This is a genomic window from Labedella populi (assembly GCF_004078655.1).
Taxonomy (GTDB): Bacteria; Actinomycetota; Actinomycetes; order Actinomycetales; family Microbacteriaceae; genus Labedella; species Labedella populi.
In genome coordinates this window covers 56,974-114,644 of the sequence record NZ_RZNC01000002.1, presented here as the reverse complement: position 1 = coordinate 114,644, position 57,671 = coordinate 56,974, and the positions used below count along the sequence as shown (strand labels likewise).

At 68.8% G+C, this 57,671-nt stretch carries 52 protein-coding genes (2 of these 52 only partly in view); 4 read left to right on the top strand and 48 right to left on the bottom strand.

Annotated elements, in window-relative coordinates:
- Positions 1-1,713: the 3' portion of a BglG family transcription antiterminator gene (locus tag ELQ92_RS06190; RefSeq protein WP_128498144.1), read on the top strand. Its footprint begins 216 nt before the window's first position; only the last 1,713 of its 1,929 coding nucleotides appear in the window; the start codon falls outside the window, past its left edge; it ends in the stop codon at positions 1,711-1,713.
- A 37-nt stretch (positions 1,714-1,750) separates the two neighbouring features.
- Here ELQ92_RS06190 and ELQ92_RS06185 read toward each other — a convergent pair whose 3' ends face one another.
- From ELQ92_RS06185 to ELQ92_RS06065, 25 genes are all read right to left on the bottom strand, one after another.
- Positions 1,751-2,647 carry an aminodeoxychorismate lyase gene (locus ELQ92_RS06185; protein WP_128498143.1) on the bottom strand — a complete coding sequence of 299 codons (897 nt, stop codon included), beginning with the start codon at positions 2,645-2,647 and terminating at the stop codon, positions 1,751-1,753.
- Positions 2,648-2,666: 19 nt separating this feature from the next.
- The gene (gene map / locus ELQ92_RS06180; RefSeq protein WP_128498142.1) at positions 2,667-3,494 is read right to left on the bottom strand and encodes a type I methionyl aminopeptidase; all 828 of its coding nucleotides are present in this window, start codon (positions 3,492-3,494) and stop codon (positions 2,667-2,669) included.
- 5 nt (positions 3,495-3,499) lie between these two features.
- Entirely contained in the window at positions 3,500-4,114 is a 615-nt protein-coding gene (locus ELQ92_RS06175; protein ID WP_243694903.1) for an adenylate kinase, read from the bottom strand.
- Positions 4,111-5,433 carry a preprotein translocase subunit SecY gene (secY, locus tag ELQ92_RS06170; protein WP_128498141.1) on the bottom strand — a complete coding sequence of 441 codons (1,323 nt, stop codon included), beginning with the start codon at positions 5,431-5,433 and terminating at the stop codon, positions 4,111-4,113. Before secY ends, ELQ92_RS06175 begins: the two co-directional genes overlap by 4 nt.
- Positions 5,434-5,636: 203 nt before the next feature.
- Positions 5,637-6,332, bottom strand: coding sequence for a 50S ribosomal protein L15 (gene rplO, locus ELQ92_RS06165; RefSeq protein WP_128498140.1), 696 nt, complete (start codon positions 6,330-6,332; stop codon positions 5,637-5,639).
- Positions 6,332-6,517 carry a 50S ribosomal protein L30 gene (gene rpmD, locus ELQ92_RS06160; RefSeq protein WP_127050370.1) on the bottom strand — a complete coding sequence of 62 codons (186 nt, stop codon included), beginning with the start codon at positions 6,515-6,517 and terminating at the stop codon, positions 6,332-6,334. The genes rplO and rpmD overlap by 1 nt, the downstream gene beginning before the upstream one ends.
- Positions 6,517-7,224, bottom strand: coding sequence for a 30S ribosomal protein S5 (gene rpsE / locus ELQ92_RS06155; protein WP_279432154.1), 708 nt, complete (start codon positions 7,222-7,224; stop codon positions 6,517-6,519). Before rpsE ends, rpmD begins: the two co-directional genes overlap by 1 nt.
- Positions 7,225-7,250: 26 nt before the next feature.
- Complete coding sequence (gene rplR / locus ELQ92_RS06150) at positions 7,251-7,610, bottom strand: 50S ribosomal protein L18 (RefSeq protein ID WP_128495442.1); 360 nt, start codon at positions 7,608-7,610, stop codon at positions 7,251-7,253.
- A gap of 2 nt (positions 7,611-7,612) precedes the next feature.
- Complete coding sequence (gene rplF / locus ELQ92_RS06145; protein WP_128498138.1) at positions 7,613-8,149, bottom strand: 50S ribosomal protein L6; 537 nt, start codon at positions 8,147-8,149, stop codon at positions 7,613-7,615.
- Positions 8,150-8,155: 6 nt separating this feature from the next.
- The gene (gene rpsH, locus ELQ92_RS06140) at positions 8,156-8,554 is read right to left on the bottom strand and encodes a 30S ribosomal protein S8 (RefSeq protein ID WP_128498137.1); all 399 of its coding nucleotides are present in this window, start codon (positions 8,552-8,554) and stop codon (positions 8,156-8,158) included.
- A gap of 108 nt (positions 8,555-8,662) precedes the next feature.
- Entirely contained in the window at positions 8,663-9,250 is a 588-nt protein-coding gene (rplE, locus tag ELQ92_RS06135; protein ID WP_128498136.1) for a 50S ribosomal protein L5, read from the bottom strand.
- The gene (gene rplX / locus ELQ92_RS06130; protein ID WP_128495446.1) at positions 9,250-9,612 is read right to left on the bottom strand and encodes a 50S ribosomal protein L24; all 363 of its coding nucleotides are present in this window, start codon (positions 9,610-9,612) and stop codon (positions 9,250-9,252) included. The genes rplE and rplX overlap by 1 nt, the downstream gene beginning before the upstream one ends.
- Before the next feature lie 2 nt (positions 9,613-9,614).
- Positions 9,615-9,983: a 50S ribosomal protein L14 gene (gene rplN / locus ELQ92_RS06125; RefSeq protein WP_128498135.1), complete on the bottom strand. Its 369-nt coding sequence runs from the start codon at positions 9,981-9,983 to the stop codon at positions 9,615-9,617.
- Positions 9,984-10,016: 33 nt separating this feature from the next.
- Positions 10,017-10,337 (bottom strand): 30S ribosomal protein S17, encoded by a 321-nt coding sequence (gene rpsQ / locus ELQ92_RS06120; RefSeq protein ID WP_128495447.1) that lies wholly within the window; start codon positions 10,335-10,337, stop codon positions 10,017-10,019.
- Positions 10,338-10,339: 2 nt separating this feature from the next.
- Complete coding sequence (gene rpmC / locus ELQ92_RS06115) at positions 10,340-10,666, bottom strand: 50S ribosomal protein L29 (RefSeq protein ID WP_128498134.1); 327 nt, start codon at positions 10,664-10,666, stop codon at positions 10,340-10,342.
- A complete protein-coding gene (gene rplP / locus ELQ92_RS06110; RefSeq protein WP_128498133.1) occupies positions 10,666-11,085 on the bottom strand; it encodes a 50S ribosomal protein L16 in 420 nt (139 codons plus the stop codon). Before rplP ends, rpmC begins: the two co-directional genes overlap by 1 nt.
- 2 nt (positions 11,086-11,087) lie before the next feature.
- On the bottom strand, positions 11,088-11,840 hold the full coding sequence (gene rpsC, locus ELQ92_RS06105; RefSeq protein WP_128498132.1) for a 30S ribosomal protein S3: 753 nt from the start codon (positions 11,838-11,840) through the stop codon (positions 11,088-11,090).
- Positions 11,840-12,205, bottom strand: a complete 366-nt coding sequence (gene rplV / locus ELQ92_RS06100; protein ID WP_128495450.1) for a 50S ribosomal protein L22 — start codon at positions 12,203-12,205, stop codon at positions 11,840-11,842. The genes rpsC and rplV overlap by 1 nt, the downstream gene beginning before the upstream one ends.
- 26 nt (positions 12,206-12,231) lie before the next feature.
- A complete protein-coding gene (rpsS, locus tag ELQ92_RS06095; RefSeq protein WP_128495451.1) occupies positions 12,232-12,513 on the bottom strand; it encodes a 30S ribosomal protein S19 in 282 nt (93 codons plus the stop codon).
- A 12-nt stretch (positions 12,514-12,525) separates the two neighbouring features.
- Complete coding sequence (rplB, locus tag ELQ92_RS06090; protein ID WP_128498131.1) at positions 12,526-13,365, bottom strand: 50S ribosomal protein L2; 840 nt, start codon at positions 13,363-13,365, stop codon at positions 12,526-12,528.
- Positions 13,366-13,384: 19 nt separating this feature from the next.
- Entirely contained in the window at positions 13,385-13,681 is a 297-nt protein-coding gene (gene rplW / locus ELQ92_RS06085) for a 50S ribosomal protein L23 (RefSeq protein WP_128495453.1), read from the bottom strand.
- Positions 13,681-14,331 (bottom strand): 50S ribosomal protein L4, encoded by a 651-nt coding sequence (gene rplD, locus ELQ92_RS06080; RefSeq protein WP_128498130.1) that lies wholly within the window; start codon positions 14,329-14,331, stop codon positions 13,681-13,683. The genes rplW and rplD overlap by 1 nt, the downstream gene beginning before the upstream one ends.
- Positions 14,332-14,335: 4 nt before the next feature.
- Positions 14,336-14,992, bottom strand: a complete 657-nt coding sequence (gene rplC, locus ELQ92_RS06075) for a 50S ribosomal protein L3 (RefSeq protein WP_128498129.1) — start codon at positions 14,990-14,992, stop codon at positions 14,336-14,338.
- A 17-nt stretch (positions 14,993-15,009) separates the two neighbouring features.
- Positions 15,010-15,318 (bottom strand): 30S ribosomal protein S10, encoded by a 309-nt coding sequence (rpsJ, locus tag ELQ92_RS06070; RefSeq protein ID WP_022895514.1) that lies wholly within the window; start codon positions 15,316-15,318, stop codon positions 15,010-15,012.
- Between the two features lie 509 nt (positions 15,319-15,827).
- Positions 15,828-16,220: a hypothetical protein gene (locus tag ELQ92_RS06065; RefSeq protein ID WP_128498128.1), complete on the bottom strand. Its 393-nt coding sequence runs from the start codon at positions 16,218-16,220 to the stop codon at positions 15,828-15,830.
- Between the two features lie 300 nt (positions 16,221-16,520).
- On the opposite strand from ELQ92_RS06065, the gene ELQ92_RS06060 reads away from it, so the two are divergent.
- The 3 genes from ELQ92_RS06060 to ELQ92_RS06050 all read left to right on the top strand — a co-directional run bounded on the left by ELQ92_RS06060 (position 16,521) and on the right by ELQ92_RS06050 (position 20,931).
- On the top strand, positions 16,521-16,712 hold the full coding sequence (locus ELQ92_RS06060; protein WP_128498127.1) for a hypothetical protein: 192 nt from the start codon (positions 16,521-16,523) through the stop codon (positions 16,710-16,712).
- A 10-nt stretch (positions 16,713-16,722) separates the two neighbouring features.
- Entirely contained in the window at positions 16,723-16,905 is a 183-nt protein-coding gene (locus ELQ92_RS06055; RefSeq protein WP_128498126.1) for a hypothetical protein, read from the top strand.
- Positions 16,906-17,007: 102 nt separating this feature from the next.
- Positions 17,008-20,931: an efflux RND transporter permease subunit gene (locus ELQ92_RS06050; RefSeq protein WP_166426727.1), complete on the top strand. Its 3,924-nt coding sequence runs from the start codon at positions 17,008-17,010 to the stop codon at positions 20,929-20,931.
- Between the two features lie 62 nt (positions 20,932-20,993).
- Here ELQ92_RS06050 and tuf read toward each other — a convergent pair whose 3' ends face one another.
- The 23 genes from tuf to ELQ92_RS05935 form a co-directional block, all read right to left on the bottom strand.
- Positions 20,994-22,187, bottom strand: a complete 1,194-nt coding sequence (gene tuf / locus ELQ92_RS06045) for an elongation factor Tu (protein ID WP_128495460.1) — start codon at positions 22,185-22,187, stop codon at positions 20,994-20,996.
- Between the two features lie 138 nt (positions 22,188-22,325).
- Positions 22,326-24,440, bottom strand: coding sequence for an elongation factor G (gene fusA / locus ELQ92_RS06040; RefSeq protein WP_128498124.1), 2,115 nt, complete (start codon positions 24,438-24,440; stop codon positions 22,326-22,328).
- An 81-nt stretch (positions 24,441-24,521) separates the two neighbouring features.
- Positions 24,522-24,992, bottom strand: a complete 471-nt coding sequence (rpsG, locus tag ELQ92_RS06035; RefSeq protein WP_128495462.1) for a 30S ribosomal protein S7 — start codon at positions 24,990-24,992, stop codon at positions 24,522-24,524.
- A 5-nt stretch (positions 24,993-24,997) separates the two neighbouring features.
- Positions 24,998-25,366 (bottom strand): 30S ribosomal protein S12, encoded by a 369-nt coding sequence (gene rpsL / locus ELQ92_RS06030; RefSeq protein ID WP_128495463.1) that lies wholly within the window; start codon positions 25,364-25,366, stop codon positions 24,998-25,000.
- Positions 25,367-25,740: 374 nt separating this feature from the next.
- Positions 25,741-27,132 carry a hypothetical protein gene (locus ELQ92_RS06025; RefSeq protein ID WP_128498123.1) on the bottom strand — a complete coding sequence of 464 codons (1,392 nt, stop codon included), beginning with the start codon at positions 27,130-27,132 and terminating at the stop codon, positions 25,741-25,743.
- Between the two features lie 81 nt (positions 27,133-27,213).
- Positions 27,214-27,861 carry a spermidine/putrescine ABC transporter substrate-binding protein gene (locus ELQ92_RS06020; RefSeq protein WP_128498122.1) on the bottom strand — a complete coding sequence of 216 codons (648 nt, stop codon included), beginning with the start codon at positions 27,859-27,861 and terminating at the stop codon, positions 27,214-27,216.
- An 80-nt stretch (positions 27,862-27,941) separates the two neighbouring features.
- Positions 27,942-28,475, bottom strand: a complete 534-nt coding sequence (locus ELQ92_RS06015) for a DUF6121 family protein (protein WP_128498121.1) — start codon at positions 28,473-28,475, stop codon at positions 27,942-27,944.
- Positions 28,472-30,868 carry a transglutaminase-like domain-containing protein gene (locus tag ELQ92_RS06010; protein ID WP_128498120.1) on the bottom strand — a complete coding sequence of 799 codons (2,397 nt, stop codon included), beginning with the start codon at positions 30,866-30,868 and terminating at the stop codon, positions 28,472-28,474. Before ELQ92_RS06010 ends, ELQ92_RS06015 begins: the two co-directional genes overlap by 4 nt.
- Positions 30,865-32,187, bottom strand: coding sequence for a DUF58 domain-containing protein (locus ELQ92_RS06005; RefSeq protein ID WP_128498119.1), 1,323 nt, complete (start codon positions 32,185-32,187; stop codon positions 30,865-30,867). The genes ELQ92_RS06010 and ELQ92_RS06005 overlap by 4 nt, the downstream gene beginning before the upstream one ends.
- Positions 32,184-33,152: an AAA family ATPase gene (locus ELQ92_RS06000; protein WP_128498118.1), complete on the bottom strand. Its 969-nt coding sequence runs from the start codon at positions 33,150-33,152 to the stop codon at positions 32,184-32,186. Before ELQ92_RS06000 ends, ELQ92_RS06005 begins: the two co-directional genes overlap by 4 nt.
- 84 nt (positions 33,153-33,236) lie before the next feature.
- Positions 33,237-39,110 carry an Ig-like domain-containing protein gene (locus ELQ92_RS05995; protein ID WP_166426726.1) on the bottom strand — a complete coding sequence of 1,958 codons (5,874 nt, stop codon included), beginning with the start codon at positions 39,108-39,110 and terminating at the stop codon, positions 33,237-33,239.
- Between the two features lie 2 nt (positions 39,111-39,112).
- Positions 39,113-40,606 carry a serine/threonine-protein kinase gene (locus ELQ92_RS05990; protein ID WP_243694902.1) on the bottom strand — a complete coding sequence of 498 codons (1,494 nt, stop codon included), beginning with the start codon at positions 40,604-40,606 and terminating at the stop codon, positions 39,113-39,115.
- 13 nt (positions 40,607-40,619) lie between these two features.
- Entirely contained in the window at positions 40,620-41,873 is a 1,254-nt protein-coding gene (locus tag ELQ92_RS05985) for an FHA domain-containing protein (RefSeq protein ID WP_128498115.1), read from the bottom strand.
- A 102-nt stretch (positions 41,874-41,975) separates the two neighbouring features.
- Complete coding sequence (locus ELQ92_RS05980) at positions 41,976-42,617, bottom strand: FHA domain-containing protein (RefSeq protein ID WP_128498114.1); 642 nt, start codon at positions 42,615-42,617, stop codon at positions 41,976-41,978.
- Positions 42,618-42,792: 175 nt separating this feature from the next.
- Entirely contained in the window at positions 42,793-45,339 is a 2,547-nt protein-coding gene (locus ELQ92_RS05975) for a transglutaminase-like domain-containing protein (protein WP_128498113.1), read from the bottom strand.
- On the bottom strand, positions 45,336-46,598 hold the full coding sequence (locus ELQ92_RS05970) for a DUF58 domain-containing protein (RefSeq protein ID WP_128498112.1): 1,263 nt from the start codon (positions 46,596-46,598) through the stop codon (positions 45,336-45,338). The genes ELQ92_RS05975 and ELQ92_RS05970 overlap by 4 nt, the downstream gene beginning before the upstream one ends.
- A gap of 7 nt (positions 46,599-46,605) precedes the next feature.
- On the bottom strand, positions 46,606-47,574 hold the full coding sequence (locus ELQ92_RS05965; RefSeq protein WP_128498111.1) for an AAA family ATPase: 969 nt from the start codon (positions 47,572-47,574) through the stop codon (positions 46,606-46,608).
- A gap of 5 nt (positions 47,575-47,579) precedes the next feature.
- A complete protein-coding gene (locus ELQ92_RS05960; protein WP_128498110.1) occupies positions 47,580-52,817 on the bottom strand; it encodes an Ig-like domain-containing protein in 5,238 nt (1,745 codons plus the stop codon).
- A gap of 179 nt (positions 52,818-52,996) precedes the next feature.
- Positions 52,997-53,731 (bottom strand): FHA domain-containing protein, encoded by a 735-nt coding sequence (locus tag ELQ92_RS05955; protein WP_128498109.1) that lies wholly within the window; start codon positions 53,729-53,731, stop codon positions 52,997-52,999.
- Positions 53,728-55,461, bottom strand: a complete 1,734-nt coding sequence (locus ELQ92_RS05950) for a serine/threonine-protein kinase (protein WP_128498108.1) — start codon at positions 55,459-55,461, stop codon at positions 53,728-53,730. Before ELQ92_RS05950 ends, ELQ92_RS05955 begins: the two co-directional genes overlap by 4 nt.
- Positions 55,458-56,519 (bottom strand): FHA domain-containing protein, encoded by a 1,062-nt coding sequence (locus ELQ92_RS05945; protein ID WP_128498107.1) that lies wholly within the window; start codon positions 56,517-56,519, stop codon positions 55,458-55,460. Before ELQ92_RS05945 ends, ELQ92_RS05950 begins: the two co-directional genes overlap by 4 nt.
- A gap of 11 nt (positions 56,520-56,530) precedes the next feature.
- On the bottom strand, positions 56,531-57,361 hold the full coding sequence (locus ELQ92_RS05940; protein WP_243694901.1) for a PP2C family protein-serine/threonine phosphatase: 831 nt from the start codon (positions 57,359-57,361) through the stop codon (positions 56,531-56,533).
- Positions 57,362-57,476: 115 nt separating this feature from the next.
- Positions 57,477-57,671 carry the 3' end of a class-II aminoacyl-tRNA synthetase family protein gene (locus ELQ92_RS05935; protein ID WP_128498105.1) on the bottom strand. It continues 1,074 nt past the right edge of the window, so only the last 195 of its 1,269 coding nucleotides appear in the window; the start codon falls outside the window, past its right edge; its stop codon occupies positions 57,477-57,479.

The following is a 57,671-nucleotide window of genomic DNA, read 5'->3' as shown; positions in this document are numbered from 1 at the left end:
CTCGAGACGCGGGCGACGATCGACACGCCTCGCGAGCGCAGCACGCGCATCATCCGGGAACTGCTCGCGGCGCCCAACGGACTCGACGTCTTCGACCTCGCCGAGCGGATGCACGTCAGTGAGTCGACCGTCGAGGCCGACCTCGCGAAGCTCCGGCCCATCGTCGCCGAGCTCGACTTGCGCATCGCGCGGAACGGATCGGTGGTCACGCTCTCCGGTTCGGAGCGGGATCGACGACGCCTCATCAGTCGGCTCTTCCGTGACGAGACCACGCAGGGCCGCATCGATCTCGACGCCGTGGAGCGGGCCTTCGCCTCCGAGAGCCTCAGCGCGTTCAAGACCGCCCTCCTGCGGGAGCTCGAGGCGCGCCAGTACTACGTCAACGACTACGGCACCGACAACGTCCTCCTCCACATCGCGATCGCCGTCGACCGCATCGCCCATGACAACCGGGTACCGGACGACGAGCGACCGAGCCGGTCGGAGGGTTTCCACGGCGAGGAGTTCCCGGCCCTCCTCGACGCACTCGTGACCGAGCACTTCGGCGTCTCGCTCGGCCAGGGAGACGCCGAGTACCTCGGCTACCTGCTGTCCACACGAGCGGTCGCCCCGACGACGTCGACCGCGGCGGGCGACAACGACCGCCGGCGTTACCTCGCCGACGACGACCTCGAACGCGTGCGCCGCATCACGCAGCGAGCAGGCGCTGAGTACGCCGTCGACCTCTCGGACGAGGACTTCATCACGAGGCTCGCCCTCCACGTGCACAACCTCCTCGAACGGGCGAGTGACCGCTCGTTCTCCCGCAACCCGCTCACACGCTCGATCAAGACGTCGTACCCGATGATCTACGAGCTCGCCGTGTTCATCGCGCGTGAGTTGCGCGACCTCAGCGGGGTCGAGATCGACGACGACGAGATCGCGTACATCGCCATGCACGTCGGTGCCCACCTCCAGCAGGAGGCTCGACGGGAGGATCTCGAGCCCGTCGTCCTCGTGTGCCCCAACTACTACGACCTCCACAGCGTCCTCGCCGCTCGAATCCTGGCCTCCGTCGGGGACCTCGTGAGGATCGATCGAGTCGAGACACGGTCGGACGTCCCGTGGTCCTCGCTCGGCGTGGACCTCGTCCTCTCGACGATCGAGCCCCCCGTCCCGTCCGATCCGGTCGTCGTAGTGGGCCCCTTCTTCGGGGAGGCGGATGGCGAGAGGGTGCGGCGGGCCGTCGCTCGGCTCCGTCGGGGCCGCCGTCGCTCGGCGATCGCCGCAGAACTCCTCGAGTACTTCTCCCCCGCGCTCTTCGTCCGCAACCGGTACACGGGCGACGAGGAGTCGATGATCCGCCATCTCGGCGAGCTCATGATCGCGGACGGCGCCATCGACGAGGAGTACCTCGACGGGGTGATCGAGCGAGAGCGGATGTCGTCCACCGCATTCACCGATTCGCTCGCCGTGCCCCACGCCATGGCGATGTCGGCCGAGCGCACGGCCATCGCCATCGCGGTCAACGAGCACAGCATCCCGTGGGGAGACGCCCGCGTGAACGTCGTCGCGCTCATCGCCTTCAGCGCCGACGGCCGGGCCCGCTTCCAGCCCGTGTTCGATCAGATCGTGGAGGTCTTCTCCGTACGGGAGGACGTGCAGCGCATCATCCGTAGATCCGAGGACTTCCCCTCGTTCATCGAGGAGCTCGTCCACACCATGGACTCCTGAGTCCCCTGCGCACCGACCCCGAGCGCCGCGCCGCTCGTCAGCGGCCGAGCAGCATCGCGTTCATACCCGCCGTCAACGCGACGTCGATCTCGAGCGGCCGGTCATCGATCGCCGTGATCGGGGCGGCGAGCCGCACGCTCGAGACGAACCAGGCGGCGTCGACGTCCCGGAGCGCGTCGGCGCGCAGCGCAGCGTACTCGGGGCGGTACCCCTCGGTCTCGAGCCAGCCGTAGATGGCCGCCTGGGTGGTCCCGGGAAGGATGCCGCCGTCGATCGACGGCGTCACGATGCGTTCACCGAAACGTACGATCAGGCTCGATGTCGATCCTTCGAGGGCGTACCCGTCCGACGACACGAAGAGGGCGTCGTCGGCGCCCCGCCGCTTGGCCTCCCGGATGGCCGCCATGTTGACGCCGTAGGAGAGGGTCTTGGCGCCCGCGAGGAGCCAGGGCGCACGCTCGGAGACGTCGAGCGGGAACCCGCGATCGAGCGTCACGACACGGATGCCGTCACGGCGCTCTGCGAAATCCGACGTCGCTGCCCGAGCGACGATCCAGGCCGTCGGCACTCCGCTCCCCTCGATGCCCCTCGTGAGTACGATCTTGAGTGATCCCTGGCCCGTCCGGGGTAATGACGCCACTGCCCGCTCCATCGCGGCGCGCCACTGCTCGAGGTGCGGTTCCGGCAGGTCGAGCATGGCCGCCGACCGGACGAGCCGGGCGAGGTGTTCGTCCACGCCGTGCGCGCGACCGTCGATGACGCCGAGGGTCTCGAAGATCCCGTCTCCGCGTGAGGCGCCGAGATCCAGCACGCTCAGGGCGGGTGCCGAGGCATCGTCCTCGCGGATGGAGGCGGCGATCTCCGTCTCCTCGGGCTCTGCGGACGCCGGGAAGGGAGAGAGGAAGAAGACGCGGGGCGACGGTGAGGAACTCATGCTCCGACGATACGCCGCGTCAAGCGATGGGAGCGGGGACGACACCGAACGGCGCGAGTCCCGCCGCTCCCCCGTCGCGTGCGGTGAGCACCCAGATGCCGTCGGCGTGCACGGCTACGCTGTGCTCCCAGTGCGACGCCATTCCGTCGTCGACCGTCGTCACCGTCCAGTCGTCGTCCTGGACGAAGGTCTCCGGGCTTCCCTCGACGACCATGGGCTCGATCGCGACAGCGAGTCCCGCCTTCACGTCCGGTCCCTTGTGCGCGACGCGGTAGTTGAAGACGGGAGGCGCCTCGTGCATCGATCGGCCGATGCCGTGTCCGATGTAGTCGGTGAGGATGCCGAACCCGCTGCGGCTCTCGATCGCCTCCTGCACGGCGGCGCCGACCTCGTTGAGTGTCTTCGCCCCCGCGAGGCACGCGACGCCCGCCCACAGGGAGGTCTCCGTGACCTCCGACAGTCGCCGCCGTTCCGCGACGACCTCGGGACGCTCGGGATCGTCGAGCACGACCGTGAAGGCCGAGTCGCCGTTCCAGCCTCCGACATCGGCGCCGCAGTCGATCGAGACGATGTCACCGGGTTGGAGCGGGCGATCGTTCGGGATGCCGTGAACGACGTCGGCATTGACCGACGCGCAGATCGTGTGGCTGTAGCCGGGGACGAGCGCGAAGTTCGGTCGTCCGCCGCCCTCGCGGATCGTGCGTTCCGCGATCGCGTCGAGCTCGAGGGTCGTGACGCCGGGACGGATCGCGGCCCGCACGGCGTCGAGCGCGGCCTCGGTGAGGAGACCGGCCTCGAGCATGAGGCGCAACTGCGCCGGTGTCTTGTAGATCGACTTGCGGAACACCGGAGTCAGACCGCGTCGGCGGGGCGCGGAGCGATGCCCCGATCGCGCAAGGCGGACGTCACTCGCGCGGCGACATCGTCGACGCTGCCGAGGCCGTCGACCTCCGCGACGAGGCCCCGCTCACGGTACAGCGCGATGACGGGTTCTGTCTGCTCGTTGTAGACGTCCTGCCGGTGCCGGATGACGTCCTCGGTGTCGTCCTCGCGACCCTGGTCCACCGCGCGCTTGAGTAGCCGCTGCACCACCTCGTCGGTGTCGGCGACGAGGAGGACGACGGCGTCGAGCGACGCACCGGACTCGTCGAGGATCCGTTCGAGCTCCGCGACCTGCTCCGTCGTGCGGGGGTAGCCGTCGAGGAGGAAGCCCGAGACGGCGTCGTCCTGCAGAAGGCGGTCGCGCACGATCTCGTTCGTGAGCGAGTCGGGAACGTAGGCGCCGGTCGACACGATCGACTGGACCTGCTTGCCCAGTTCGGTGCCGTTCTTGATGTTGTCCCGGAAGATGTCACCCGTGGAGATGGCAGGGATCCCGAACGTCGCGGCGATGAGCTTCGCCTGGGTGCCCTTACCCGCCCCGGGAGGACCGACGATGAGCAACCGCGGGCCCGACTCCCCCGTCACCGGAGCAGTCCCTCGTAGTGGCGCTGCTGCAGCTGCGAGTCGATCTGCTTGACGGTCTCGAGGCCGACGCCGACGATGATCAGGATCGACGCGCCTCCGAACGGGAAGTTCTGGTTCGCGCCGACGAGCGCGAGCGCGATGAGCGGGATGAGCGCGACGAGACCGAGATAGATCGATCCCGGGAGCGTCACGCGCGTCAGTACGTAGTCGAGGTACTCCGCTGTCGGACGACCGGCCCGGATCCCGGGGATGAAGCCACCGTACTTCTTCATGTTGTCCGCGACCTCCTCCGGGTTGAAGGTGATGGCGACATAGAAGTACGTGAACCCGACGATAAGGAGGAAGTACAGCGCCATGTAGAGCGGGTGATCGCCCTGCGTCAGGTAGTTCGTCACCCACACGACCCAGGCAGCGGGTTCCTGACCGGCAGCGGGCTGGTTGAACTGGGCGATGAGGGCGGGAAGGTACAGCAGTGACGATGCGAAGATCACCGGCACGACACCCGCCATGTTGACCTTGATCGGGATGTAGGTGTTGTTGCCGCCGTAGGTCCGACGGCCGACCATGCGCTTCGCGTACTGCACGGGGATGCGCCGCTGCGACTGTTCGACGAACACGACGAGCGCGACGATCACGAGGCCGATCGCGAGGACGAGGAGGAAGACCTCGAAACCGCGCGACTGGGCGATGGCCCACAGCGACGTGGGGAAGGTCGCCGAGATCGACGTGAAGATGAGCAGGGACATGCCGTTGCCGATACCGCGCTCGGTGATGAGCTCGCCCATCCACATGATCAGGCCCGTGCCGGCCGTCATGGTGATCACCATGAGCAGTACCGCGTACCACGTGTCCGTCGTGAGGAGCTGCGAGCACTCGGTGCTCGCGTTCGTGCCGAAGAGGGCACCGGAGCGGGCGACGGTGATGAGCGTCGTCGACTGCAGGACGCCCAGGAAGATCGTGAGGTAGCGCGTGTACTGCGTGAGCTTGCCCTGGCCCGCCTGGCCCTCCTTGTGGAGGGTCTCGAAGTGCGGGATGACGACGCGCAGGAGCTGGACGATGATCGACGCCGTGATGTACGGCATGATGCCGAGCGCGAAGATCGACAGCTGCAGGAGAGCGCCGCCCGAGAAGAGGTTGACGAGCTCGTAGAGACCCGACGTGCCCTGGTTCTGCTGCAGACACGTCTGCACGTTCGCGAAGTCCACGAACGGCGCCGGCACGAAGGAACCGAGCCGGTACAGGGCGATGATGCCGAGGGTGAAGCCGATCTTCCGACGAAGGTCTGGCGTGCGGAAGATCCGCGCTACGGCGCTGAACAAAGGGGGCCTCCTGGTTTCGAGCCTGTACAGGGCTCGTCGTCCCGGTTGAGAACCTGGTCCGCGTGAAACGGGCCCGGCAATCGAATCTAACCGATTACCGGGCCCGTTCGCGTACGTGGTCCACTGGCGGGCCCGTTCCGAGGGCCACTGACGGCGTCAGCGGCGACCTCGGAGGCACCCGACCTGTCGGGATTACTTCCTGACTACTTTACCGAGCCACCGGCCGCGAGGATCTTCTCCTGTGCGGAATCGGAGACCTTGTCGACCGTGACGTTGAGCTTGACGCCCAGATCGCCGCCGCCGAGGACCTTGACCTTCTCGTTCTTCCGGACGGCACCCTTGCTGACGAGGTCGGCGACGGTGACGTCGCCTCCCGCCGGGTACAGCTCCGCGAGACGCTCGAGGTTGACGACCTGGTACTCGACCCGGAACGGGTTCTTGAAGCCGCGCAGCTTCGGCGCACGCATGTGCGACGGCAGCTGGCCACCCTCGAACCCGGCCTTGACCGAGTAGCGGGCCTTCGTACCCTTGGTTCCACGACCCGCGGTCTTACCCTTCGAGCCCTCACCACGACCCACACGGGTCTTGGCCTTCTTGGACCCGGCGGCCGGCCGGAGGTGGTGCACCTTGAGGACCTGGGCGCGAGCCGCGGTCGTGCCGGATTCCGAGCCCTTCTTCTCCGCCTTCGGGGCGGCGCCGGCCGAGTCGGCAGAAGCCGAGCTCGATGCAGCCGCCTTCTTGGCCGGAGCCTTCTTGGCCGGCTTCGCGTCGGCGTCGGCCGTTGCGGCCTTCGCCTTCGGGGCGGCCTTGGGAGCCTTCTCCGCAGCGTCGACCTTCGCCTTGGGCGCGGCCTTCTTCTTCGGGGTCTCCTCGGTGACGTCGTTCTTCTCGTCAGCCATTAGTCGATCTCCTCAACCTTCACGAGGTGAGCAACAGTGTTGACGTAGCCACGGTTCTGCGCGTCGTCCGGGCGGACGACGACGTCGCCGATGCGCTTGAGGCCGAGGCTGCGCAGCGTGTCCCGCTGGTACTGCTTCTCACTAACTTTGGACTTGGTCTGCGTGACCTTCAGACGACCGGCCATCAGGCACCTACCTTCGCCGCCGCCGCTGCTGCGGCGTCGGCTTCTGCTCGGACGAGGCGCTCGGGAGCGACCTGGTCGAATTCGAGACCACGACGGGCGGCGACGGCACGAGGTTCCTCGAGCTGCTGCAGCGCCGTGACCGTGGCGTGGACGATGTTGATCGTGTTCGAGGAACCCAGCGACTTCGACAAGACGTCGTGGATGCCGGCGCACTCGAGCACGGCGCGGACGGGACCACCGGCGATGACACCGGTACCGGCCGCGGCGGGGCGGAGGAGAACCACACCGGCGGCCGCCTCACCCTGGACGGGGTGCGGGATGGTCGAGCCGACGCGCGGGACGCGGAAGAAGTTCTTCTTCGCCTCCTCGACGCCCTTCGAGATCGCGAGAGGGACCTCGCGGGCCTTGCCGTAGCCGACGCCCACGAGTCCGTTGCCGTCACCGACGACGACGAGGGCGGTGAAGCTGAACCGACGTCCACCCTTCACGACCTTCGACACGCGGTTGATGGTCACGACGCGCTCGAGGAACTGGCTCTTGTCCTGGTCGCGGCCGCCACGGTCACGACCGCCCTGGTTGCGGTCACGACCGCCACCGCGGCGGCCCGAGCGCTCGTCGCGCGTCTGGCTCTCGCTGCCGGCTGCGGTCTCGACCGGCTTCTCAGCGGTCTCGGCCACGGTCGTGTCGGGCACGGTGGTCTCAGCCACGGCTTGCTCCTTGTTGGTTGCTTCGCTCACAGGTTCAATCCACCCTCTCGAGCACCCTCGGCGATCGCCGCGACGCGTCCTGCGTAACGGTTACCACCACGGTCAAAAACGACACCTTCGATGCCGGCCTGCTTGGCACGCTCGGCGACGAGCTCGCCGACGCGCTTCGCCTTGGCGGTCTTGTCACCCTCGAAGGTCCGCAGGTCGCTCTCGAGCGTCGAAGCGGAGACGAGCGTGTGGCCCTGGGCGTCGTCGACGACCTGGACGAAGACGTGGCGAGCAGAGCGCGTCACGACGAGACGGGGACGGACGGCCGTTCCCTCGATCTTCTTCCGCAGACGCGCGTGGCGACGGCCACGGGCGGCGGACTTGGTCTTGACAGCCATGGTTACTTACCAGCCTTTCCGGCCTTGCGACGAACGTTCTCGCCGGCGTAACGCACACCCTTGCCCTTATAGGGCTCGGGCTTGCGGATCTTACGGATGTTGGCGGCGACCTCACCGACGGCCTGCTTGTCGATGCCCGACACGGTGAGCTTGTTGTTGCCCTCGACCGTGAAGGTGATGCCGGCGGGCGGGTCGACCGTGACCGGGTGCGAGAAGCCGAGCGCGAATTCGATCGAGCTGCCCCTCTGCTGAACGCGGTAACCGGTTCCGACGACCTCGAGGCCCTTGGTGTAACCCTGCGTCACGCCGATGATCTGGTTGGCGATGAGCGTGCGGGTGAGGCCGTGGAGCGAGCGCGATGCGCGCTCGTCGTCCGGACGGGTGACGAGGACCTGGTTGTCCTCGATCGTCGCCTCGATGGGGGCGGCGACGGTGAGCGCGAGCTCGCCCTTCGGGCCCTTCACGGCGACGTTACGACCGTCGATCGAGACGGTCACCCCTGCGGGGATGTCGATGGGGAGTCTTCCAATACGAGACATGACGGATTACCACACGTAGGCGAGGACTTCCCCGCCGACGCCCTTCTTCTCGGCCTGGCGGTCCGTGAGGAGACCGGAGGAGGTGGACAGGATGGCGACACCGAGACCACCGAGGACGGTGGGGAGTTCCGTGGACTTCGCGTAGACGCGGAGACCGGGCTTCGAGACGCGCTTGATTCCGGCGATCGACCGCTCGCGGTTCGGGCCGAACTTGAGGCTCAGCGTGAGCGTCTGGCCGACGGTCGCGTCAGCGACGGTCCAGTCGGAGATGTAGCCCTCCGACTTGAGGATGTCGGCGATGTGCCCCTTGAGCTTCGAGTGGGGCATGGAGACGCTGTCGTGGTACGCCGAGTTGGCGTTCCGCAGTCTGGTCAGCATGTCTGCGACCGGATCTGTCATCGTCATGATGGATTTCCTTTGTTCACCAGGTTTCGGCACCCGTTACACGAATGACGACCTGTGGTGGTGGGGTCCGGCGAGTGCCGGACCCCGGTTTTGTGCAGAAGTTACAGCCTACTGCGCGGAGTCGGCCGACTTGAACGGGAAGCCGAGCGCCTTGAGCAGTGCACGTCCCTCGTCGTCGGTCTTCGCCGTGGTGACGACCGTGATGTCCATACCGCGGACACGGTCGATGCGGTCCTGGTTGATCTCGTGGAACACGGCCTGCTCGGTGAGACCGAACGTGTAGTTGCCGTTGCCGTCGAACTGACGGTCCGAGAGACCACGGAAGTCGCGGATGCGCGGAAGCGCGAGCGACAGAAGCCGGTCGAGGAACTCCCACATACGGTCACCGCGCAGTGTGACGTGCGCACCGATCGGCTGACCCTCGCGGAGCTTGAACTGCGCGATGGACTTGCGGGCCTTCGTGACCTGCGGCTTCTGACCCGTGATGAGGGTGAGGTCGTTGACCGCGCCGTCGATGATCTTGCCGTCGCGGGCCGCGTCACCGACACCCATGTTCACGACGATCTTGGTGAGCGTCGGGATCTGGTGGACGTTGGTGAAGCCGAGGTCGCCCTGGAGCTTCGGGGCGATCTCGCCCTTGTACTTCTGCTTGAGTCGGGGCTGGATTTTGCCAGCGGCCGGTGCAGTATCAGTCATTACTTGAGGTCCTTACCAGACTTCTTGTCGATCCGGACACGACGCGTCTTGGTGACGCCGTCCTTCACGACTTCCTCGGAACGGTAGCCGACCTTGACCGGCTTCTTGGTGTCGGGGTCGACCAGGACGACGTTGGAGACGTGGATCGGGGCCTCGTGGGTCTCGATGCCGCCCGTCTTCGTGCCGCGCTGGGTCTGGCCCTGACGCACGTGCTTCGTGACGTAGTTGACGCCCTCGACGATGACGCGGTTTCGCTCCACGAGCACCTCGATGACGCGTCCCTGCTTGCCACGGAAGCCACCACGGTCCTGCTTGGGGCCGCTGATCACCTGGACCAGGTCGCCCTTCTTGATCTTCGCCATGACTAGATAACCTCCGGCGCCAGCGAGACGATCTTCATGAACTTCTTGTCGCGAAGTTCACGTCCGACCGGCCCGAAGATGCGGGTACCACGGGGGTCGCCGTCACCCTTCAGGATCACTGCCGCGTTCTCATCGAACTTGATGTACGACCCGTCCTGGCGACGGGTCTGCTTCTTCACCCGGACGACGACCGCCTTGACGACGTCGCCCTTCTTGACGTTGCCACCGGGGATGGCGTCCTTGACGGTCGCGACGATGACGTCACCGAGGCCGGCGTAGCGTCGAGCCGAGCCACCGAGGACCCGGATCGTGAGCAACTCCTTGGCGCCGGTGTTGTCGGCGACCTTCAGGCGCGATTCCTGCTGAATCATCCTGTACTCCTTCTACGAAGCAAGCCCGGGGGCTTACTTGGCCTTCTCGAGGATCTCGACCAGGCGCCAGCGCTTGCTGGCGCTCAGCGGACGGGTCTCCGCGATGATCACGAGGTCGCCGATGCCGGCGGTCTCGAGCTCGTCGTGGGCCTTGACCTTCGAGGTGCGGCGGATGACCTTGCCGTAAAGCGGGTGCTTCACGCGGTCCTCGACCTCGACCACGATGGTCTTGTTCATCTTGTCGCTCGTCACGTAGCCGCGACGCGTCTTGCGGTAACCGCGGCTGGCGGCGTCCTTGACGTCGTGCTCGGCCGACTCGTGACCCTGCGCAGCCTTGTCAGTTGCGGTAGCCATGATCAGGCCTCCTTCGTCTCGTCGGGCGTCGCGGTGTCCTCAGCGGACTCCTTCGCAGCCTTCTTGCTCTTCTTCGGAGCCTTCGCCTGCACCTCGAGAGGCGCGGGGGTGGCCCGGATCCCGAGCTCGCGCTCGCGGATGACCGTGTAGATGCGTGCGATGTCACGCTTGACGGCGCGAAGCCGTCCGTGCGTCTCGAGCTGGCCGGTCGCGGCCTGGAAGCGCAGGTTGAACAGCTCTTCCTTGGCCTTGCGCAGCTCGTCGACGAGTCGCTCGTCTTCGAATGTGTCGAGCTCGCTCGGGGTGAGCTCCTTGGAACCGATCGCCATTATGCGTCGCCCTCCTCGCGCTTGATGATGCGTGCCTTGAGGGGCAGCTTGTGGATTGCACGGGTGAGCGCCTCGCGGGCGAGAGTCTCGTCGACTCCCGCGACCTCGAAGAGCACACGGCCGGGCTTGACGTTCGCGACCCACCACTCGGGCGAGCCCTTACCGGAACCCATTCGGGTCTCGGCCGGCTTCTTCGTGAGCGGACGGTCCGGGTAGATGTTGATCCACACCTTTCCGCCACGCTTGATGTGACGCGTCATGGCGATACGAGCGGACTCGATCTGACGGTTGGTCACGTAGGCGGGCGTCATGGCCTGGATGCCGAACTCGCCGAAGCTGACCTTCGTGCCACCGGTCGCCTGACCGGTACGCGTGGGACGGTGCTGCTTACGGTGCTTGACTCTGCGTGGGATCAACATGGTTATGCCTCAACTCCTGCGGCGACGGGCGCCTCATTGCGAGGGGCACGACGCGGACGGTCACTGCGCTCGGGGCGGCTCGACTTCTGGTTGGCCTGCTCGCGAGCGAGCTCCTTGTTCGTGATGTCGCCCTTGTAGATCCACACCTTCACGCCGATGCGGCCGAACGTCGTCTTGGCCTCGTAGAAGCCGTAGTCGATGTTCGCGCGGAGCGTGTGCAGGGGCACTCGGCCCTCGCGGTAGAACTCGGAACGGCTCATCTCGGCGCCGCCCAGTCGACCGGACACCTGGATGCGGACACCCTTGGCGCCGGCGCGCTGAGCACCCTGCAGGCCCTTGCGCATCGCGCGGCGGAAGGCCACACGAGCGGTGAGCTGCTCGGCGATGCCCTGCGCGACGAGCTGGGCGTCGGCCTCGGGGTTCTTGACCTCGAGGATATTGAGCTGGATCTGCTTCTTGGTGAGCTTCTCCAGGTCGGCGCGGATGCGCTCGGCCTCGGCGCCGCGGCGACCGATGACGATTCCGGGACGCGCCGTGTGGATGTCCACACGGACGCGGTCACGGGTGCGCTCGATCTCGATGCGGGAGACACCGGCGCGGTCGAGCGAGGTGCTCAGCAGGCGACGGATCTTGACGTCCTCCGCGACGTAGTCGGAGTACCGCTGGCCGGGCTTCGTGCTGTCGGCGTACCAACGCGACACGTGGTCGGTGGTGATGCCGAGACGGAAGCCGTACGGGTTGACTTTCTGACCCATTACTTCGTCCCCTCCTCGGGAGTGGCGAGCACAACCGTGATGTGGCTGGTGCGCTTGTTGATGCGGAAAGCACGGCCCTGGGCTCGCGGCTGGAAACGCTTGAGGGTCGTGCCCTCATCGACGTAGGCCTTGGCGATGTACAGGTCCTGCTCGTCCAGGTAGCTGTTGGTCGCGTCGGCCTTGACCCGGGCGTTCGCGATAGCGGACGCGACGAGCTTGTAGACCGGCTCCGATGCACCCTGCGGGGCGAACTTCAAGATGGCGAGTGCCTCCTGAGCCTGCTTGCCGCGGATGAGGTTGACGACACGACGAGCCTTCATGGGGGTGACGCGGATGTGTCGCACGCGGGCGATTGACTCCACCATTTCTCTTCCTCCTTACGCCTCCGCGGTCAGCGGCGGCGGCCCTTCTTGTCGTCCTTCACGTGGCCGCGGAACGTCCGCGTGGGCGCGAACTCTCCGAGCTTGTGACCGACCATGGTCTCGGTGACGAACACCGGGATGTGCTTGCGACCGTCGTGCACGGCGATCGTGTGACCGAGCATCGCCGGCACGATCATCGAGCGGCGCGACCAGGTCTTGATGACGTTCTTGGAGCCGGCTTCGTTCGCGGCGACGACCTTGCGAAACAGGTGGTCGTCAACGAAGGGGCCCTTCTTGAGACTGCGAGGCATCTTCTACAACTCCTACTTGCGCTTCTTGCCGACGTTACGGCGACGAACGATGAGCTTGTCGCTCTCCTTGTTGGGGTGGCGCGTGCGGCCTTCCTTCTGGCCCCACGGGCTGACCGGGTGGCGTCCACCGGAGGTCTTGCCCTCACCACCACCGTGTGGGTGGTCGACCGGGTTCATCGCGACGCCGCGGACGGTCGGACGGACGCCCTTCCAGCGCTTGCGGCCGGCCTTGCCCCAGTTGATGTTCGACTGCTCGGCGTTTCCGACCTCGCCGACGGTCGCGCGGCAGCGCGCATCGACGTTGCGGATCTCACCGGACGGCAGACGCAGCTGGGCGTAGGGACCGTCCTTCGCGACGAGACGCACCGAGACGCCGGCCGAGCGGGCGAGCTTCGCTCCCCCGCCGGGCTTCAGCTCGATGGCGTGCACGACGGTACCCGTCGGGATGTTGCGCAGCGGCAGGTTGTTGCCGGGCTTGATGTCCGCGCCGGCACCCGACTCGACGATGTCGCCCTGCGAGAGCTTGTTCGGCGCGAGGATGTAGCGCTTCGTGCCGTCCACGAAGTGGAGCAGCGCGATGCGGGCGGTGCGGTTGGGGTCGTACTCGATGTGAGCGACCTTGGCGTTCACGCCGTCCTTGTCGTTCCGACGGAAGTCGATGACGCGGTACTGGCGCTTGTGGCCACCACCGATGTGACGGGTCGTGATGCGGCCCTGGTTATTGCGTCCACCGGTCTTCGAGATCGGACGGAGCAGCGACTTCTCGGGCGTCGATCGCGTGATCTCGGCGAAGTCGGCGACGCTCGACCCGCGGCGACCGGGGGTCGTGGGCTTGTACTTGCGAATAGCCATGTTTTCTTCCTCCCGCTTCCTAGCCGACAGCCGTGAAGATGTCGATGGAACCGGACTTGAGTGTGACGATGGCGCGCTTGGTGTCCTTGCGCTTGCCGATGCCGAACTTCGTACGACGCGTCTTGCCCGTACGGTTGAGCGTGTTCACGGACGCGACCTCGACCTTGAAGATCTTCTCGATGGCGAGCTTGATCTCGGTCTTGTTCGAGCGGGGGTCCACGACGAACGTGTACTTCCCCTCGTCGATGAGCCCGTAGCTCTTCTCGGAGACGACCGGGCTGATGATGATGTCGCGCGGATCCTTGTTGGCGGCCATTACGCGGTCACCTCTTCCTTCTTGGTCTTCGCCGCGACGAACGCGTCGAAGGCGGCCTTGGTGAAGACGATGTCGTCGGAGACGAGCACGTCGTACGCGTTGAGCTGGTCCTGGCTGAGGACGTGCACCGTCGGGATGTTGCGGACGGCGAGGAGGCTCTTCTCGTCGTCACGCTCGAGGACGACGAGCACGTGCTTCGAGGACGCGATCCCGCCGAGGTACTCGGCAGCGGCCCGCGTGATGCGCTCGTCGGCGACCGAGAGGGTCTCGACGACGTGGAGACGGGCCCCACGCGCGCGGTCGGAGAGGGCTCCGAGGAGCGCCGCGGCGATCATCTTCTTGGGGGTGCGCTGCGCGTAGCTGCGGGGAACCGGCCCGTGGACGATGCCACCACCGGTCATCTGCGGCGCGCGGATCGAGCCCTGGCGGGCACGACCGGTGCCCTTCTGCTTGAAGGGCTTGCGGCCTGCACCGGAGACCTCGCCGCGACCCTTGGTCTTGTGCGTGCCCTGGCGGGCCGCCGCGAGCTGCGCGACGACGACCTGGTGGATCAGCGGGATGTTGGTCTGGACATCGAAGAGCTCTGCGGGGAGCTCGACCGAGCCCGCCTTGTTGCCTGCGGTGTCGAGAACGTCGAGTTCAGTAGCCATGGGGTCAGGCTCCCTTCACTGCGTTGCGGACGAAAACGATGCGCCCACGCGCGCCGGGGACGGCACCCTTCACGAGGATGAGGCCCTTCTCGGCGTCCACGGAGTGCACGTGGAGGTTGAGGACGGTGACACGCTCGCCACCCATACGGCCGGCCATGCGCATGCCCTTGAAGACGCGGCTGGGCGTCGACGAGGCACCGATGGAGCCGGGCTTGCGGTGGTTGCGGTGAGCACCGTGCGATGCCGAGACGCCCTTGAAGTTGTGGCGCTTCATGACACCGGCGAAGCCCTTGCCCTTGGAGGTGCCGACGACGTCGACCTTCTGGCCGGCCTCGAAGACCTCGTTCACCGTGAGCTCCTGGCCGAGTGAGTAGTCGGAGGCATCAGCGGTGCGGATCTCGGTGAGGTGGCGGCGCGGCGTGACGCCGGCCTTCTCGAAGTGTCCACCAGCGGGCTGGTTGACCTTGCGGGGATCGATCTGCCCGTAGGCGATCTGGACGGCGTCGTAGCCGTCGACCTCGGGCGTGCGGACCTGCGTCACGACGTTCGGAGTGATCTGGATGACGGTGACGGGGACGAGCTTGTTGTTCTCATCCCACACCTGAGTCATGCCGAGCTTCGTGCCGAGCAGACCCTTGCTGGTCTTGTTCTGCGTTGACATTCTTTTCGTCCCTCGACTCAGAGCTTGATCTCGATGTTGACGTCGGCGGGCAGGTCGAGACGCATGAGCGAGTCGACGGCCTTCGGCGTCGGGTCGATGATGTCGATGAGGCGCTTGTGCGTGCGCATCTCGAAGTGCTCCCGGCTGTCCTTGTACTTGTGCGGGGAACGGATGACGGCGACCACGTTCTTCTCCGTCGGGAGCGGCACGGGGCCGACGACGGTCGCACCCGCGCGGGTGACCGTGTCGACGATCTTGCGTGCCGAGGTGTCGATGACCTCGTGGTCGTACGACTTAAGTCGAATGCGGATCTTCTGTCCCGCCATTGTGTGACTCACTCTCTGTCTTGCGTCTTACGATCCCTCGCATTGGACGCGCTTCATTCGCAGCGGACGTTCTCACGCCCGTGCGCGGCGCTCCTGTTGTCGCGCCGCTGCTCTCTCGAACACTGTTCTTCTGTCAAACCCGCCACTCCCTCACCCTCCCGCTGCGGCACCCGCCTCGAAGGAGACGGACACACGTATAGCCGGAGTGTGTGGATTTGGGTGAGTCCTCGTTCTGCTGCCCGCGGCCTAGACCGTTGCCGCCGCGCGGATCTCGAGGACCCGGGGGACGCGTCTATGCACTGCCTGGCAGTGATCCGCAGTCACATCGGTACGCAAGCGCACGACGATCCGCGGAGTGTTGAACTAGGAAAGTCTACGAGACGCCGGGCGTTCGTGCAACCCGGGCGTGTCGCGCCTCGTCGCCCGGGTTTCCGGGCGACATGACGGACGCCCCCCGTGCCGCCATGCGGCTCGGGGGGCGTCCTTTTCGATTGGCCCGACGGTGACGCTCAGCCCTTCGTGTGGGCGACGCGTCGGCGGGACGCGGAACCCGCGATTGTGATCGCAGCGCCGCCGGCGATGAAGAGACCGGCGAGACCCGCGATGAGTCCGGCGTCGGACCCCGTCACGGCGAGGCCGTCGGCGGGGTCGGCAGCCGGGGCATCCGCAGGCAGCACTCCGGGGATCTCCGTCGAGAGCCCTGTCTGCTCGGGGACGTAGTCCTCGCCGACCGCGACGCCGACGCCGTCCGTGTCGTCAGTGACCGTCGCGGCCGAAGCCGCGCCGCCGGTGAAGGTGCTGATGAGCGCTGCGAACGTGACGGCTGCCGCGGCGGCCGACACGCGGACGAGAGCGCCGGAGCGCGCGTCGTCCGCAGAGTCGAGGTGCCGGGTCTTCGTCACGGGTCGGGCTCCCGTTGCTGAAGTAATCATTTTCGAGTTGCCGCTGCGTCGGCATCTCCCCCTTTTTCGAGTGGATCGCAGTGGTCTCACGCTAGCGCAAACCTGAGTGATCCTCATGGACATATGTGAGCAACCCTCACCCCAGTCCGGGGCACACGACCGCGTCGTCGCCAGGGGGAGTACGCAGGGGGACGAAATGACCCCGCTTCGGGTTACGTGAGCCGCACTCACTCCCCACACTCGTCACGTTCGAGTCCGATCCGTCGCGGACGTGTCCGCGACGAAACGAAGGGAAAATCCATGAGATCAGCATCGATACGGCCGGCCGGCCGCGCCGCGGCGGTCGCGCTTGTCGCGGCCACCGCGGGCTTCGCCTTGACGGGGTGCGGAGAACCGCCGCAGGCGGCGACGGTCCCGTCGGGTACCCACATCACGGGTGGGAGCACCTCGTTCAACCAGACCCACGGATGGAGCGTGGGCGGTGCGAACTGAGACCCAGTCCATGATCCGACCGACACGGCAACGCCGTCGTCCGCGGCTGCGCGCCGCCGGTGGCGCCCTGGTCATCGCCATCGCGGGCCTCGGCATCCTCTCCGGATGCACTTTCTCCGGAGGGCTGAACGGCTCCTACGGCACGACCAGCACCGTGAACTACACGTACGACACCCCGGTGGCCGTGCCCTGAGATCCGGGCGGTCGCCGAGCGATCGGCGGCCGCCCGCTCCCGCATTCTGCCGCCCCACCTCCCTCACCTCACGCCAGTGACGTGCCGACCCGAGAGATGACGATGACGTTCCTCGCCTCCTTCAGCCTCCGAAACCGATCGCTCATTACGCTCCTCGCCCTGGTCGCATCCGTCTTCGGCGTCCTCTCGTTCACGTCGATGAGGCAGGATCTCGTGCCGGCCGTCGCGTCGGCCGAAGTGTCGATCGTGACCCCGTACGACGGAGCAGCCCCAGCCGTCGTCGACAGCGAGGTGTCGCAGGTCGTCGAGACCATCGTCGAATCCGTCGATGGTCTCGTCTCGACGACCACGTACAGCGGAACGGACCTCTCGCTCGTCACCGCGTCGTTCGACCTCGGCCTCGATACGGCCGAGATCGTCGAGCAGATCTCCACGAAGCTCGCAGAGAACTCGGCGCTGCTGCCCGATGATCTGAAGCCACAGGTGTCCGCGGCGTCGGTCGACGACTTCCCCGTCATGCAGTTCGCGGTGAGTCCCGGCGACACTCCGTTCACGACCACGCTGCAGGACGCCATCTCTCAGCGCATCGAGGGGCTCGACGGGGTTCGCGAGGCCCGATTCGTGGGTGTGGCTCCTGATCAGATGCGCGTGCAACTCGATGAGTCGAGGAGCGAGGAGACCGGTATCGGCGTGCGAGACCTCCGAGCGGCCATCCTGTCCGGAGGCCTCGTCGAGGCCTCCGGATCATTGACAGAGGGTGATCAGACGTTGGCGGTGCAGAATGGGACCGCCGTCGCGAGCGCCGAGGACATCGCCGCTCTACCGGTCGTGGCTCCTGCCACGGGTGAGACGCTCACCGTCGGTGACGTCGCCCTCGTCCGACAGATGGTGGCGGGTGCATCCGTCGTCGCACGAGTGGACGGCGAACCCACGGTCGTCCTCCTCGTGTCGAAGATCCCGAACGCGAACGCTGTGGAGCTGTCGCGCGGTGTCCGCGAGGAAATGACGGTTCTCGACCGCCAGTATGGGCTCGACTCGACCGTCGTGTTCGACCAGTCCCCCTACATCGAGCGATCGATCGAGACGCTCACGACCGAAGGACTGATCGGATTGCTGTGCGCCGTCGCGGTCGTCCTCTTCTTCCTCGCCTCGGTCCGGACGACGCTCGTGACGGCCGTCTCGATCCCCACGTCGCTCCTCCTCGCCGGCATCGCTATGAACGCCGTGGGCTACTCCGTGAACATGATCACTCTCGCCGCGCTCACCGTCGCGATCGGACGCGTCGTCGATGACTCGATCGTCGTCGTCGAGAGCATCGAGCGCGAAATGCTCGACTCGTCCGATCGTGTGGCGGCCATCATGAAGGGAGTCTCCTCGGTGACCGGGGCCGTCATCTCTTCGACCCTGACCACGGTGGCCGTCTTCCTTCCGATCGCCTACATCTCGGGGACGCTCGGTGAACTGTTCCGTCCCTTCGCACTCACGGCGGCCGCGGCGATCCTCGCGTCCCTCGTGGTCTCACTCACCATCGTTCCGGTACTCACCTTCTGGTTCGTGCGGCCGCGCATCGGGGTGCCGGGCACCGCCCGGTTCGACGAACGGGTCCGGTCGCGGCTCGATCAGCTCTATCGGCCGCTCCTCCGCTGGTCGCTCGAACACCGCGGTCGCGTCGTCGCCTTCAGCGTCGCGGTCCTCGGGGCGACGGCCGCTCTGATCCCCGGGCTCTCCATCGGTTATCTCGCTCCCCTCGGCGACACCCAGATCAGGGTCCTGCAGAAACTCGACCCCGCCGCCAGCATCGATGCGCAGAAGAACTCCGCGGAGATCGTCGAGGACGAACTCCGGGGCGTCGACGGCGTCGAACGAGTCCAGACCTCGCTCCGGTCATCCGGGTCCGTCCTCGAGGACGCCGCCCTCGGCGGTGGCGGCGGCATCACGTCTTACCTCCTGTCCACGACGGACGGTGTGGATCAGACGGCGCTCATCGACACGGTCCGAGACCGGCTCGAGTCCCGCGAGGACGCGGACACCCTCGGAGAGCTCGACTACTCGGTCACGAGTGACATGGAGTTCTCCCCCGGCATCGAGATCTCGGTGACGGCGCTCGACGATGCGAGCCTGGCCGAGGCCGTCGGGACGGTGATGGAGCGGATCGAGGGACTCGACACGGTGGCTGACGCGGAGTCGAGCCTTGCGAGCACCGTCGAGCGCATCGATGTCGACGTGGACGGCGCGAAGGCCGTCGAGTACGGCCTCACCGACCAGGACGTCCGCGACGCCGTGGCGGATGCGCTCACGATGACCAAGGCGGGTGATCTCATCGTGGCGGGCGACTCCATCCAGATCCTCGTCCTTCCGGAGCACGAGATCACGACGACGAACGCCCTCGCCGACATCGCGATCACGACGCCGACGGACGGCGACATGCCCCTCTCGACGTTCGCCTCGGTCGAGAAGGCCCGGGGTCCCGTCGTCGTTCAGAGTCAGCAGGGTCTGCGAGCGGCCATCGTCTCCGTCTCGCCACGTACCGACGACCTGGGAGCCACATCCGATGCCCTCGCCGGAGCCCTCGACGACGTCGCCCTTCCGGAAGGCGCAGCCGTCCGCCTCGGCGGTGCGGTCACCGCGCGTGTCGACGCGTTCGAGCAGATGGGCGTGATCAGTCTCATCGCCGTTCTGATGGTCTACGCGATCATGGTCGCGACGTTCCGGTCGCTGCTCCAGCCGGCGCTCCTGCTCGTGGCGATCCCGTTCGCCGGGACGGGTGGGTTGATCGTGCAGCGCGTCACCGGCGAGCCGTTCGGGGTGCCCTCCCTGATCGGCTGCCTCATGCTCGTCGGCATCGTCGTGACGAACTCGATCGTGCTCGTCGATCTCGTGAACCAGCGCCGCGCGGAGGGAGTGCCTCTCCGCGATGCCGTGCTGGAGGGAGCCACGCGGAGGGCGCGTCCGATCATCATGACCGCTGCGGCGACGGTGTTCGCTCTCCTCCCGATGGCGCTCGGACTCACCAGTAGCAGCGCCTTCATCTCCCGCCCGCTCGCCCTCGTGGTCATCGGAGGGCTCGCCTCCTCGACCATCCTCACGCTCATCGTGCTTCCCGTCCTGTATAGCCTTCTCGCGGACTCGAGACGGAGCCGGAGCGGCCGCGCGCACTCGGGGGACGGCGAGGTGGCATCCGACGAGGAAGGGGCGGTGTCGCACCCACCATACGTCCACGCCGCCGCCACGACGCCGCGGCGTGCCCGGACCGTCGCCGTCCGGCGCGTTCGACGCCCCCGCGCGCCCGTCGGCCCGGCTCGAGCCGGAACGCTCGAAACCCTCGATCGACGCGCCGAGCCCGTCCCGGCGCCGGACCTCGAACGCACGACCCGGCTCGTCCCCGCCGGTTCGAGTCCCGCGCCGACCCGGCCGGGCGCGGTACGGCCGCTCATCACACGGACCCTCGACGATGAGGAACCCCTGACTCCGTCGAGCCCCTGGCTGGTCGACGGCAGCACGCCACGGGGCGACCGCACCGGTGCCCACGCCCATCCGTCGTCCCGAGCGCTCCCCCAGTACGTCACGTTCGAGCAAGAGGAGGAACGGACCCGCGCAGCGACCGTGCGCACCTGGTGGACGACGAGCACGTCCGGGCGGTTGCCGCTTCTCATGCTCGACCCGTTCACGCCGCATGGCACGCGAGGCGTCGGCATAGCGGAACCGGTCCACTTCCTCGAGTTCTCCGGACGACGGCTCTCGCTCGAACAGTTCCAGATGCTCCGATCGCTGACCGCAGTGCTGCGAGGGGACCTGCACGGCTACGCCTACTTCGCGGCACAGCTCGTGCTCTGGGAGATCCTGGGACCGGACGCGGGGCCGGATCTCGATGTCCGGATCCCTCCGTCCGACGCAGAGAACGTCTCGCGAGAATTCGAGGCGCTCTACGAGTCGATCCTCCACGCTCGCCCGGGCGCACCCGACGCGCTCTGGGTCGTGACGCCGACGAGCGCGGCGGAGCCGAGGATGCTCGTCGGCGGCGTCTGACGACAACGACAACGGGCCCCGGAGCTTGCGCTCCGGGGCCCGCTGTCAGCAGTCGGAAAGGACTACTTGATGATGCTCGTGACGGTGCCGGCACCGACCGTGCGGCCACCCTCACGGATGGCGAAGCCGAGGCCCTCTTCCATGGCGATCGGCTGGATGAGCTCGACCGTCATTTCCGTGGTGTCGCCGGGCATGACCATCTCGGTGCCCTCGGGCAGCGTGATGACGCCGGTGACGTCCGTGGTGCGGAAGTAGAACTGCGGACGGTAGTTCGCGTAGAACGGGTTGTGACGCCCACCCTCGTCCTTGGAGAGGATGTACGCGGTGCCCTCGAACTGGGTGTGCGGCGTGACCGAACCCGGCTTGACGACGACCTGACCGCGCTCGACGTCCTCACGCTTGGTTCCACGGAGGAGCAGACCACAGTTCTCACCGGCCCACGCCTCGTCGAGCTGCTTGTGGAACATCTCGATTCCCGTGACGATCGTCTTCTGCGTCGGACGGATGCCGACGATCTCGACCTCCGAGTTGATCGCAAGCGTGCCACGCTCGGCGCGGCCCGTGACGACGGTTCCACGACCCGTGATCGTGAAGACGTCCTCGATCGGCATGAGGAACGGCTTGTCCTTGTCGCGCACCGGGTCCGGGATGGACTCGTCGACGGCGTCCATGAGCTCGACGATCGCGTTGACCCACTGCTCGTCGCCCTCGAGAGCCTTGAGGCCCGAGACGCGGACGACGGGAGCGTTGTCACCATCGAAGTCCTGGCTGGAGAGGAGCTCACGGACCTCGAGCTCGACGAGCTCGAGGATCTCCTCGTCGTCGACCATGTCCGACTTGTTGAGCGCGACGAGCAGGTAGGGAACGCCGACCTGCTTGGCGAGCAGAACGTGCTCACGCGTCTGAGCCATGGGGCCGTCGGTCGCCGCGACCACGAGGATCGCGCCGTCCATCTGAGCAGCACCCGTGATCATGTTCTTGATGTAGTCGGCGTGACCAGGGGCGTCGACGTGCGCGTAGTGGCGCTTCGGCGTCTCGTACTCGACGTGCGAGATGTTGATCGTGATGCCGCGCTGGCGCTCCTCGGGAGCGGAGTCGATCGACGCGAAGTCGCGCTGAACGTTGGTGGCCGACGGGTACTTGTCGGCGAGCACCTTCGAGATCGCTGCGGTCAGGGTGGTCTTGCCGTGGTCGACGTGACCGATCGTACCGATGTTGACGTGCGGCTTGGTCCGCTCGAACTTGGCCTTAGCCACTGTGGGTCCTCCTCAGGACTCGTGTAGGTACCCGGACGCTGGATTGCGCCCGGTTTTCTACGGGGGTTTGTGTATTCATGTTACAAGGGTCTCTCCGCGTCATCGACATGATGCGCACGGTGGAACCCTCCGGGCGAACTACTCGCCCTTGCCCTTCTGGACGATCTCCTCGGCGACAGCCTTGGGAACCTCAGCGTAGCTCTCGAAGGTCATCGAGAACACCGCACGACCCGAGGTCTTCGACCGCAGATCTCCGATGTACCCGAACATCTCCGACAGAGGGACGTTCGCCCGGACGACCTTGACGCCGGAAGCGTCCTCCATGGACTGGATCTGGCCGCGACGAGAGTTCAGGTCGCCGATGACGTCGCCCATGTACTCCTCGGGCGTGCGCACCTCGACCGCCATGAGCGGCTCGAGGATGACGGGGCTCGCCTTGCGAGCGGCTTCCTTGAAGCCCATGGAGCCCGCGATCTTGAACGCCATCTCCGAGGAGTCGACGTCGTGCGCCGCGCCGTCCATGAGGATCGCCTTGACGCCGACCATGGGGTAGCCGGCGAGGATGCCGACGTTGAGCGCGTCGCGGAAGCCCTGGTCGACCGAGGGGATGTACTCGCGCGGGATACGGCCACCGGTGACCTTGTTCTCGAACTCGTACGTCTTGTCGGCCGTGACCTCCATGGGTTCGATCGCGAACTGGATCTTCGCGAACTGGCCGGAGCCACCGGTCTGCTTCTTGTGCGTGTAGTCGTGACGCTCGACGGCCTTGCGGATCGTTTCGCGGTACGCCACCTGCGGCTTGCCGACGTTCGCCTCGACGCGGAACTCGCGCTTCATGCGGTCGACGAGGATGTCGAGGTGGAGCTCGCCCATGCCCTTGATGACCGTCTGGCCCGTCTCGGCGTTCTGCTCGACGCGGAACGTGGGGTCCTCCTCCGCGAGCTTCTGGATCGCGACGGACAGCTTCTCCTGGTCGGCCTTCGTCTTCGGCTCGATGGCGACCTCGATGACGGGCTCGGGGAACGTCATCGACTCGAGGACGACCTGGTCGGACGGGTCGCACAGCGTGTCACCCGTCGTGGTGTCCTTGAGGCCGATGACCGCATAGATGTGGCCTGCGGTGACCGCCTCGACGGGGTTCTCCTTGTTGGCGTGCATCTGGAAGATCTTGCCGATGCGCTCCTTCTTGCCCTTGGTCGAGTTGATGACCTGGGCGCCGGAGTCCACCTGGCCCGAGTAGACGCGCACGTACGTGAGGCGACCGAAGAACGGGTGCACGGCGACCTTGAACGCGAGAGCGGAGAACGGCTCCGTCGCGTCGGCGTGACGCAAGACGATCTTCTCCTCGTCCTTCACGTCGTGACCCTCGACGGCCGGGACGTCGAGGGGCGACGGGAGGTAGTCCACGACGGCGTCGAGCATCGGCTGGACGCCGCGGTTCTTGAAGGCCGAGCCGCACAGCACGGGGTAGATCTCGCTGTTGACGGTGAGCTTGCGGATGGCGCCCTTGATCTCGGCGACCGTCAGTTCCTCGCCACCGAAGAACTTCTCCAGCAGCTCGTCGTCCGTCTCGGCGACGGTCTCGAGGAGCGCCTGGCGGTACTCGGCGGCCTTGTCCTTGAGGTCGGCCGGGATCTCTTCGATCTCGTACTTGGCGCCCATCTGGACGTCACCCTTCGAGTCGCCGCGCCACGTGAGCGCGCGCATCTCGACGAGGTCGACGACACCCTCGAAGTTGTTCTCGGAGCCGATCGGGAGCTGCAGGACGAGCGGCTTCGCGCCGAGGCGCTTGATGATCGTGTCGACCGTGAAGTAGAAGTCCGCGCCGAGCTTGTCCATCTTGTTGACGAAGCAGATTCGGGGGACGTCGTACTTGTCGGCCTGACGCCACACGGTCTCGGACTGGGGCTCGACGCCCTCCTTGCCGTCGAAGACGGCGACGGCGCCGTCGAGGACGCGGAGCGAACGCTCCACCTCGACGGTGAAGTCGACGTGACCGGGGGTGTCGATGATGTTGATCTGGTTCTTGTTCCAGAAACAGGTCGTCGCGGCGGACGTGATGGTGATGCCGCGCTCCTGCTCCTGCGCCATCCAGTCCATCGTCGCCGCACCGTCGTGCACTTCGCCGATCTTGTGGGTGATACCCGTGTAGAACAGGATGCGCTCGGTGGTGGTGGTCTTGCCTGCATCGATGTGAGCCATGATGCCGATGTTGCGGACCTTGTTCAGGTCGGTGAGCACGTCTTGTGCCACGGGTATTCCTCCGGGGGAGATAAAGGGTTCGGATGCCGAACGAGGCGGGGGCCGACACGGATGTGCCGACCCCGGCCGCGACTACCAGCGGTAGTGCGCGAACGCCTTGTTCGACTCGGCCATCTTGTGGGTGTCTTCGCGGCGCTTGACCGCTGCACCGAGGCCGTTCGATGCGTCGAGGATCTCGTTGGTGAGACGCTCGGTCATGGTCTTCTCACGACGACCCTTCGCGTAGCTGACGAGCCAGCGGAGGGCGAGCGTGTTGGCGCGGTGCGGCTTGACCTCGACCGGCACCTGGTAGGTCGAACCACCGACGCGGCGGCTCTTGACCTCGAGGGTGGGGCGGACGTTGTCGAGCGCCTTCTTGAGCGTGACGACGGCGTCCTGACCGTTCTTCGCGGCGACTCCGGCGAGCGCGTCGTAGACGATGCGCTCGGCGAGGCCCTTCTTGCCGTCGAGGAGGATCTTGTTGACGAGCTGGCTCACAACGGGGGCGCCGTAGACGGGGTCTGCGACGACGGGGCGCTTCGGAGCGGGTCCTTTACGAGGCATCTAACTCAACCCTTCTTCGCGCCGTAGCGGCTACGGGCCTGCTTGCGGTTCTTGACGGCCTGCGTGTCGAGGGCGCCGCGGACGATCTTGTAACGGACTCCGGGGAGGTCCTTCACTCGTCCACCACGCACGAGCACCATCGAGTGCTCCTGCAGGTTGTGGCCCTCGCCGGGGATGTAGGCCGTGACCTCGGTCCCGTTCGAGAGCTTCACACGAGCGACCTTGCGCATCGCTGAGTTCGGCTTCTTCGGCGTCGTCGTGTACACACGCGTGCACACGCCGCGCTGCTGCGGGTTGGCCTTGAGGGCGGGAGCCTTGGTCTTCTGGACCTTCGGCGACCGGCCCTTCCGGACCAACTGCTGAATGGTTGGCACTTCTTCTCCTTGATTGTGCTGCACGGTGACAGCGGGTGTTCTCGAGCATTCGCACCGAATGATCGGCCGTTCACGAGGAGCGGGCGATCGCCGGGACGAGTTCAACTGGACCCACCGGGCACCCGGAATCGGACGCCTGTTGGTGTGGTGGGTATGCCGTGGGGGTGTCCCGCTCGTACGGACGGACCCTTCGGCCGTCCGGGGTGAGCTGAGACCCCTGAAGTGAGTGAATTCCAACGCGGACCGGGTGCCTCGCCTTTTCGGGCATGACGACCGGGCGCACCGAAGCGCACACCCGGTCAAGTGTAATCGGCCCGGGTCCCCCGGTCAAACGACGACGGGCGGCCGAGAGGGGTGGACGGACCGGTCGACGATCACGGGACGTACGTGGCGCCGTCGTCGTCGAAGCCCGTGATGGCACCCGCGACCTCGACGTCCATCGGGCCGGCCGTGGAGGTCCCCGTCGCACCCGTCGCGGGATCGCTCACGTCGCAACTGAGTTCCGCGGAGCCAGGGCTGTCCGTCGACACGGCCCACTCTCCGTCGGCGTACTCCCCGATCGTGAACTCGGGCCGCGGATCGAGCGTCCAGACGCAGTTCGTGTAGTCGTACGAGGGGTTCTCACCGTGGGCCGCGAACGGGCAGCCCTCCGGCCGGAACTCCGTCGCGGCGGCGCAGCCGTCGATGTAGGCGTCGACGGCCTCCTGCGCTGCGGTCACGGCTCCCTCGGTCAGGGTGACCGCGAGGGTGCTCGACTCGGCGCCGTCGGCCGTCGTCGCGGTCGCCGCGTCCGGACCGAAGCCCACGACGCTCACCGTGATCGGCTCCGCGGCGAAGTACGCGTCGTCGCCGGCGAGCGAGATCGTGTATGTGCCGGGGAGGGCGCGCAGGTCCACTGCACCGGACTCGGCGACCTCCACGTCCGTCGTGTCGATCCCGGCGACGGTCACGGCGGTCTCCTCCGGCCCGTCGACCGAGTAGCTCACGACCCCGAGCTCCGGCGCCTGCAGCGCCCACGTGTCGAAGACGACGAAGGCCTTTTCGGCCTTGGTCAGAGTGAAGGTGGCGTCGTACGTCTCATCGCCCTGCGAGATCGACGTCTCTACCTCCGCCGTGTCCCCCGAGATCGTCGTGTCGCCCACCTCGTAACCGCTGATGCGGTCGTCCACGTCGGCGTAGACGTCGTCCGTGAGCAGGAGGTCACCGTCGGAGGCGTCCTCCCCCGATACGGCGAAGGCCTCGTCGACGTCGCCGTCGACGAGGGCCGAGAGGTACTCCTCGACTTCGCGCTCGGGGGCATGGGCCCCCGTGCCGAGCACACCAGCGACGATGCCGCCCGCGACGAGGAGGACGAGCACGACGGCCGCCGCGATCCAGACCGCCGCGCGACCCCGCTTCTTCTTCCGCGGCTGGGACAGCGAGGGGTCCGTCGGCGGGTACGGCGACGAGGGGGGCTGCTGGCCCGTCGGCGGATACGCCTGTGTCGGGTAGGCGCTCGTCGGCTGGCCATACGGCGCCGGCGGCTGGCCGTACGGTGCCGTCGGCTGCTGACCGTACGCGGCCGTCGGCTGCTGACCGTACGGCGCGGGCTGACTACCCGGTGCCTGCTGATCAGCCGGTGCGGGCTGACTACCCGGTGCCTGCTGACCAACCGGTGCCTGCTGATCATCATGCGCCTGCTGTGCCTGCTGGTCGCCGCCCTGCCGATCACGGGGCTCCTGTGGACGCCAGGGGTACTGGCCGTCTGAGCTCGGCGGGTACGACATGAGGATCCCCTTCGTCGATCGGCGACGCCGTCAGTCTATCGACGCGGGATCGAGTGGACAGGGGGAGGACTCCCCCTGCCGTCAGGTCCAGCGCGAGGGTGGCGTGTCGAGGTGCACCGTGAGGTCGGCGAGGAGCGCCTCCACGTGCGGCTCGACGTGGCGCTCGATGCCCGCTCGGATGCGCGACCTGTGCTCCTCGAGAGCGATGCACACGAGCCGACCGGCGTGGGTCGCGCACTCGTCGGCGAGGCGCAGCTCGGTGCGGAGCGCTTGCTTCTCCTCCTCCGACAGGTCCCGTGGGCGCGCGGTCACCGCCCCCGCATCACTCTGCCCGGCGAGCTCGGCGAGCGTGAAGAGGTACGGCTCCCCCGGCTCGGGCTCGGGATCGAGCGGGAGCCCCTCGAACTCCGGGTCGAGTCCCCGCTCGGGGCGGTAGCCGGTCGACTTGCGACGCTCCGTCTCGAGCAGCTCCTGATGGAGCAGTGGGAGGTTCCGTTCGGTGTACTCGTCGACGACGGCGTCGATGATCGTCTTCATGCGGGTGGTGAGCGCGTGCTGGACGGCGTGCGGGACGTCGGAGTCGAGGCCGGCGGCGGTGACGATCGGCGACCCGAAGCAGCGGCGGCACAACCGGGTCCGGCCACGCGTCGTGGCCGGACGCCACCGCGGCAGCCAGCGCAGCCAGGCGTCGACCGCCTGGGCCACGGTCGTCTCGAGGGACCGCTCCATGCCTACACCGTAGTGCGCGAGAGGCACGGATGACCGGATTCATGGGGCCCGGTGGGAAGATCATCGGCGTGGGGGTTCCGTCAGGCCGGTCCGTCCCGCTCCCACGGCCATCGGGGTCCGGCCCCCGGCCGTGCGTCCGCGATCGCCGCGTACGCGACGGCGACGACGGCGGCGAGGACGCCCACGACGTACGGGAACACCGATGTGAGCGTCGACGAGGCAAAGAGCAGGCCCTCGAACCAGGAGCCTTCCTCCAGGAGCACGAGCACGGCCCCCGACGACACGTAGGTGAGGAGCGCGACCAGTCCCACGAGCAGCGGCCAGGAACGGCGCCTCTCGCCCGTGACGGCGGACCGCGCGTCCCGCACGAGGAGGACACCGGCGGCCAGGACCCCTGCCGTGATCATCGCCGGCCCGACGAGCGCTCCGGTGCCGGCGCGCGAGACGACGTCGACGTCCGCGAGGAGGCTCACGAAACCGAACGCGCACACCACGAGGGCGAGGTGGAGGACGACGGAGAAGACCGCGAGGACCGTCGCCCGGTCGCGCTCGGCGCGGTCCCGACGACGCGGACCGCCGTCCCCGGACGTCGGACAACCCGGCGAGCCGCTCACCGCTCGTCCCGCCGACGGGACGGCCGCCGGGACGGTGCGCGACGGGCGGGGGTCGATCCGCTTCGTCGCAAGCCCAACGATCGCAGGGAGACGAGCGCGAGCAGACGCCCTCGACGGTCGACGCGGGAATCGAGCGCCGCGCGCAGGTCGTCCACGAGGCTCCACGCCCGATCCGCGTCACCCTCCGTCGACCCGATCGTGGAGAAGGTCACCCGGTCGGCCAACACCGCGAGACGATGCGCTCCTCGCGCCCCGTGGAGGTCGGCGAGTTCATGGCGGGTCACGGACGGCGGTGGCTCGATGCCGTGGTCCACGATCGCATCACTGAACTCCCGCCAACCCGCCACGACGCGTTCGTCCGGGTCCGTCGTGCGGCGCCGGAGCGTGCGCCGTCGCGCTTTCGCCGCGATCACCGCGATGAACGGGGAGAGAATGATCGCCACCACGATGACCACCCACGAGAGGACCCGCGCGATCTGCAGGAGGACGGCGAGGACCGGGTCGAGGTCCGGTTGCTCCTCGGGCTCGCTCGAATCCGGGGCCGTCTGCTCGCTGCGGTCCGGTTCCTCCTCCGGCTGCGGCTGCACGTCCTGGTACGGCCGCGCGATGAGGGTTGGATCCTCAGGCTCCTTCTCGGGCACGGGGCGTTCCTCGGGAGTCGGATCGATGGCGACCCAGCCGCGGCCCGCGACGCTCACCTCGATCCACGCCGCGACGTCCGACCCCGTGAACGCGACCGGTCCGTCCCCTTCCGCGCCGTCGTTGGCGAATCCCATGACGACACGGGAGGGGAAGCCGAGCTGACGCGCCACGAGCGCCGCGAGCGACGCGTACTGTTCGCCGTCCCCCACCATGGGCGAGTCGCTCAGGAGGCGCGAGAGCCTGTCGAGGCCGTGCCCGGACGGGCTCGCCGGCTCGTCGTCTCCGACTCCGTGGCTGATGTACCCGACCGAGCGGATGCCCTCGAGCACGGCGCTGAGGTTCTCCCCCGGAGCGGCACCGGCCGTCGTGTAGGCGTCGAGCACGTCGAGCAGGCCCTCGGGCGAGTCGCCCGGCCGGTCGACGGGCCCATCGGGCACGAGCGAGTCGATCGCGTCCGGCGCGATGAGAACCGGTTCGACGGCCTCGACGGTGTAGCCGTCACCGCTCGACAGTCCGGCCGTGACGGCCGACGTCCCCGCCTCGGCGTTGTAGTAGAGCGAATCGGCGAGCCGCGCCCCCCGGTCGCCCGAGAAACGCACGGAACCGAGGTAGCCGCTCCCGGGCAGCCAGACGCCGTCGTACGCCCCGATCGTGACGGTCGTCGTGCTCGCCGTCCCGCCCACTGCCGGGTCGAGCCGGAACGGGAGCCGCTCGAACGATCCGGCGGCACTCGGGTCCGAGGCGCTGCCGACGTTCCATACGACGCCGTCGAAGTCGTCCATCGCCGCGAGGCGGATCCGGGCGGACGCGAGACCATCGGCGGTCAGCATGATCTCGTCTGCCGCCGCGTCCCGGTGGTAGCTGCGGAAGGTCGACAGCGGACTCGGATACTCACGGGCGTTGAACGGGCGCTCGACGGCGTCACGGGCGACCGCTCGGACTCCGTCGGGAGGGAGGACCGTCGTCAGGACGGCCGCCGCCGAGAGAGCCACGAGGACGACGGCGACGGCAGAGACGAGGGAGGAGACGATGGAGCGGCGGCGGTCGCCGCGGGAGAACGCCACGGAGCCGGAGACCTCCGTCGAGGCCCCGGCGGCGACCGCGTTCCGGCGCTCACGGAGGCCCGTGAGCCAGAGCAGCAGGACACCCCCGAGGAGCGCGCTCGTGAGCACCGGAGCCGGCACGTCCCGGGGGCCGAGAACGATCCCCGCGACGAGAAGTGCGAGGGGGACCGCCACAGCGGCCTCGGGGAGCCGGCTCCGCACGGCGATGGACGTCGTGATGATCGTCGTCGCGAGTACGAGCAGGAGCGCCGGCACGAGGAGCGCTTGATAGTCGCCGACGGGCGTGGCGATCGTGAGCAACCGCTTCCACGACAGCACCACGCCCTCGGCGAGCGCGGCGAGCCCCTCGAACGACGGGAGCACTCCCCCGACGGCGAGCGACGGAACCGCGAGCGGCACGCCGACGACCGCGACGGCGAGCGCCGACCACGCCGTCATCACCCAGGGGCCGGATCGGCGACGCGCACCGATGAGGGCGATGATCTGACCGATGAGGATCGCTCCCGCCACGACCCGGAGGAAGGCGGGCGAGGCGTAGAGGGGCCAGAGCGCTGCGCTCGCGACGGCGACGGCGATGCTCGAGACGGCGACCGCTGCCGCGACGTAGCGGGGGGTCCGCGTGCCGCGACGTGGCCGCAGCGCCGTCCGACGCGCACGGCGGGGGCCGACTCGTGTCTCGGCGCTCATGTGTTGGTCCGCAGGAGCGACGTCGAGAGGTCGTCGAGGAAGCCGATCGTGAGCACCGTGAGGTCCCCGATGCGGCGCATGCTCGGCACGATCTCCGGATCGCAGACGACGGCGACGACCGCCACTCCGGGCGGAAGGTTCGCCGCGGCGGCCATGAGGGTCGTCGCCGTGGCGGTCGACCCGCAGACGAGGAACGCGAGCGAGACACCCGCGACGCGCTCCGAGGCGAACCTCACGACGTCGGCGATCCGCAACGCCCCGGGGCGGGGATCCACGCGGCAGAGGTCGTCGAGCAGTCGCGTGGGCGAGAGCGATGCGAGGTGGTCCACCGCCGAGGCGGCCCGCGGGCGCGGCGCTGCGGGACCGCCCCCCGTCACGGCGCTCGCGACGACCGACACGTCTCGTCCATCGGCGATCGCGCGGGTGCCGAGCGATCCGACGACACTGACGGCCATCTCGAACTCGTCGTCCGTCGCGAACTCGTCCGGGTGCAGAGCGAGCACGACCATGAGGTGGCTGCGTCTGCTCTCCTCGAACTGCCGCACCATGTACTGACCGGTACGGGCGGTGCTCTTCCAGTGGATGGCCCGGCGCTCGTCGCCCGGGACGTACTCGCGCAACGAGTGGAACGACAGGTCGCTCGCCGTGAGCTCGCTGGTCGGAATCCCTTCGAGGTCGCGCACGAATCCGGTGCTGATGCTCGGGATCGAGATCGTCCGGGGATGAACGAACAGGTCGACCCGCTCGTCCCAGCGCCGCTCCCGCCGCACGATCCCGATCGGGTCCGCCCGGATGGTGCGGACGGGACCGATCGGCACGACGCCACGGCGCGTCCCCGTCATGACGAACGTGTCCTCGAACCGGGCGCCGACGGCGAGCCCCGGGATGGCGAAGTCGGCGACCGCCTCGCCGACCGGCACCTCGACCCGGACACGGCCGAGGCGGTGCCGCGTGGGGTTCACGACACTCAAGTGGATGGCTGCCTGGTCTCCGACGACGACACGGCCCACGGGGATCGACATCGTCGCCTCGTGCCGGGAGCGGCCGACGAGGAAGGCGGCGGCGACGAGCAGCACCACGACGCCGGTCCAGCCGAGCAGGACGAGTTCCCCCCACGCCGCGATGTACCCCACCGGAAGGGCGACGACGACCGCTGCGGCCATCACCCACCCGAGCGGTTCGACGACCGACACCACTCGCCGCCAGGCTGCGGAGAGGCCCGACGTCAACCGGCTGAACGCGCCGACGACCGACGCGATCGCCGCAGCGAGCACCCCGACCCTCTCGGCCCGCTCGCCCGGTCGCCGGATGAGGGTCATCGCGCGCTCTGGTCCTGAGGCGGCGGCGTGTCGATGAGGACGCGCGAGATCACGTTCGAGGGGGTGACGCCATCGAACTCCGCCTCGGGGTCGAGGACGAGGCGGTGGCCGAGCACGACCTCGGCGAGCGCCTTGACGTCGTCGGGGATCACGAACGAGCGACCCGCGGACGCCGCGAGTGCGCGTGTCCCCCGCACGAGCGCGAGCGCCGCTCGCACGCTCGCTCCGAGGCGGACCTCGGGCGCCGCCCGGGTCGCCTCGACGATCCGGGCGATGTAGTCGTTGATCGACGGGTCGACGTGGACCGTGGACACGAGGGAGACCATGTCGGCGACGGTCGAGGCGGGCACGACGGCGGACACCTCGGCGGCATCGCTCGAGTGCGGGTTCTCGAGGATGCGCATCGTGGACTGGTGATCGGGGTACCCGATCGACGTCTTGAGCAGGAAGCGGTCGAGCTGCGCCTCGGGCAGGCGGTACGTACCGGCCTGCTCGATGGGGTTCTGTGTCGCGATGACCATGAACGGCCGATCCACCGGGTGCCGCACGCCGTCGACGGTGATCTGACCCTCCTCCATCACCTCGAGCAGAGCGGACTGGGTCTTCGGGCTCGCGCGGTTGATCTCATCGGCGAGGACGACGTTGGCGAAGATCGGACCGCGGTGGAACTCGAACTCCTGCGTCTTCTGGTCGTAGATGCTGACGCCCGTGATGTCGCCGGGAAGGAGGTCGGGAGTGAACTGGACGCGACTCGCCGTGCCGTCGATGCTCTGGGCCATGGCGCGCGCGAGCGAGGTCTTGCCCGTCCCCGGAACGTCCTCGAGAAGGAGATGACCGCCGCTGAACAGCGCGACGAAGGCGAGGCGGATGACGTGGCTCTTCCCGAGCAGCACCTGGTCGACGTTCGCGATCATGCGGTCGCACACGCCCGCGAACCACGTGGCCTGCTCGGGGGTCATCGTCATGTCTCGGTCTCTTTCGTCTGCTGCTCGGTGGGAAGGATCTCCGGTGTCCGTTGGGTCAGGGCACACACCGTCGCGTCCGCACGGTCACGGGACCGGCTTCCACAGGTCCCGGTGCTCGGGCTGCCCGGGCAACGAGACCCTCACCCAGATGTTGCCACGGGTTTCGGCCGAGTTCTCGCACGACCCGGATCGCCCGAGTTGCTGCGCCCCGGTGGCGAAGTTGTCGCAACTGAATTCGAGGAAGGGCCCGGGCGCCCCACCGATGGGGCGGCCGTCGGAGAAGCTCATGGTGAGACCGTCCTGCTGCGGCGAGATGCGGGTGCTCACGACGGCTTCCGGCGTCCGCACGGGCGACGACCATTCACTGCAGAGCGTCCCGGCCCCGAACTGCTCGCAGACCTGGAACTGGACGTCGAGGGCGTAGCCGTACTGGCGGTCGATCGGCACGATGAACCGGGAGGAGTCGATGACGCCCTCCGTCGCGACGCCGTTGCCCGTCGCCCGGTAGGAGATCGTCGTCGAGAGCGCGCCTCCCCCGGAGGAGTACTCGATCGCGCCGACGCTGTACGAGTAGAGGCCGTCACTGAATTTCGCGAGGCGCCCGAACGCCGGCGGCTCGGGTACTCCGGGCCGCTGCAGCGGCGTCGCCGAGACCTCGGCGCTCCGGGTACAGCCCTGTCCGTTGTATGCGAAGACGACGGCTCGGTAGTCCGTGTTGGGAGTGAGGTCCGAGAACGTATGGCTCGTGGCGGTGCCGGCGTTGATGAATTCGCCATCGGGGTCCGAGATCGAGAGCTGCGGGTTGCCCTGGTCGAGGCCGTCGACGCGGCAGGACGGGAGGGATCCGTCTGAGGAGAGCGCAACGTAGAAGCGCTGCAGAGCCGCGCCGTTGCCGGAGAAGAGCCCGGCCCACGAGACCGTCACGCGGGTACCGGAGGAGCGGTCGGCATCGGCGCTCGGCGAACCGGAGACGAGCGGAGCGCCCGCCGGCGTGTTCGAGCCCGACGCGCGGTTCCACTGGGGAGAGGCGCCCGCGAAGTCGTTTCGCGACTGCACGGCGAAGGCGACCGGGGTCCCGTTGGGGATCGACGCCGACGTGATGTTCTCGACGTATCGCGTACCCGCCGGGTCGCTCCGGCTCACCGTGACGGTCTGCGTGATCGACCCCACGGTCACGTCGTACGCGACGATGGGGCTCGCGCCCGAGGAGTCCGATGGTTTCGTCCACGACACCCGGAGCCCGGAGTCGAGCGGTGACGACGAGAGGGTCGCGGGCGCCGGCGGGATCAGGTCGGACCACACCGCGGCGCCGAGCGCTGTCGGGTCGCTCGTCCCCACGTCGTTCGTGGCCGTGACCTCGACGCGGACGGCGTTCTCCCGCCCGTTTCCCGGCGTCCCGACCGTGCACACCGACGAGGAGCACGGTGTCGCGGAGAGCACGTCCCCCGTCGCGACGCTCGTGAGGGTCACCGTGAAGGATTTGATGGGCGCGTTGTTGAAGGCGCCGGGCGTCCAGCCGAGGGTGAGCGAACGATCCGACACCGAGCGCAGCGAGAGCGCCGTCACGGGTTCGGGGCGGTCTCGTACGGAGACCCTCACGGTGCCCCAGACGAGACGACTGGGATCCCGGGTCGCGTCGGCGACCTGATACTGGAGCGTCACGTCCGCGATCGCGGCGTCGGCCGCGACGTTGACGGTCAGGAGTGCGCCGCCTTGCGACGGCGAGATCGAGACGCCGGCCGGCAGCGCACCGCCGTCGAGTCCGCGGACCGCGACCACGCTCAAGGGCGTGTCGGGGAACGGGTTCGTCGCGCCGTCGTTCGCGAGGACGTCGATCGTCGTCGTCGACCCTCGCGAGACCGGGACGCTGTCCGGTGCCGGTGAGGCGAGAGGGAGCGTCGAGGGGACGACGCGCACGTCGATCCGACCCGAGGTGCCCTCGTTGTCCGCGTCCACGACCGCTATCGGGAGCGAGACGTTCGTGCCGACGGCGGTCGACGAGGCGACGGAGAGGTCGAGCGACGAGCCGTCGATCGCGATGACGATCCCGTCGGGGGCGGCAGCGGCGAGCGAGAACGAGAGCTCGCCGAGGTTCTCCGGGTAGGGGTAGGTCGTGAGCCGCCTCAGATCGAGGGTGTGGGACTCGCCCGGTTCGACATCGAGGGTCGCACCCGTGAAGACGGGCGGCTGGTTGTCGCGCGGGGTCACGGTGATCGGGAGCACGAGCGTCGCGATGCGGCCATCGGGGTCGTCGGCACCGTCGCCGTCGGTCACCTCGAAGAGGATGGACGCCGGACCGAAGTACTCGTCGGCGCTCGTGAACTCGAGGGTGTCGTCGTCGACGACGAGCTCGTCGCCGTTCGCGTGGGCGGCTCTCACGGCCGACCGTTCGGTGAGCCGGACGTCGCGATCACCGATCGCGACGACGTGCTCGGAGAGTTCGATGCGCACGGTCTCGCCGCTGCGCACGGTGACCGCGTCGGCCGCACTGCGCAATTGCGGGAGGGCGTCCTCGAGGCCCGGGACCCGGACGAACGCCCACCCCTCGACGCCGTCCTCCTCGGGATTCGAGACGCTGAACGGGACGACGCGGCTGGAATCGCCGATCTCGACGACGACGGATCCGCGGTCGTCCACCGTCGCGACATCGGCGAAGCGCGCCGGGACGTCGACGTCGAGCTCGGACACCGGGCCGTCGAGGTAGGTCACGTTCGCGCGGACGTCGACGGTGACGGAGTCGCGATCGAGCACGTCCTCCACTCGGACGATCGCATCGCGAGCGACCGGGACCGCGGGCGGAGCATCGGCGTCCGTCACGATCGTGATGAAGTTCGAGGACGAGCCGCCGCGGTCGTTGGCGATCGTGTAGACGAAGCCGAACTGGTCCTCGACGTCCGGGAGCTCCACCTCCACGGCGCCCCCGACGATCGTCGCCGCGACCCCGGTGTCGGAGGACGTGACGGACACGACGGCGAGGGAGCCGCCGTCCGGGTCCGAATCGTTCTCGAGGACAGGGACCGTCACTGTGCGATTCGGGCGGGTGACGACGAGATCCTCGACGGCGACGGGATTGCGGGCCGCGTCGGCTCGCGTGGCGACGCCGATCCGCACGAGGGCCGTCGACTGGGCGCCGAGCGTGTCGACGACCGTGTACTCGAAGGAGTCCGTGCCCGCCGCGTACGCGCCGGCCTCGTAGTCGAACCACGTGGACCCGCTCGCGACGACGTTCCCGAGCTCCGGCGAGCTCGACTGGCCGACGAGCTGGACCGAGTCACCGTCGGGGTCGATCCCGGACAGCGGCACCTCGACACGCACCGTCTCGCCGGTGAAGACGCGTGCGGTGACCGTCCGAGGCGACGGAGGTGTGTTGGAGGAGCGGTCGATCTCGCGCACACTCATCGTGACGTCGGCGTCGGCCCATTGGCCGTCGGGTCCCGCCACACGATAGGTGATCGTGAAGTCGCCGGGCGTGGGCGGAGCGAGATAACGCACGACGTCGCCCGAGACGAAGACGAGCCCGGCCTCCGCAGGAAGACCGCGCGGCAGGTCCGCCGAGAGCGTGAGCTGGCTGCCGTCCGGGTGCTCGTCGTTGTCGAGGACGGGGATGTCGACGACGTCGCCGACTCGGACGGAGACCGAATCGGCCGTCGCGATCGGTGGCTGTGGCCGCTCGGGCTCGGGGATCCCGATCACGGTGATCGAGCCCGTCGTCGCCGCGTAGCCGTTGCTGATCGTGTAGGGGAACGACACCGGGGCGTCGATCGGACCCGCGAGCACGACGCGGACGGAACGCTGCGCGAGCACCTCGACGCGCACGCTCGAGGCGAGCGCCGTCGTGTCGACGTCGGTGACGAGCAGGACACCGCCCGCCGGATCCCGGTCGGTCTCGAGCACATCGACGGTCGACGGGGTCCCGGCCCGCACGAAGACGGTGTGCGGGGCAGCGACGGGCGCCTCACCCACGGCTGGCGGGGTCGTCACCTGCACGCGGACGACGCCCGCCGTCGTGCTCGTGCCGTCGGTGAGTGAGAAGTCGACGTAGTACACCCCCGCGGTCTCCCCGGTGAAACGGAAGGAGCCGGCGTCGTAATCGGGGACCATGCGCGCGCCGTCCCTCTCGGACACCCCGGCGAGCCGGATGGCCTGCACCCCGCCCCTGGCGTGGGCGAGCGGCGAGATCGTGATCTCCTGGCCGACATGCGCGACCGCCGAGAAGGGCTCGACGATGACGGGGACGTCGTCGCGCTCCCGGACGGTGACCGAGAGACGTCCGGCCCCCTGAGCCGTTCCGTCCGAGACCACGAGGGAGACGTCCGACCGGCCCGTCGTCTCGCCGGACGAGGTGAACACGACCGTCCCGTCCGGCTTCGAGAGTGCCAGCTCGGGAGCCGACGCTGCCGACGACACGAGATAGAAGGGGTCGCCGTCCGGGTCGAACCACGTCGTGAGGGCGTTGGTCGTGACGCGAGCCCCCGCCGCGACGAGGGTCTTCGGCGCGCGCACCTGTACGGGGGCGGCGTTCTCCCCGGCGGCGCGGACGGTGAGCTCGACCGTGGCGCTCGCGGAGCCGCCGCGGCCGTCGCTCACGGTGTAGCCGAACGAGAACGTGCCAGACGCCTCGTCGGCGAGGGCCACCTGGAGGGATTGACCCTCGGCCACGACATCGAGCCGTCCGACGTCCTCCGGGAGGGACTCGACCTCGTCGATCACGAGGACGTCGCCGTTGGGGTCGTAATCGTTGAGGAGCACCGGCAGCGGTGAGGTCCGACCCGGCCGGGCACCGAACTCGTCGTCGACGGCGTTGGGAGGGCTCGGCGTCGTCTCGTACTCGGGCGGGGCGTCCTCGTCGTTCTGCTCGACGTCCTGACGGTCCGCGTCGTCGTCGAGGAGGGCGGCCCAGTCGTCGATGAGGGCGTCGCCGTCCTGGACCGCCCACGACCGGCCGGAGCGGCCGTCGTTGAGGAGTACGCGACCTCGGTTCTCGCGGAACCGTGGGGCGGCCCCGTCGCCGAGGCCCTCGAGCATCGAGACCCGGGGGTCGGCGCTCCCGCAGCGTTCGACCAGCGTGCCGCCGTCCCACGCCCCGTAGAGGCAGTCTCCGGCGACGAGGGGCGCAGCGGGCTCCCCCTCCGCGTCGGCGATCACCACTGGGGCGCCGTCGCCGTCCAGCGGGACCTCGAGGAGCCCCGTCGACGTTGCGATAGCGACGGCCGATCCCCGGTCGCTCGGCTCCTGTAGGACCGCTCCCGTGGCCCCGTCGAGCGTGCGGCGTGAGCCGTCGACGTCGATGACGCCGCTGTCCGCGTCGAGGAGCACCGTCGAGTCGCCGATGGTCGTGATGCCGACGTCCGCTCCCGCGAAGGCGTCGACCGCACGGGTCTCGGTGACCTCGTCCTCCGTTGCGGCGTCGAGCGACGACAGCTCGCCGAGCGACGGGGAGTAGACCACGAGTCGGCCGGACGGAGAGAGCGCGGACACCGCGCCGGCGCCGAGCGTGAGAACCGGTTCCGTCGCAGCGTCGAAGTCGCCGAGGCCGTCGAGCGGCACGAACCACACGTCGCCGTCTGCCACGATCACGACGCGGTCCCCCGCGAGCCCGACGGTCTCCGTCCCGGGCGGAAGGGGGACGTCCTCATCGTGCGTCGCCGTCGCCACGTCGACGCGGGCGATGGTCGATCGCGTGCGATCGACCGCTACGACGGTCTCGCCGCGCTGCAGGACGTCGAGGTCGTTCGCCTCCACCCGGAAGGCGCTGTTGAGTTCGAGGACCTCGAGATTCGCCCGACCGATCGCGCCGTCCTGCCCGTTGACGACCCAGACGGCCGCGTCGTCGAGCTCCGTGTTCTGCGTCCGGTAGCCCACCGAGGTGACCGCGAGCGTTCCGAGGACGGCGACGACCGCCGTCGCCGCCGCTCCCGAGAACACGCGGCGACGGTGACGCCCGAGCCACGCGCGCATCATCATCCGGTCCCGCCGGGCAGTTCGATGCACTTCTCGGCGCTCGGCTCACCGAGCCGACCGGATCGCCTGACCGTCACGGTGATGCACTCGGAAGACCCGGCGGTGCCGTCGATGCGGAACTCCGTCGTGCGCTGGATGCTCTCGGAGCCGTCGGAGCTCGTGATGACGAAGTTGTCGCCCTCGACCAGCCCGTCGTTCGTCCAGGTGAAGACGGCTGTCTCACCCTCGACCGTCGCGGCGATGTCGCCGACGACGGGGATGGAGTCGTCGCCGCGGCCGCTCGTGAGCAGCACGGTGGTCACGGCGACCGCGAGCACGACGACGGCGGCGACCGCCGCGGCGATGATCCGGCCGGTGCGACTCGGGGGGGCGCTGCGGCCTCCCGTCGTGGACCTCCCGGGCGTCGCGATCGACTCTCGCACCACCGTGCGCGCATCCGCCGGGGACCTGTCGTCGGGACTCGCCTTGACCTTGCGGGGTCGACGGCCCGGGTCGATCTGGCGGATGGCTCCTGCACGGGTGCGGTCCGCCGGGTCGGACACGGGCGCTTGCACCCATTCGTCGACCGCGATGTCGGGTTGCGTCTGCGGGAGACCGAGCTCGGCCTCGACCATCTGGAGTTCGCGAGCGAACTCGAGAGCACTCGACTGCCGCGCCTCGGGTCGTCGTGACATGGCACGTCGGAGCACGAGCTCCAGCCGTTCGGACACGTCGGCCCGCTCGATCGCGGGAAGCCTTCCTCGAGCGATCCGCGTCATGAGGTCCGCCGGGGTGTTGGCACCGCCCGGGATCTCGAACGGGCTGCGCCCCGCGAGAAGGGAGTACACGGTGGCCCCGAGCGACCAGACCTCGCTCGCGATGTCACCGTTGGAGGCGGCCGAGAGGACCTCGGGCGCCGACCAGGGCACCGAGAGCCCGACCGACTGGTCGGGCGCGGCGGAACCGATCACCGCGGCGATGCCGAAGTCGCTGAGCACGGGGTTGCCGTAGACGGTCAGGAGGATGTTCGACGGCTTGATGTCACGGTGCAGGACGCCCATGCGGTGCGCGGATTCGACGGCGCCCGCGATCTTCACGCCGATGCGGAGCACGTCGGCGACGCTCAGGCGCTCGGCGCGATACCGCTCGCCGACGGAGGACGGACACATCTCCATCACGAGGTAGGGACGGCCGTCGGCCGCGACACCCGACTGGTGCACGGTGAGGATCGCGGGATGCATGCTGAGTTGCGCCATGAGGTCGGCTTCCGCGCGGAAGACGTCACGAGACGCCTGGTCGACGTACCCGCTCAGCATGACCTTGACGGCGACCTGACGCTTCGGGCTGTCCTGCTCGTAGAGGAAGACGTCGGCGAAACCGCCGGAGCCGAGGATGCTCGAATAGGTGAAGCCGGGAAGAGCCGGAGCCGCGGACGGCAGGCGTGTATTCACGCGGGCGTCACCTCCGATCAACGGGTCTCCCGGGCCGACGACGACGCCGGTGAGCGTCAGCACGAGTGACCTCATCCTAGGCCGATGAGGGCGGGATTCCCTGGGGGTTCGACACGCCGGTCGGCGGCATGATCTCGAGCACGACGCCGTCACCGATGTCGATCAGTGTGCCCGGGATCACCGCGACGCCCTGACCGGCCCGCAGACGCTGCCAGGCACGGCCCGGGAGGATGACCGAGGTCCCGTTCGTCGAGCGCAGATCCGTCACGACGACCGAGTCCCCCTGCTGCCGGAGCTCGAGGTGCGTCGACGAGACGAGCTTCGTCGGCGAGGCGACCGAGAAGAGGCGAACGGGCTCGTCGAGCGGGATGCGGGGCTGCTTAGGGTTGCGACCGACGTAGTGCACGACGTCGAGCGGATACGGCTGGCCGTCGCGGATGCGGAAGGCGAAGGTGGACGGGCGCCGCGGAGTCTGCTGCTCCGGAACCGACCGGACTCGCGTGGCCTCGTCGGGAGCCGGCGGTAACGACGACCGCACGACGGTTCGACCGTCGTGCAGCACGGAGTCGGGGATGTCATCGGGGTCCACGGGGATCGACCCCGTCGCAACCGTCGTCTCGGCGCGGCTCGGTGCCGCACGGGAGGACGAGGACGGAGACGATGGCGTGGACGACGACGCCGCCGACGGCACCGCGCCCGCTCCCTCCGCGGCGGCCGCGGGCGCCGCATGTGCCGCCGTCCGACGGGCACTCGCGAGATCGTCGCGGCGCACGGTCCTGTCGATCTCGCCCGTGAGGTCAGCGGGGCGGACGAGGCTGTCATCCTCCGGGGTCGGCCGCTGCGGGATGAGACGTCCGGCTCCCCACGCCACACGATCCGCGACGATGATGCCGCCGGCCACCGGGAACTCCACGGACGCGCCGATGCCGCCTCCGGTCCGTGTGACCGTACTGACGGCGACGACGCCTTCGAGCTCGGATCGCGCCCATGAACGGCCCTCGGGCGGCGTGATGCGCGCCGACCCGCCGATCACGTCGACGTCGAGCATCCCCTCGCCGTGGACGAGGGCCGACACGGCCGCGGTGGCGTCTTCGGTCGGACGGACCGAGAGGGCGACGAACGACAGGACACGGCCATCCGCGAGCCGCTCGGGGATCGTCGCGATGACGTCGTCGAAACGTGCCCCCGGCCGCGAGACCGCGGCCCACACGCCGTCGACGACGGGCTGATCGACGGGGGTGAGCATGCCGACGACGGTCTCGGCGCCGACGAGGTACAACCACGACGGGGCGGGAGTCTCGAGACTGTAGCGGAAACCCGGCGACGACACTGGAACCCTTTCGATCGCGAGCCTGTCCCTCCAGCCTAAGCGGGCGGCAGGGCCGGCGGCAGACCACGACCGGGGGCCACGGGCCGCCTCATGTCGTTTGCCTCAGCGGCCCACGCGCTGGACGACGACGCGGACGGCGCCGAGCAGCAGACTGTGTCCGCTCGGGACCGGGGTCGGCGTCTCGGGCGCGCATGCCGTCTCGAACCCGTCGTCGTCGATGACGGCCGTCCCGTTCGTCGAATACAGGTCGGTGACCCAGACGTGGCCGCGGTCCCACGTCACGAGGGCGTGGGTCTTCGAGACGCTGCGCGCCACGTCGTGCACCCTCACGAGCTCGGCCGACGGTCTCGCCGCTCGGGCCACGGGGTCACGCCCGAGCAGGAGGCCGCGACCGATCACGGCGCTCGACCCGTCCGGGAAGTGCAGCACCGGGCTCTCGATCGTCGTCGGAGCCGTCACGGGGACGTCTGCCGGGGAATGCTGTGCGGCCGGGACGGCATCCGCAGCGGCGCGGACCGTGTCGACGGGCGCGTCCGGAGCGGGAGGAGACGGGAACCCGACAGGAGCAGGCGGAGCGACAGGAGCAGGCGGAGCGACAGGAGGCGACACAGACGCCGACGCGCTCCCTCCCATTCCCGGCGGCAGTCCGATGTACCCGCGAGGGGGAGCCGCGTCGGTCGCCGGCAGAGCGGGCTCGAGCGTCGGTGCCGTCGACGGAGACGACGTCGCCGTCGAGTCAGGCATCGGTGTCGATTCAGGCACCGGTGTCGATTCAGGCACCGGTGTCGATTCAGGCACCGGTGTCGTCGAGTGCGGCAGCGGCGGTCGCGGTGGCACGGGGAGTCCGTTCCACCACTGCGAGGCCGACCGGTCGACGCCCGGCTTCTCCGGGGGGCTCGGTTGTTCGCGAGCGCCCGGCTCAGGAGCTTCTGACTGCGACACGGCGCGTCGCTCCCCTCCGTGATGATCCGTCGGTGACCGGTCGGCGCTCACGGGCTCGTCGCGAGCGGCTGACGCGGAGGCGACTGCGCAGTCGCCTCCACCAGCCTACGCCGCGGCCGGCCGCCCTGACCTCGCGGCGTGCCGCCTGCCACAGTCCCTCGACCTCGTCGTTCTCCGTCTCCCCTCCTGCGAAGACCGCAGCGTCCGCACGCGTCGCGAGGTCGTGGAGCGACCGGGCGACCGCAGGGTCGGTCGCGGTTCCGGCGTCCGAGGCCCGCCGGGACCGTTGAGCGGCGAAGCTCGACGCCGTCGCGATACGCGTCTGGTTGACGGGGAGGGCGAAACCGAGTTCGCGGTGGCCGTCGATGAGCTCGTCCCACGCGCCCACGGCGCGTCGGTGCCCCTCCGGTACACGACGCCGTCGTCGTCGCCTCGCCGCCTTGATGAGCGCCACGACGAGCATCCAGAGTCCCAGGAGGAGGAACGGCGCCGAGATCCCGATGGCGGCGTAGACGACCCAGGCGGGGAGGACGAACTGCTCGTCCTTCTCCTCGTCCTCGCCGTCCTCGGTGTCGACGGAGGTCAGCAGGTCCTCCTGCTTCTTCTCGACGCGCGGAGGCTGGCGGACCTGCGGTTGGGGCTCGGTCTGCGGTTTCGGGTTCTGGTCCTGCGGGATCTCCGTCTCATCCGGTGTCGGGTAGAACGGGATCCATCCGACGCCCGCGAACGGCACCTCGACCCACGCTGTGACGTCGCCGCCGAAGACGTCCGTCGGCTGGCCCTCGACGACGTTCTCGGGGGCGAAACCCATGACGACTCGGGCGGGGAAGCCGAGTTGACGCACCATGAGCGCCATCGCCGCGGCGAACTGCTCCTCGTCGCCGATCATCTGGTTGCGGGTGAAGAGCTCCTCGATCCGGTCGGCTCCGTGGCCGGCGCGCGAGGGCACACTGTCCGAGGCGAGACCGTGACTCAGGAAGCCGTTGGTGTGGAGGGCCGTCTCGATCGCGCGGACCTGCTCGATCGGGGTGCGCGCGTCCGCGACGTACTCCGCCATCTTGGCGGTCACGACGTCGGGACTGTCCACGATCGGCGGCATCGAGAGTTGGGCGGGCTGCACGGATTGGAGCGCCTCGTCGGACGGCACCGCTTGCGTCGCGCTCGAGAGGGTGTAGGCGTCGCCCTCGGACAAGCGCGACATGAGGACCGTCGTCGACGTCGCGGCGTTGAAGCGCACGCTCTCGGACCGCTCCGTGTCCGCTCCCTCGATCGCGAGGTGCACTGGGGCGCCCACTCCGGGTAGCCACACGCCCGAATAGCCCTGCACCGTGACGTCGAGGGAGCGGGTATCGGCGCGCGTGAACAGGTCCGGTTCCGGGAACTCCCCGCCGACGAGCCGGAACGACCCCGATCCGTTCGTCGCGACGTCGGCGCCTGCGACGTCCCACAACCGACCCGTGTATGCGTCCATCGTGGCGAGACGCATCTGGTCGCCCGGGACCAGTCCGTCGACCGTGAAGAGGATCGTCTCGTCAAGGTCGGCCGTGTAGTTGCGGAAGCCCGCGAGCGGGCTCGGATAGTCGACCGGGTCGACGGGCGGCTGGACGACGTCCCGGAGCACGAAGCGCGACGACGCGAGCGGCGCCTCCGTCGCCACACCGCCGATGGTACCCGCGGCGACGGCCCCCGCCACGACGACCGCGGTGCCGATGAGCTTCCGCCGGGCGAGGGTGCTGCGGTCCTGCATGCTCGCGTTGCGGCCGAAGGGGTTGCGCCAACCGAGCCAGACGAGGGCCACGACCGCGAACGCCGTCCCGCGCAGCGCGGCGAGGAAGGGGGCGTGGGTGCCGAACACGACCGTCACGACGTAGAGCACGACCGGCGCGATGAGGAGGACGGCGACGCGGCCGAGGGAGCGACTGCCGCGCGGAAGCCAGCGCAACGCGAGGACCGCGGTGACGAGGCCGGTGAGCCACCCGCTCACATACGGCAGCGCCAGGAGGTAATCGGGCGCGGCGGCGGGGGCTGAGAGCGTCAGGACGTCGGCCCACCCGAGGACGGCGCCGAGCGCGAGCCCGCGCAGAGAACCGAGCGAGGGCAGCACACCGAGTATCGCCTGGCCGGGGATCGCGGCAGGCGTCCCGAGCAGGAAGTAGAGCACGAGCGCGAGCAGCGCCGTGAGGATCGCGGAGAGACCGAGCAGTCGAGAGAGCCAGCCGGCGGCGATCCCCACGACGAGACCGACGACGGCGGCGACGAGGAACCAGCCGCCGACGAGGACCGGGGCGAAGCCGAGCAGTCCGATGACGAGGAGGAGCGAGACGACCGCGAGGTCGACGAGCGAGCGACGATCGGCGCTCGCGGCGAGGCCCGATGTCGGGACGCGCCAACCCCGTGTCGGTCGCGACACCGTGCGGCGGGCGCGCCGTCGCGTCGCCGTGGCCGTGTCGGCGAGACCCGCGCGCAACCCGGTCGCCGTGACGCCGCTCGCTTCCGGGGTGCCGTTCGTGCCCGGACCGCTCACGAGGCCCTCGCGAGAACGCGTGGCAGGTCGCGGAGGGCCCCGACCGTGAAGATCTGGAGCCCGCCGGCGATCTGCACCTTCGGATTCTCCCCGAGAGCGATGCGGAGCGCGATGACGCGCGTCTCGGACGGGAAGAACTTCTCGATCGCTCGGAAGTCGGCGGCCGTCATGAGTCCACCCGCGACGATGACCGCGACGCTCGGTGCCGGCAGCATCGCCGTCGCGTCCCGCGCGAAGTCGCGCGGGCTCGACGACGCGCCGCGGACGACGTCGATCCGGCAGGTATCGTCGAGGAGGGCGCCACCCGTATGGGTGCGCAAGCGCCGGTCCTCCGTGACGACATCGATCGCTGTCGCTTCCCGGATGACTTGCGTCGCGACCGACGCGGTCACCGAGACCGCGAGCTCGAACTCGTCGAACGCCGTGTAGTAGCGCTCGTCGGAGGTGTGGAGGATGGTCAACTGGGAACGGCGCGTCTCCTCGAACTGCCGCACCATCAGTTGACCGGTCCGGGCGGAACTGCGCCAGTGGACGTTGCGGACGTCGTCGCCGACGACGTACTCGCGGAGCGCATGGAACGCCATGTCGCTGTTGGTGATCTTCTGCGTCGTCTGCCCCTCGAGGTCGCGCACGAGACCGGCGGCGCTCGGCTGCAGTCGGGTGGTCACGGGATGCACGAAGAGCTCGATGGGGTCCGTCCACGACACGGTGCGGCGGAAGAGGCCGAGCTGGTCGCCGCGCACCGTCACGGCCGGTCCGGCGTCGATGACCGCGCGGCGATGAGTGGGGACGGCGAAGAGCTCGTCGGTCGACGACTCGGGGGCGAGACCGGGGATCGCGAACACCGCGAGTCCCTCACCGACCGGGAGCTCGAGGCGCGTGGCGGAGGTCCGGCGCGAACCGACGTTCGTGATCTCGACACGACCGATCGCGCGCTCCCCCACGACCACCCGCGTCGGGCTGAGGGTCACGTCGACCCGGAAACTCGTGCGCCCGAGCACGGTCACGATCGCGACGACGACGGCACCGACGGCCGCGAAGGCGACGACGAGCAGTTCCGACCACGACCACACGAGTCCCGCGGCGAGGAGGAGGACGGCGGCCACGACGACGAGCCAACCCGTCGTCGTCACGACGCCGACGATCGGGCCGAGCGCCCGAACGACCGGTCGGATCGCGGCCGCGAGCGCACGCCGGATCGCCGCGACCCCCGTGGGTCTCGTCTCCGGGCCGAACGTCCCGGTCGTCGTGGCCGTCATCCGTCGCCTAGGCCGCCCGCGCGGCCGGCGGAGCGACCCGTGCGATCACGCGCGTCACGATGTCGACCGCGGTGGTCCCCGCGAACTCCGCTTCGGCGTCGACGATGATCCGGTGGGCGAGGACGTGGGGCGCCAGGTCGCGCACGTCGTCCGGAGTGACGTAGAGGCGCCCCTGCGAGAGCGCCCACGTCTTCGCGATACGCGCGAGCGCGAGTCCTCCGCGCATGCTCACCCCGAGGGCGGCGTCCTCGTCCTCGCGGGTGCCCTGCAAGAGGTCGGTGATGTACTCCATCACGGCGCGCTCCACGTGCACCTCGGAGGCGAGCTGGATCATCGCGTTGACGGCGTCGACCCCGATGATGGCCGAGACTCGCGATGCCCGGGCACGGTTCGCGGCGTCCATCAGCAGATCGACGCTCGTCTCCCGGTCGGGGTAACCGAGCGACGTCTTCACGAGGAACCGGTCGAGCTGCGCCTCGGGGAGCTTGTACGTGCCGGCCTGCTCGACCGGGTTCTGCGTCGCGATCACCATGAACGGTCGACCGACCGTGTGCGCCTCGCCGTCGACCGTCACAAGGCCTTCCTCCATGACCTCGAGGAGGGCCGACTGCGTCTTGGGCGACGCGCGGTTGATCTCGTCGGCGAGGACGATCTGCGAGAAGATCGGGCCCTTGTGGAACTCGAATTCACGCGTGTTCTGGTTGTAGATCGTGACACCCGTCACGTCGGAAGGCAGCAGGTCCGGCGTGAACTGGATGCGCGAGTGGGCACCGTCGAGCGTGTTGGCGAGTGCCTTCGCGAGGACCGTCTTCCCCGTCCCTGGGTAGTCCTCGAGCAGCACGTGGCCCTCGCTCACCATCGCGGCGACGACGAGTCGGATGACGTCCTGCTTGCCGAGGATCGCTTTGTCGACGTTGTCGACGAGGCTCGTGAAGGCGTCGCGGAACCACGCGGCCTGTTCGGTCGTGACGGGCACTGGACCTACCAATCTGTTCTGTTGGATTCGACGTCGTTGATGACGACGTACTTGGGTTGCCCCTTGTAGCCGTTGTAGCAATGAAGATCGCCCGAATAATTGCCATTCGCGTCGAAGTACAACAGGCCGTCGGCTGAGTTCTGCCCCGTCGTGATCTGCCAGGGCTCACCGCGTTCGCCGGGCCCGTAGCAGGTGGCGTCGAATTGGGCGCCCCGTGCATCAACGAAGTTCCGCGCTTCGACGTGGTAGAAGTAGCCCGTTGAGGACTTCGGATTCTTCGCACCTCGTGACACGGTCAGCGTGGCTTCCGGCTTGTTGTCGAGCGCAACACGGTTCGACGTCGCCCACGGCCCACACCCGGCGGGCGAGCATGCCTGGACGCGGAAGTCGTAGCTCCCCTGACCGACAGTGCGACTCGTCGCGCTCGTGCCGCCCGTACTGCCGTTCCCGCCCCCGCTGAACTCCCAGTTGTAGGAATCGACGCGGCCGCCGTTGTCGCTCGGGGCCCCCCACGTCATCGAGAACGCGCTGTCCGCGTACTCCTTGTTCTTCGAGATGCGCGGGTTGGTCGGGGCGCTCGGGGTGCCGTACGCGGTCTCGCTCGCGGACGCCGAGGCGGCGCTCTCGCCGACGCCGTTCGTGGCGGTGACGGTGAAGCTGTAGGTCGTGCCGTTCGTACCGGCGAAGCTGCACGGGACGCCCGGTGAACAATCGGTCCGGACGGTGCCGTCGTTGCGCGTGACGGTGTAGCCGGTGACCTCCGAGCCGTTGTTCGCCGGCGTCGGATTCACCGAAACCGTGATGTTCCGGTCGCTCGCGTTCAACGCCGGAGCCGGCGGCGCGTCGGGCACGTCCGTGACGGTCACAGAGGCGCGGCCTTGCGACGTGCGGGAGGGGTCCTTCGTGGCGTCCTGGATCGTGTAAATGACGCTGATGGACTGGCTCTTCGGCGTTCCCGTCTGGATGACGACGTTCCGTCCGCTGATCGACGCCGTCGCCTGGCCGGATTCGACGGCCACGGCGGTGATCGTGAGGTCCTGGTCGGGGAACGGATTGAAGTCGTTGTCGATCACCGGGACGGTGACGGTGCTGTTCTTCCGCGCATCGGGCGACGCGTCGTCGTACGCGAGCGGGAGGGGCCGGGAGGAGGCGACGACACGGATGTTGATCTGACCGGTCACCTCGAACTCCCGGTAGGTGACCGTGACGGGGATCGAGGTCGACGTCCCGGGCTGCACGCCGAACGGTGCGCTCGCGGTGAGTGTCGAGCCCGACAGCGTCGCCTGGATCCCGCCCGTCGGCTGGCCGAGCGATCCGAAGCTCAAGGAGCGGAGGACATCGGCGTTCGGGTGGGCGGCGGATTCGCGCAGGTCGATCGGGAACGGCGTACCGTCGGCCTCGATGGACAGCGTCGGGTTCGTGAAGGTGGGCGCTTCGTCCTTCATCTCGGGGTCACCCACCGTGATGGGCATCGTCAGCAGAGACACACCGAGTGCCGTGCCATCCGAGACCTCGAAGGTCAGCGACGCGGGGCCACGGTAGTCGGGTGCCGGCGTGAAGGTGACGGTCTGGTCGTTGACGTAGTTCGGGGTGCCGTCGCTGCGGTTGCTCGAGACCTTCTCGGGGTCGGTGAGGGCGATGTCCTTGCCCGTCGGCGACTCGGCGATCTCGCTGAGCCTCCACGTCTTCGTCTGGTTCTTCTCCACGATCCGCTCCTCCTCGATGAGGACGGGAGGAAGGCCGTCGGAGAACGGCGGGACGACGACGAACGCGGCGGAGCTGAGCCCGTCGACGTCGTTGGTGAGCCGGTACGTGATCGCGGTGCGCGTGTCGCCGAGCGTGACACGCGCGGTGCCGTCCTCCAGAAGCTCGACCGCGCCGGCGTTCGGGCCCTCGACGGACGGCACGAGGTCCTGGACCCGGCCTCCGGGGTTCGACGCCCCCTCCCGCAGATCGATGTCGACCGTGCGCTTCGCGATCACGTCCCTCGCCTCCACGACGTGGTCCTCCACGCCGGGCGGCTGGATGCGGGCCTCCTCGGTGACGCGCACCTGCACGTAGGCGTTGTCGGTGCCGCCGTGACCGTTCGAGATCGTGTAGCGGATCGCGAACGAGGTCTCCTCGTCCGGAGCCTCGATCTCCACGGTGCCGCCATCGACCTCCGCGGTGACGTTCGATGGCACGTCGCCGAGGTCCTCGGTCAGTTCGATCGAGTAGTCGTTCGGGTCGGAATCGTTCGCGAGAACCGGGACGCTCACGATCCGGCCGGGCCGCACCTCGATCCGGTCGTCGACCGCGATCGGCGACATGTCCTGAGCCGGTCGTTCGACGACCGCGATCTTGATCGTCCCGGTCGCCGTGGCGCCGTCGACGTCCTTCACGCGGTACTCGAACGTGTCGGTGCCGAATTGCGTGGGGTTCGCCTCGTACACGAACGTGTCACTCGTCGCGTCGCGGACGAGACCGAGCTGGGGCGCTCCCGTTATCCCGTCGAACACGACGGAGTCGCCGTCGCCGTCGAGTCCGTCGAGAGGCACCTTGACCTCGACGTCCGCGCCGGCGAAGACCCGTGCCGTGAGGGTGGGGGCGGTCGGGGCCAGGTTGTTCTCCGCATCAACCGGCACGACCGTGAACAGGACGTTGCCGACGGCCTTCTGCTGGAACTCGTCCGTCACCTGATACGTCGCCGTGTACACACCCGGCTCGGACGGCGCCTGATACCGGACGCGGTCGCCCGTGACGAAGGACAGGCCCTTCTCGGCGGACTTCGTGAGGTCCTGATCCACGGTCATGACGGCGTTGTCGGGATGCAGGTCGTTGTCGAGCACAGGCACGCTCGTGATGTCGCCCGCTCGCACCTTCACGACGTCGTCCTCGAGGATCGGCGCCTGGTGCTTCGTCAGCGGAGCGACCGGAACAACCGTCACCGTCGTCGTCGCATCGTAGGAACCGTCGGACAGCGTGTAGGAGAACTGCAGTTGCCTGTCGACGGCCTCGTTCGCGGTGACGCGCACGACCGACTGTCCGAGCAGTTCGACCGAGAGGGACGAGGCGTCGTCCGGAACGGTGAGTGAGCGGACCGCGAGGACCGAGCCCGATGGCGACACGTCGTTGTTCAGCACCGCGAGGCTCGTGGGCTCGTTGGGACGCAGATAGAGCGTGTCGCGGACGGCGATGGGCCGACCGATCTCCTCCGGAACCTGCCTGACGTCAAGGCGTGCGAGGCCGACGCTCGTCTTCGGGCCCGCGGAGAGCGTGTACTTCACGTAGTAGGTCCCCGGGGCGCCGGCCGAGAGGTTGAGCACGCCCGTGTCGGTGTTCGGGGTGATGCCGAGCCCGCCCGTGAGCGCCTCCGCACCGACGAGAGCGAGTGGTGCTCCCGAGGGCGAGACATCGTTGTCGAGCACATCGAGTTCGACCGCTTGACCCGCGAAGGTGTCCACGAAATCGGGAGTACCGACGGGGTTCATCGACCCGGCGGGCTTCGCGTCGAGCGCGAACTGTCCCGTCGCGTCGGTCGTCCCGTCCGAGACGACGAAGACGATGTCACGCACGCCGAGCTGTCCGGACGAGTGGGTCACCGTGATGAAGCCGTCCGGTGAGAAGCGGACGCGGTCTCCCGCCTCGGAGGCGGCGCTCTTCAGGTAGATGTCGTCCCCGTCGGGATCGCGCCAGTCCGTGAGGACGTTGTACGAGACGGTCTGGCCCGACTCGACGGAGGACGCGGCGACGCGCTGTTCCGCCGGCGCCTCGTTGAGTTCGTACGGAACGACGCGGATGGACAGTGATGCAGTGGAGACCCCGCCGGAGCGACCGTCCGAGACCGTGTACCGGAGCGAGATCGTCCCGGAGGTCTTCGACTCCGCCGGAGTGAACTGCAGCGCGCGCCCCCCGCCGATGTATTCGAGTGTTCCGTCGGACTCGGAGACGCCCGTGTCCGAGATCACCGTCAGCACGTCACCGTCGGGGTCGGTGTCGTTGTCGAGGACCGGGAGGACAGTCGAGCGGCCGGGGCGCGCCCCGATGTCGTCGTCGCGGGCGAGCGGGGCGCGGTTGGTGTCGGTGCGTTCGGCGATCGTGTCCTCGAACGACTGTCGAGACGCCTTCTCGTCGCCTTCCTCGCCCTCGTCCTCCTCGGGAGGAGTGACCTCCTCCCAGTTCTGCACGAGTCGCATGTTCGCGTCGACGAGCCAGATGTCGCCGGTGAAGAGGTTGTTGAGGGCGATGATCTGCCGGTTCACCCGGAACATCAACGGCGACCCGTCGGCCGTGGGCTCGACGTCCTGCCGGTCGATCTCGGTCTCGTCGCAGACGGCGAGGTACCGGCTCGACGACGACCACGCCCCGTGCCAGCAGCCCGACAGGTTGACCGGCGCCGCGACGTCCGTGGCTTCTGTGGACGCGGTCGCGACCTTCGCGTCGACGACCATGGGGGCTTCGTCGCCCTCGAGCGGCACCGCGACGAGCGAGTCGCCCGTCGCGACGAGCGCCACGTCGTCCGACGCGCTCGACTGCTGGAGCACGAGGCCCTCGCCCGGCAGATCCACCGTCGAACCGTCGCCCCGGACGACGCGGTTGTCGGTGCGGTCGAAGATGACGGGCTTCTCTCCGGCGGCGGCGATCTCGACATCCTCGAGCGGCGGCAGCTTCTGCGTCGACGACTCCGAGCCGTCCGACGGCAGCACATGCAGTTCCCGCTCTTCCGTGGAGACCGCGAACACGGTGCCGGTCGAGGACACGGCGACGTGGGACCCGATGCCGAGTTCGAGGATCGGATCGGTGTCGACGGTGCTGAGCTGCAGGCCCGACTCCACGTCCGTCGTCCAGAGCTCCCCGTCCACCGACAGCACCGCGAGGGTCGTGGAACCGAGGGCGACGCTCGAGCCGGCCGGGATGTCGGTCTGCTCCACGAGGGTCGTGAACGAGGGATCGATCATCTCGATCGTGGATCCGGTGAGGTCATGCAGGACGACGGTCTCGCCGTCCTGCAGCACGTCGATCTCGTTCGAGACCGTCTGCACCGCGGCGTCGAGCTCCTCGATCTGGCGATTCAACCGCCCCGCGAGCAGCTCCGTGCCGTTCGTGACCCAGACGTCCTTCGCCTCGAGCGTGACGTCGGTGACGGGGAAGCCGTCGTGCAGGATCGCGAACGACACGGGGACGGCCACGAGGACGGACACGGCGACGATGGAGGCGGTGACCTTCCGGCCGCGCAACCACGCGCGTATCCCCAACCCCGTCACATCCCCTCGGCAGCGCTTCGCGTGTCTCCAGCCGTCACGGACACGGTCGCCCGACGGCACGCCGCCCGACGACACAGAGCGGCCCCCGGGAAGAAACGCTAACACGCACTCCGTCCGGCTCTCATGCCCGACGGAGTCCGCTTCGCCCCCCCAGTTCAGGCGGGTCTTCCGCATTCGGCTCAGGCCGGAGGCTCCGCGAGACCGGCCGTCGACTCCGCGGCGTCGTCGGCGTTCCGGTCGAGCAGGATCAGATCGTCGGCGTCCACGAGCCGCGTCGAGACGGCGTATTCGACGAGACGCGCACGCCGATTCGTCGCGAGCTTGCCCCGACCGCCGCGGAGCCCCTGCACGCCGTGCCGGTCGAGCTTTTCGCACACGTTGTCGAGTTTCCGGTTGAACGCCGTCTGCGTCCAGCCGAGCCGCGCGGCGGCGTCGGCCGATGCCGGGATCTCCCCGCGGCCTGGCGAGTTCTGCTTGAGGATGTCCTCGGCGAGCGCCACGACGAGCAACCGCTGGCTCGTCGTGAGGGTGATCGGTCCGACCGTCGTCTCCCCCGACGACGCCGACGTGAGCTGCGACGTCGCGAAGTAGTCCGACGTCGAATGGATGGTGAAGTCGTACGTCGTGGACCCGGCGCTGAAGAGGACGTTGAGCGTCGGGAAGACGATGGGGAGGCGAGCGTTCGGGGCGAGCCACGCCTGCACCTGACCCGAGTCGTCGGTCACGGTCGCCGACAGCAACGTTCCGACGTTGGCGAGCCACCAGAGGTCGTTCTCCTTCGACACGGCGAGGAAACGCCGATGGAGGAAGGGGTTCTCGTCGATCACGAGGTCGGCGTCACGGCCGATGTAGAAGGGCTCGTCCGGGTGGACGTCGTACCACTCCCCGCAGAATTCGATGCGTGGGTTGCTCACTGTGTGCACATCTCCAGAGGTTCGGGTGATTGTCGGCCGGAGCGCACGATCCAGACGGACACGCACACCTCGTCGCCCGGCTCGATGCCGTCGACGGTCGCGGACGGAGTACTCGTCGGTGTCTTGTCACCGGCGACCCCGTCCGTGCGCTGCCAGATGTAGCGGTCGCCCTCACGGGCGTCCGGGTTCGTCCATGAGAAGGCGACGGACGTACCGCCGTCGCCGACCGCGATGTCGCCCGCCGCCGGCGTCGGCACTCCCTCCACGTGGAGGGGGTCGTCGTCGATCGGCCCCGTCGTCTCGACAGGCTCCTCGGCGCCACCGAGGACGACGCCCGCGGTCACCGCTCCCCCGACGAGGAGCACCACGAGGCCGATCACGACGGTGGGGATCCACCGGCGCCGCGCTCGCACGGTCGAGCGGCGCGTTCCGCGAACCGTCTCGTCATCCACGCCGGGCGTCGAGGGCGGACCGGTCGGAGCAGCGCCCCGGACGGTCCGCTGCCCGAGGGGTGCGCCGACGGGTGAACGCGACGTCGACGCCGCCGCCGGCTGCACGATGACAGGGCGTCGGATGATCGTCGGATCGTCGGCCCCCCTCGCATCCTGGTTCGTCGCGGCCTGGCTCATCGCGGCCTGGCCTGTCGCGGCCTGGCCCGTCGCCTTCTGGCCCGGGGCCGTGATGCGGCCGGCGGGAGCGTTCCCCGGGGCCTGCGCCTCGACGGTACGGATGTCGCGCATGCGGGTCGCATCGGGATCGCCGCTCTCGGGCCGCGCGCTCGACGGGATCGCGAGGTTCGGCACATCGATCGTCGTGGGACTGAACGACAGCTCGAGTTCGACGCCCTGCAAGGCCCGGGCGAAATCCAGCACGGAGTCGTAGCGGGACGCTGGGTCGACGGCCATGCCTCGGGCGAGCACGAGGAGCAACGATCGGGGGATGTCGGGACGATCGTCCTCGAGCGGCGTCACGGTGCCGCGCTCGATGCGTCCGATGAGATCGACCATCCCATTGGGCCTGCCGCGCACCTCGAACGGTGTGTGACCGGCGAGCAACGTGTAGATCGTGGCCGCGAGCGAGAAGACGTCGCTGCGCACGTCCGTCTGCGGGTGATCGGCGAACATCTCGGGTGGCGACCACGGGATCGACATCCCGATCGTGGGGCTCGTGCCGCCGTCGGGCTCCCCCGCCGACGTTCCCGTCACGGGCACCAGTCCGGCATGCGCGTGGTCGGGTTCGAGCGCCGCGGAGATGCCGAAGTCGGTGAGCGCCGGCCAGCCGTACGCGTTGGTGAGAACGTTCGCCGGCTTGATGTCGCGATGGAGGATGCCCGCAGCATGCGCCGTCGCGACGGCACTCGACACGCGCACGCCCGTGCGCAGCGCGTCGGCGACGGTAAAGCGGTGGTCCTTATACTGCTCGGCGAGGCTCGGCCCGGCGCAGTATTCCATCACGAAATAGGGGCGACCGTCGGCTGCGACGGCCGCGCCGTAGATCGTCACGATGTACGGGTGCGCCGAGAGCTGGGCCATGAGATTCGCCTCGCCCACGAAGGCCGAGCGGGACCGGTCGTCGATCGTCTCGGCAGCCAGAACTTTGACCGCCACCTCTCGCCGTGGCAGCTCCTGCTCATAGAGGTAGACGTCGCTGAAGCCGCCGGATCCCAAAGGGCGGAGGAAGGTCAGTCCGGGGATGTCCGGCGGGCTCGTGGGGGCACGACGCACCGTCACACCGCCCGCACACGCATCGTGACGCCGCCGCCGAGATCGACTTGCGTCCCAGAGGTCACGGGAGTCGGCTCTCCACCTCGCAGCTTCTCGGGCGCACGGCCCGGGACGACGACGATCGTGCCGTTCGAGGAGTGGAGATCCGTCACGACGACCGTTCCGCCCTCCACGGCGATGCGGACGTGGTTCCGCGAGATGTCGTCACCCACGAGCGTGACGAGGTGCGGAAGCGCGGACGCCGGCACTCCCGCGACACTCGGGGCGCGTCCGAGGACGACGGGCACGTCGAGGGGCTGTCGCGAACCCGACGGCAGCTCGAGCTCGTACCGCTGCACGGCGAAAGACGGGGGTGTTGCAGCCTGGACGTGCGCCCCCTGGCGGGCGGCGCGGAGGTCCTCGGCGAGCACCGTGAGGCCGTCGTGGTCACCGAGCGTGTCGGCGGGCAGGGACGAGTCGTGCAACGGGAGGGAAGGCGCGGCCGGCGCCCGGGGAACGGGAGGACCGGGTGGCGTCTCGGCAGCGGCGCGCGCCGCGAGTACCGCGCGTGATGGACGGGCGATCGTCTGACCATCGACGGGGTCGTCGTCGTCGATGGGGGTCTCGTCGTCGTCCGTCGCGGTTATCCGGGACACCCACACGGACCCGCCGTCGAGCTCGAGCTCGACGGCGTGGGTCCCCGCGTCGCCGAGCTCGAAGGAGACGGCCGTGACGGCGTCGATGTGCCGCTCCGTCCAGCTCGCGAAACCGCGCGCCTCTACCGTCTCGTCGCCCGTGCGCGTCGAGACGAGTGCGCGGCCCTCGCCTCGAGCGACGATGCCCACCCCGTCGCCCTCGAGTCGGCCGGGCATCCAGAAGGCGAGAACGAAGGAGGGAGTGTTGGTGAGCCCCGACGACGTCAGCGCGTCGAGGAGTTCCTGGACCGTCGAGCCACCGCGCGCGAGGGCGACGAGCGGCTCGATCCGCTCACTCGTGACCTCCAGGCGCACGGCGAGCAGGCACCCCGGCGCGGCGATGGCGAGCCACTCGGGGGTGACGGCCGGACGGTAACGGAAAGCGGGCATGCGTCATGACCTCATGTTCTGGGAAGAGTCTCTTCGAGGACGCCGAGCGCCCTGTCGTCGGCGTACCCCGGGCGGTGCGGGCCGGTGTCGGTGCTGACGGCGTCCACGACGACGACGGTCACGTTGTCGCGCGACCCCTGGCGGATCGCACGCTCGACGAGCGCGGAGGCGGCGTTCTCCGGGCCGGCGTCGAGGTCGGCGACGATCTCGGCCTCGGAGACGTCGCGCGTGAGGCCGTCGGAGCAGATGACGAAGGTCTGCCTGCCGGACACCGGGATGAGCCACACGTCCGGGTCGGCGTCGTCCTCGACGCCGACCGCGCGAGTCACGACATTCCGGTCGGGGTGCGCTGCTGCCTGCTCGCGCGTGATCGAGCCGTCGTCGAGCAGCTCCTGCACCGCCGAGTGGTCGACCGTCACCTGGCGCAGTCCGCGCTCGTCGCGCAAGTACACCCGGGAATCGCCGATATTGAACACCATCCAGTGCAGGTCGATCTGCGTGGAAAGGCTCACGAGAGCGACACCCGCGATCGTCGTGCCGGCGATCCCGCCTCGTGTGCTCCAGGCCCGGACCGTCGCGTTGGCCGCCGTGATGGCCGTGAAGATCGCGTCGGGAGCGGTGGGCCGCCCCGGCCTCACGCTCAGGCCGAGCTGCTCGACCATCGCTCGACTGGCGAGGTCGCCGCGATGATGCCCGCCCAGACCGTCCGCGACGGCGAACACGGGCGCCGCGCTGAAGAGACTGTCCTCGTTGACGGCCCTCACCGGGCCCGTCTCCGTCCTCCCCGCAGCGGCGATCGAGATCTCCGACCGTTCGTCGGCGATCAGGATTCGATTGTCCACGCGAGCGTCCTTCCCGAGGGCCTGTACGCGGCAGCGGACCCCATCCGCCACGCTAGTCGACAGCCGACACGACCCGCGATGGGGATCGCTGCCCATCGCGGGTCGCGTCCTCGGGTCAGGCCCGAGCGGCGGGACCCGCTTCGAGCACGCGCTCGTACTCCTCGCGGGCCTCGACGTTGCGCTGGCGTACGACGCGCCCGCGCTTGCCGACCCAGACGCCGAACCAGATCGGGACTTCCCGTGCGATGACGAACGCGAGCACGGCGGCCGGGCTGAGAGCCTGAGCGAGCAGGAACGACGGCACTTGCGA

Excerpts from the sequence above, each read along its gene's own strand:
- ELQ92_RS06185 (WP_128498143.1), bottom strand. The coding sequence starts at position 2,647 with ATGAGTTCCTCACCGTCGCCCCGCGTCTTCTTCCTCTCTCCCTTCCCG.
- rplO (WP_128498140.1), bottom strand. The coding sequence starts at position 6,332 with ATGGCTGACGAGAAGAACGACGTCACCGAGGAGACCCCGAAGAAGAAG.
- rpmD (WP_127050370.1), bottom strand. The coding sequence starts at position 6,517 with ATGGCCGGTCGTCTGAAGGTCACGCAGACCAAGTCCAAAGTTAGTGAG.
- rplR (WP_128495442.1), bottom strand. The coding sequence starts at position 7,610 with ATGGCTGTCAAGACCAAGTCCGCCGCCCGTGGCCGTCGCCACGCGCGT.
- rplF (WP_128498138.1), bottom strand. The coding sequence starts at position 8,149 with ATGTCTCGTATTGGAAGACTCCCCATCGACATCCCCGCAGGGGTGACC.
- rpsH (WP_128498137.1), bottom strand. The coding sequence starts at position 8,554 with ATGACGATGACAGATCCGGTCGCAGACATGCTGACCAGACTGCGGAAC.
- rplE (WP_128498136.1), bottom strand. The coding sequence starts at position 9,250 with ATGACTGATACTGCACCGGCCGCTGGCAAAATCCAGCCCCGACTCAAG.
- rplX (WP_128495446.1), bottom strand. The coding sequence starts at position 9,612 with ATGGCGAAGATCAAGAAGGGCGACCTGGTCCAGGTGATCAGCGGCCCC.
- rplN (WP_128498135.1), bottom strand. The coding sequence starts at position 9,983 with ATGATTCAGCAGGAATCGCGCCTGAAGGTCGCCGACAACACCGGCGCC.
- rpsQ (WP_128495447.1), bottom strand. The coding sequence starts at position 10,337 with ATGGCTACCGCAACTGACAAGGCTGCGCAGGGTCACGAGTCGGCCGAG.
- rpmC (WP_128498134.1), bottom strand. The coding sequence starts at position 10,666 with ATGGCGATCGGTTCCAAGGAGCTCACCCCGAGCGAGCTCGACACATTC.
- rplP (WP_128498133.1), bottom strand. The coding sequence starts at position 11,085 with ATGTTGATCCCACGCAGAGTCAAGCACCGTAAGCAGCACCGTCCCACG.
- rpsC (WP_128498132.1), bottom strand. The coding sequence starts at position 11,840 with ATGGGTCAGAAAGTCAACCCGTACGGCTTCCGTCTCGGCATCACCACC.
- rplV (WP_128495450.1), bottom strand. The coding sequence starts at position 12,205 with ATGGTGGAGTCAATCGCCCGCGTGCGACACATCCGCGTCACCCCCATG.
- rpsS (WP_128495451.1), bottom strand. The coding sequence starts at position 12,513 with ATGCCTCGCAGTCTCAAGAAGGGCCCCTTCGTTGACGACCACCTGTTT.
- rplB (WP_128498131.1), bottom strand. The coding sequence starts at position 13,365 with ATGGCTATTCGCAAGTACAAGCCCACGACCCCCGGTCGCCGCGGGTCG.
- rplW (WP_128495453.1), bottom strand. The coding sequence starts at position 13,681 with ATGGCCGCCAACAAGGATCCGCGCGACATCATCATCAGCCCGGTCGTC.
- rplD (WP_128498130.1), bottom strand. The coding sequence starts at position 14,331 with ATGGCTACTGAACTCGACGTTCTCGACACCGCAGGCAACAAGGCGGGC.
- rplC (WP_128498129.1), bottom strand. The coding sequence starts at position 14,992 with ATGTCAACGCAGAACAAGACCAGCAAGGGTCTGCTCGGCACGAAGCTC.
- rpsJ (WP_022895514.1), bottom strand. The coding sequence starts at position 15,318 with ATGGCGGGACAGAAGATCCGCATTCGACTTAAGTCGTACGACCACGAG.
- ELQ92_RS06060 (WP_128498127.1), top strand. The coding sequence starts at position 16,521 with ATGAGATCAGCATCGATACGGCCGGCCGGCCGCGCCGCGGCGGTCGCG.
- ELQ92_RS06055 (WP_128498126.1), top strand. The coding sequence starts at position 16,723 with ATGATCCGACCGACACGGCAACGCCGTCGTCCGCGGCTGCGCGCCGCC.
- ELQ92_RS06050 (WP_166426727.1), top strand. The coding sequence starts at position 17,008 with ATGACGTTCCTCGCCTCCTTCAGCCTCCGAAACCGATCGCTCATTACG.
- rpsG (WP_128495462.1), bottom strand. The coding sequence starts at position 24,992 with ATGCCTCGTAAAGGACCCGCTCCGAAGCGCCCCGTCGTCGCAGACCCC.
- ELQ92_RS06025 (WP_128498123.1), bottom strand. The coding sequence starts at position 27,132 with ATGTCGTACCCGCCGAGCTCAGACGGCCAGTACCCCTGGCGTCCACAG.
- ELQ92_RS06020 (WP_128498122.1), bottom strand. The coding sequence starts at position 27,861 with ATGGAGCGGTCCCTCGAGACGACCGTGGCCCAGGCGGTCGACGCCTGG.
- ELQ92_RS06010 (WP_128498120.1), bottom strand. The coding sequence starts at position 30,868 with ATGAGCGCCGAGACACGAGTCGGCCCCCGCCGTGCGCGTCGGACGGCG.
- ELQ92_RS06005 (WP_128498119.1), bottom strand. The coding sequence starts at position 32,187 with ATGACCCTCATCCGGCGACCGGGCGAGCGGGCCGAGAGGGTCGGGGTG.
- ELQ92_RS06000 (WP_128498118.1), bottom strand. The coding sequence starts at position 33,152 with ATGACGATGACCCCCGAGCAGGCCACGTGGTTCGCGGGCGTGTGCGAC.
- ELQ92_RS05995 (WP_166426726.1), bottom strand. The coding sequence starts at position 39,110 with ATGCGCGCGTGGCTCGGGCGTCACCGTCGCCGCGTGTTCTCGGGAGCG.
- ELQ92_RS05980 (WP_128498114.1), bottom strand. The coding sequence starts at position 42,617 with ATGCCTGACTCGACGGCGACGTCGTCTCCGTCGACGGCACCGACGCTC.
- ELQ92_RS05970 (WP_128498112.1), bottom strand. The coding sequence starts at position 46,598 with ATGACGGCCACGACGACCGGGACGTTCGGCCCGGAGACGAGACCCACG.
- ELQ92_RS05945 (WP_128498107.1), bottom strand. The coding sequence starts at position 56,519 with ATGCCCGCTTTCCGTTACCGTCCGGCCGTCACCCCCGAGTGGCTCGCC.